The 57,671-nt window shown below is 49.9% G+C and carries 42 protein-coding genes; 11 read left to right on the plus strand and 31 right to left on the minus strand.

The features are described 5' to 3' along the window. Positions 1–276 precede the first annotated feature (276 nt). The gene (locus tag LVQ77_RS05825) at positions 277–1,467 is read left to right on the plus strand and encodes an amino acid aminotransferase (protein WP_064517556.1); all 1,191 of its coding nucleotides are present in this window, start codon (positions 277–279) and stop codon (positions 1,465–1,467) included. Positions 1,468–1,526: 59 nt separating this feature from the next. On the opposite strand, the gene LVQ77_RS05830 is transcribed toward LVQ77_RS05825, so the two are convergent. From LVQ77_RS05830 to cmoM, 7 genes are all read right to left on the minus strand, one after another. Beyond that, positions 1,527–2,174, minus strand: a complete 648-nt coding sequence (locus LVQ77_RS05830) for an MBL fold metallo-hydrolase (RefSeq protein ID WP_232865000.1) — start codon at positions 2,172–2,174, stop codon at positions 1,527–1,529. Positions 2,175–2,214: 40 nt separating this feature from the next. Next, the gene (gene mepK / locus LVQ77_RS05835; RefSeq protein ID WP_232903948.1) at positions 2,215–2,763 is read right to left on the minus strand and encodes a peptidoglycan L,D-endopeptidase MepK; all 549 of its coding nucleotides are present in this window, start codon (positions 2,761–2,763) and stop codon (positions 2,215–2,217) included. Between the two features lie 182 nt (positions 2,764–2,945). Further along, on the minus strand, positions 2,946–4,826 hold the full coding sequence (gene ldtD / locus LVQ77_RS05840; protein ID WP_232903949.1) for a L,D-transpeptidase: 1,881 nt from the start codon (positions 4,824–4,826) through the stop codon (positions 2,946–2,948). Positions 4,827–4,989: 163 nt separating this feature from the next. Continuing rightward, entirely contained in the window at positions 4,990–9,438 is a 4,449-nt protein-coding gene (gene mukB / locus LVQ77_RS05845; RefSeq protein WP_232903950.1) for a chromosome partition protein MukB, read from the minus strand. Continuing rightward, on the minus strand, positions 9,435–10,151 hold the full coding sequence (gene mukE / locus LVQ77_RS05850) for a chromosome partition protein MukE (protein ID WP_034456346.1): 717 nt from the start codon (positions 10,149–10,151) through the stop codon (positions 9,435–9,437). Before mukE ends, mukB begins: the two co-directional genes overlap by 4 nt. Next, positions 10,132–11,454 (minus strand): chromosome partition protein MukF, encoded by a 1,323-nt coding sequence (gene mukF, locus LVQ77_RS05855; protein ID WP_064517543.1) that lies wholly within the window; start codon positions 11,452–11,454, stop codon positions 10,132–10,134. The genes mukE and mukF overlap by 20 nt, the downstream gene beginning before the upstream one ends. Then, positions 11,447–12,235 (minus strand): tRNA uridine 5-oxyacetic acid(34) methyltransferase CmoM, encoded by a 789-nt coding sequence (cmoM, locus tag LVQ77_RS05860; RefSeq protein ID WP_232903951.1) that lies wholly within the window; start codon positions 12,233–12,235, stop codon positions 11,447–11,449. Before cmoM ends, mukF begins: the two co-directional genes overlap by 8 nt. Positions 12,236–12,369: 134 nt before the next feature. Here cmoM and elyC point away from each other — a divergent pair, with 134 nt between their 5' ends. Then, a complete protein-coding gene (elyC, locus tag LVQ77_RS05865) occupies positions 12,370–13,146 on the plus strand; it encodes an envelope biogenesis factor ElyC (protein WP_064517541.1) in 777 nt (258 codons plus the stop codon). On the opposite strand, the gene LVQ77_RS05870 is transcribed toward elyC, so the two are convergent. The 13 genes from LVQ77_RS05870 to LVQ77_RS05930 all read right to left on the minus strand — a co-directional run bounded on the left by LVQ77_RS05870 (position 13,126) and on the right by LVQ77_RS05930 (position 28,148). After that, positions 13,126–14,019 carry a YcbJ family phosphotransferase gene (locus LVQ77_RS05870; RefSeq protein ID WP_232865005.1) on the minus strand — a complete coding sequence of 298 codons (894 nt, stop codon included), beginning with the start codon at positions 14,017–14,019 and terminating at the stop codon, positions 13,126–13,128. The two genes, elyC and LVQ77_RS05870, sit on opposite strands and share 21 nt — an antisense overlap. 142 nt (positions 14,020–14,161) lie before the next feature. After that, entirely contained in the window at positions 14,162–14,908 is a 747-nt protein-coding gene (kdsB, locus tag LVQ77_RS05875; protein WP_232903952.1) for a 3-deoxy-manno-octulosonate cytidylyltransferase, read from the minus strand. Beyond that, positions 14,905–15,087 carry a protein YcaR gene (gene ycaR, locus LVQ77_RS05880; protein ID WP_034456356.1) on the minus strand — a complete coding sequence of 61 codons (183 nt, stop codon included), beginning with the start codon at positions 15,085–15,087 and terminating at the stop codon, positions 14,905–14,907. The genes kdsB and ycaR overlap by 4 nt, the downstream gene beginning before the upstream one ends. A 46-nt stretch (positions 15,088–15,133) precedes the next feature. After that, positions 15,134–16,369, minus strand: coding sequence for a winged helix-turn-helix domain-containing protein (locus LVQ77_RS05885; protein ID WP_232903953.1), 1,236 nt, complete (start codon positions 16,367–16,369; stop codon positions 15,134–15,136). 50 nt (positions 16,370–16,419) lie between these two features. After that, entirely contained in the window at positions 16,420–17,403 is a 984-nt protein-coding gene (gene lpxK / locus LVQ77_RS05890) for a tetraacyldisaccharide 4'-kinase (RefSeq protein ID WP_232865007.1), read from the minus strand. Next, positions 17,400–19,148: a lipid A ABC transporter ATP-binding protein/permease MsbA gene (gene msbA, locus LVQ77_RS05895; protein ID WP_232903954.1), complete on the minus strand. Its 1,749-nt coding sequence runs from the start codon at positions 19,146–19,148 to the stop codon at positions 17,400–17,402. Before msbA ends, lpxK begins: the two co-directional genes overlap by 4 nt. Before the next feature lie 37 nt (positions 19,149–19,185). Beyond that, positions 19,186–21,456, minus strand: a complete 2,271-nt coding sequence (locus LVQ77_RS05900) for a ComEC family protein (RefSeq protein ID WP_232903955.1) — start codon at positions 21,454–21,456, stop codon at positions 19,186–19,188. Positions 21,457–21,659: 203 nt separating this feature from the next. After that, positions 21,660–21,947: an integration host factor subunit beta gene (gene ihfB / locus LVQ77_RS05905; protein WP_034494322.1), complete on the minus strand. Its 288-nt coding sequence runs from the start codon at positions 21,945–21,947 to the stop codon at positions 21,660–21,662. A gap of 90 nt (positions 21,948–22,037) precedes the next feature. Continuing rightward, positions 22,038–23,714 (minus strand): 30S ribosomal protein S1, encoded by a 1,677-nt coding sequence (gene rpsA, locus LVQ77_RS05910; RefSeq protein ID WP_064517522.1) that lies wholly within the window; start codon positions 23,712–23,714, stop codon positions 22,038–22,040. Positions 23,715–23,909: 195 nt separating this feature from the next. Next, a complete protein-coding gene (cmk, locus tag LVQ77_RS05915) occupies positions 23,910–24,596 on the minus strand; it encodes a (d)CMP kinase (protein WP_232903956.1) in 687 nt (228 codons plus the stop codon). A gap of 250 nt (positions 24,597–24,846) precedes the next feature. Then, entirely contained in the window at positions 24,847–26,130 is a 1,284-nt protein-coding gene (gene aroA, locus LVQ77_RS05920) for a 3-phosphoshikimate 1-carboxyvinyltransferase (protein WP_232904215.1), read from the minus strand. Positions 26,131–26,209: 79 nt separating this feature from the next. Beyond that, on the minus strand, positions 26,210–27,295 hold the full coding sequence (gene serC, locus LVQ77_RS05925) for a 3-phosphoserine/phosphohydroxythreonine transaminase (protein WP_232903957.1): 1,086 nt from the start codon (positions 27,293–27,295) through the stop codon (positions 26,210–26,212). A gap of 160 nt (positions 27,296–27,455) precedes the next feature. Beyond that, positions 27,456–28,148, minus strand: a complete 693-nt coding sequence (locus LVQ77_RS05930; RefSeq protein ID WP_232865012.1) for a DUF421 domain-containing protein — start codon at positions 28,146–28,148, stop codon at positions 27,456–27,458. 138 nt (positions 28,149–28,286) lie between these two features. On the opposite strand from LVQ77_RS05930, the gene ycaO reads away from it, so the two are divergent. From ycaO to pflA, 4 genes are all read left to right on the plus strand, one after another. Continuing rightward, entirely contained in the window at positions 28,287–30,044 is a 1,758-nt protein-coding gene (gene ycaO / locus LVQ77_RS05935) for a 30S ribosomal protein S12 methylthiotransferase accessory factor YcaO (protein WP_232865013.1), read from the plus strand. 405 nt (positions 30,045–30,449) lie between these two features. Then, positions 30,450–31,307 (plus strand): formate transporter FocA, encoded by an 858-nt coding sequence (gene focA / locus LVQ77_RS05940; RefSeq protein WP_034494317.1) that lies wholly within the window; start codon positions 30,450–30,452, stop codon positions 31,305–31,307. A gap of 53 nt (positions 31,308–31,360) precedes the next feature. Then, positions 31,361–33,643 (plus strand): formate C-acetyltransferase, encoded by a 2,283-nt coding sequence (gene pflB, locus LVQ77_RS05945; RefSeq protein WP_064517500.1) that lies wholly within the window; start codon positions 31,361–31,363, stop codon positions 33,641–33,643. Positions 33,644–33,843: 200 nt separating this feature from the next. Then, the gene (pflA, locus tag LVQ77_RS05950) at positions 33,844–34,584 is read left to right on the plus strand and encodes a pyruvate formate lyase 1-activating protein (protein WP_034494315.1); all 741 of its coding nucleotides are present in this window, start codon (positions 33,844–33,846) and stop codon (positions 34,582–34,584) included. A gap of 46 nt (positions 34,585–34,630) precedes the next feature. On the opposite strand, the gene LVQ77_RS05955 is transcribed toward pflA, so the two are convergent. The 9 genes from LVQ77_RS05955 to lrp form a co-directional block, all read right to left on the minus strand. After that, the gene (locus tag LVQ77_RS05955) at positions 34,631–35,779 is read right to left on the minus strand and encodes an MFS transporter (RefSeq protein ID WP_232903958.1); all 1,149 of its coding nucleotides are present in this window, start codon (positions 35,777–35,779) and stop codon (positions 34,631–34,633) included. 285 nt (positions 35,780–36,064) lie between these two features. Further along, on the minus strand, positions 36,065–36,925 hold the full coding sequence (locus LVQ77_RS05960; RefSeq protein WP_232903959.1) for a dimethyl sulfoxide reductase anchor subunit family protein: 861 nt from the start codon (positions 36,923–36,925) through the stop codon (positions 36,065–36,067). A 1-nt stretch (position 36,926) separates the two neighbouring features. Next, complete coding sequence (locus tag LVQ77_RS05965) at positions 36,927–37,544, minus strand: DMSO/selenate family reductase complex B subunit (protein WP_232903960.1); 618 nt, start codon at positions 37,542–37,544, stop codon at positions 36,927–36,929. Positions 37,545–37,554: 10 nt separating this feature from the next. Further along, entirely contained in the window at positions 37,555–39,999 is a 2,445-nt protein-coding gene (dmsA, locus tag LVQ77_RS05970; protein ID WP_232903961.1) for a dimethylsulfoxide reductase subunit A, read from the minus strand. A gap of 353 nt (positions 40,000–40,352) precedes the next feature. Beyond that, the gene (serS, locus tag LVQ77_RS05975; protein ID WP_232865017.1) at positions 40,353–41,645 is read right to left on the minus strand and encodes a serine--tRNA ligase; all 1,293 of its coding nucleotides are present in this window, start codon (positions 41,643–41,645) and stop codon (positions 40,353–40,355) included. Positions 41,646–41,738: 93 nt separating this feature from the next. Then, on the minus strand, positions 41,739–43,082 hold the full coding sequence (locus LVQ77_RS05980) for a replication-associated recombination protein A (RefSeq protein WP_232865018.1): 1,344 nt from the start codon (positions 43,080–43,082) through the stop codon (positions 41,739–41,741). Between the two features lie 8 nt (positions 43,083–43,090). Next, positions 43,091–43,702 (minus strand): outer membrane lipoprotein periplasmic chaperone LolA, encoded by a 612-nt coding sequence (gene lolA, locus LVQ77_RS05985; protein WP_151992725.1) that lies wholly within the window; start codon positions 43,700–43,702, stop codon positions 43,091–43,093. Between the two features lie 163 nt (positions 43,703–43,865). Beyond that, positions 43,866–47,654 (minus strand): DNA translocase FtsK 4TM domain-containing protein, encoded by a 3,789-nt coding sequence (locus tag LVQ77_RS05990; protein ID WP_232903962.1) that lies wholly within the window; start codon positions 47,652–47,654, stop codon positions 43,866–43,868. Positions 47,655–47,775: 121 nt separating this feature from the next. Then, entirely contained in the window at positions 47,776–48,270 is a 495-nt protein-coding gene (gene lrp, locus LVQ77_RS05995; protein WP_000228469.1) for a leucine-responsive transcriptional regulator Lrp, read from the minus strand. Between the two features lie 490 nt (positions 48,271–48,760). Between lrp and trxB the strand changes: the two genes are divergently transcribed. From trxB to infA, 5 genes are all read left to right on the plus strand, one after another. Continuing rightward, positions 48,761–49,729 carry a thioredoxin-disulfide reductase gene (gene trxB / locus LVQ77_RS06000; protein ID WP_064517474.1) on the plus strand — a complete coding sequence of 323 codons (969 nt, stop codon included), beginning with the start codon at positions 48,761–48,763 and terminating at the stop codon, positions 49,727–49,729. A 130-nt stretch (positions 49,730–49,859) separates the two neighbouring features. After that, on the plus strand, positions 49,860–51,626 hold the full coding sequence (gene cydD / locus LVQ77_RS06005) for a heme ABC transporter permease/ATP-binding protein CydD (protein WP_232903963.1): 1,767 nt from the start codon (positions 49,860–49,862) through the stop codon (positions 51,624–51,626). Further along, the gene (cydC, locus tag LVQ77_RS06010) at positions 51,626–53,347 is read left to right on the plus strand and encodes a heme ABC transporter ATP-binding protein/permease CydC (protein WP_232865021.1); all 1,722 of its coding nucleotides are present in this window, start codon (positions 51,626–51,628) and stop codon (positions 53,345–53,347) included. Before cydD ends, cydC begins: the two co-directional genes overlap by 1 nt. A 202-nt stretch (positions 53,348–53,549) precedes the next feature. Beyond that, entirely contained in the window at positions 53,550–54,242 is a 693-nt protein-coding gene (aat, locus tag LVQ77_RS06015) for a leucyl/phenylalanyl-tRNA--protein transferase (protein ID WP_232865022.1), read from the plus strand. Between the two features lie 291 nt (positions 54,243–54,533). After that, positions 54,534–54,752: a translation initiation factor IF-1 gene (infA, locus tag LVQ77_RS06020; RefSeq protein ID WP_002211347.1), complete on the plus strand. Its 219-nt coding sequence runs from the start codon at positions 54,534–54,536 to the stop codon at positions 54,750–54,752. 105 nt (positions 54,753–54,857) lie between these two features. Here infA and clpA read toward each other — a convergent pair whose 3' ends face one another. Both clpA and clpS read right to left on the minus strand, forming a co-directional pair. Beyond that, positions 54,858–57,131: an ATP-dependent Clp protease ATP-binding subunit ClpA gene (clpA, locus tag LVQ77_RS06025; RefSeq protein WP_151992730.1), complete on the minus strand. Its 2,274-nt coding sequence runs from the start codon at positions 57,129–57,131 to the stop codon at positions 54,858–54,860. 27 nt (positions 57,132–57,158) lie between these two features. Further along, a complete protein-coding gene (gene clpS / locus LVQ77_RS06030; protein WP_034456405.1) occupies positions 57,159–57,479 on the minus strand; it encodes an ATP-dependent Clp protease adapter ClpS in 321 nt (106 codons plus the stop codon). Positions 57,480–57,671 lie beyond the last annotated feature (192 nt).

Consider the following 57,671-nt stretch of genomic DNA (forward strand, 5'->3'; position numbering starts at 1 on the left):
TACAGCAACGCAGCGATGCTAAAACTCCCCTCGAGGCGTGAGCGTGAATATGCAAGGGAAGTGAGAGAAAAAAGGTCGAAATATCCCTTAAAAAACAATGCCGGTCACCTTAAGTGACCGGCATTAGGGCTTCGGCCCTGTTTTTTTATGCCTGAAAAGTAGAAAAACTTATCTTGTGACGGGGGCTGTTTCTTTTTGTTGCAAACGGTTGGCATTTGCTAAAACAGCAGTTAACCTGAGAGCGTTACTCCCTCGATATCACAATGGAAACCCGTCATGTTTGAGAACATTACCGCTGCTCCAGCTGATCCAATTCTTGGTTTAGCCGATCTGTTTCGCGCCGATGACCGTCCGACTAAAATTAATCTCGGCATTGGTGTTTATAAGGATGAAACGGGTAAAACTCCGGTTTTGACCTGTGTTAAGAAGGCGGAGCAGTATCTGCTGGAAAATGAGAACACCAAGAACTACCTCGGCATCGACGGTATTCCAGAGTTTGGTAGCTGCACCCAGGAATTGCTGTTCGGGAAAAACAATGCTCTGAGTGCTAACAAACGCGCTCGCACAGCACAAACCCCGGGTGGTACTGGCGCGCTGCGTGTTGCCGCTGACTTCCTCGCTAAAAACACCACAACCAAACGTGTGTGGGTGAGCAATCCAAGCTGGCCGAACCATAAAAGCGTCTTTAACTCCGCTGGCCTGGAAGTGTGCGAGTATGATTATTACGATGCACAGAACCACTCTCTGAATTTCGATGGCCTGGTCAACAGCCTGCAAGCTGCACAAGCTGGCGACGTGGTGTTGTTCCACGGTTGCTGCCATAACCCGACCGGTATCGACCCAACAGCTGAGCAATGGAAAGTCCTGGCAGAGATGTCTCTGGCCAAAGGCTGGTTGCCACTATTCGATTTCGCCTACCAGGGCTTTGCCCGTGGTCTGGAAGAAGACGCAGAAGGCTTGCGTATCTTCGCAGCAAGCCATCAAGAGCTGATTGTGGCGAGTTCCTACTCCAAGAACTTCGGCCTCTACAATGAGCGTGTAGGTGCGTGTACGCTGGTTGCTGCTGATGCAGATACCGTTGACCGTGCATTCAGTCAGATGAAATCTGTGATTCGTGCGAACTACTCTAACCCACCAGCTCACGGTGCATCGGTAGTAGCAACGATTCTTAGCAACGATGCCCTGCGTACTCTTTGGGAACAAGAGCTGTCCGACATGCGCCAGCGTATTCAGCGTATGCGTCACCTGTTTGTAAATACCCTGCAAGAGAAAGGCGCTAATCGCGACTTCAGCTTCATCATCAACCAGAACGGCATGTTCTCGTTCAGCGGCCTGACCAAAGAGCAGGTACTGCGTTTACGTGAAGAGTTTGGTGTGTATGCAGTAGCATCCGGCCGAGTAAACGTAGCTGGTATGACTCCAGACAACATGGCGCCACTATGCGAAGCGATTGTCGCTGTGCTGTAAGCCATAATAGATAAAAAAAGAGCCGCGCAATGCGGCTCTTTCTATTTCTGCGACCTGATTTACCAGACCGGTAATTCGTCCTGCAAGAAGGGATTATGCAGGCGTTCGTAACCGAGCGTCGACAATGGTCCATGACCCGGAATAAACGTCACATCATCGCCCAGTGGCAATAGCTTACGTTTAATTGAGTCGATGAGTGCTGCATGATTGCCCTGAGGGAAATCGCTACGCCCCACCCCACCTTTGAAAATCACATCACCGGAAATCAGTAACTGGGATTGAGCATCAAAGAAAACAACGTGACCAGGTGTATGGCCCGGGCAATGCAGAACCTGGAAGGATACATTCCCTACCGACACAGTGTCACCTTCGTTCAGCCAGCGATCTGGTGTCAGCGGCAAACACTCTTCGAGGCCAAACATTTGGCTTTGTGCCGGCAAACCCTGCAACCAGAATTCGTCTTCTTTTTCCGGCCCAACCACAGGAACACCATAGTGCTCAGCCAGTTCAGCAGCCGCTCCAACATGATCAAGATGACCATGAGTTAACAGGATCTGCGTAATTGTCACGCCTTTCGCAGTAACTTGCTGTTTGATCTTTTCGGCTTCACCGCCTGGATCAACCAATGCTGCCTGCTGAGTTTCTTCGCACCAAATCAGAGAACAGTTTTGGCCGAATGCGGTGACCGGAATAATGTGATAGTTCATGACGCTCCAATACCGGCAACGCTCGCCGGATTCCGTTGTTTTACCAATGCCTTAGTGGCCCGGTATCAATATGCACAAAGTTGCTGCTTGGGTAGTATCCTACACCACCAGCGCGCATAGATAATGCTGCTTTGCGAACATTGCTTAACGAAATCCCTTCAATATGGAAATCCATTGCCTGGCCTTTGGTGTGATAGCTCTTTTTAGCTACACCTCGGCTGTGGGCACGCAACTCATTGTTCGTGTCCAGGGAGCGATAACCAGATACCAGCTGCACCGGTTTGTTGGTTCCTAACAAACCTTGCAGGCGATAAATCTGGTCAAATAATTTAGGATCGATGGATTTGATTTTGTTTGCGCGATAATCACGGAAGAAATGATTAAGCCTTGCTAATTCATCCTGAATATAGCCTTTACCATCGAAAAATTCAGCCTTCAATGACTCCCCGGTATGCAGGTTATTAAGAGTCAGAATGCGTGGGCGCGGTGTTGATAGCATGGCAAACGCTTGTGTTGGTAACAGCGAGGCACCTAAAGCCACACCACCCAACGCCAGCAGCTTGCGGCGGTTTGCGTCAAATTTGTCCATGATGTCCAGGTCTACAGGTAAAAAACGATCGAATAATATGCACTTTGGGCGCACTGCTGGGCACCTTAACCGCCAAAACAAAGCGAGTCAAGGCGTGCAAAACCCAGTAAAACCGGGCCCTGTAGAGGACCCGGAAGGGCTAAGCAATTATTACGACCGCTAATTCATTAGAATTACTGCATTTAGCGTATTAATAGTTCAGCTTTTGAAAGGATTTGTGCGCCTGATCGCGCGGTAAGATCATAATTGTAAATATCTGTACGGTACTGCGTGCGCCCGTCGTCACCGACAAAAGCGGTCAGGTAATAGAGACTCACCGGGATGGTCTGGCGAATGTTAACGTATTTAGTATTGCCATCTTTCAGTTGACTCGAAATCCGGGCATCGTTCCAGCCCGCATCTTGCAACAACATGCTTGCCAGCTCAGAGGCTTTGTTGACTCGTACACAACCCGAACTCAACGCTCGCGCATCTTTCTGGAACAAAGTGTGGTTTGGCGTGTCATGCAAATAGATAGCGTCAGAACTCGGCATATTAAACTTGTAACGCCCTAACGAGTTCTGCACCCCAGGTTTTTGCTGGAAGCGGAAAGGCAAGTTGCTGGCAGTAATAGTTTCCCAATCAACATGCCATGGGTCGATTGCTTCAGCATTATTACTCCAACCGCGTAGCACGCTGTAACCATGACGGTCGAGATAGCCTGGGTCCTGGCGCACTTTGGGCAAAATATCGTTGCGTGCAAGTGTTGGTGGAACATTCCACGGCGGGTTAACGACCACATTATTAAGCGCACTGCTCATCATTGGCGTTTTGCGATCAGGCCGTCCAACGATGACGCGTGAAGCCAATACTTCACTGCCGTTAAGGTAATAGCTCAGAGAATAGTTAGGGATATTTACCATAATGCCGGTATCGAGTTTCTTCGGCAGTAAACGTAAACGTTGAATGTTTAATGCAACCAACGACGCACGTTGTTGCGGTGTGACATTCAGCCAGTCGCGTGTTAATTGCCCGATAGAGCCATCAACACCCAAACCTTGCCATTTCTGGAAACGTTTTACGCCTTCAACCAGCTCTTTGCTGTAGGCACTTCGAACAGCTGGAGTTGATTTCTTTTTCTTCCCAGCCACTGCATCTGGCGTCTGTTGCACGGTTTGCTCGCCGTCTATCTGAATAGCTGACGGGCTAACGGCAACCGCAGTCTTAGAAGCATTGTCGCGCTCAGGTAACGGAATCGAAGGTTCGGCCTGCAACATGCCGGTACGCGCAAGTATTTCCCGTAACGCTGGTACATCATTGCTCCACTGGCCGGGGCGCAAAGTTTCAGCGCTGGTCAGTTGAGGCCATGGACGAGAGTCAGTGAGTAAGTGCACCAACGACTGGTGCAGCTTGGCGTATTGCGGATGCTGAGGGGCTAGCGTTTCAACAAAACTGACTAGCGTCCCTTGATCTACCGCCACTTGCCATTGGTTAATAACCGAGATAGGTGGAGTTTGCAGCTTGTAAGGCTTAGCGCTGTACAACCAGCGATTGCCTTCCGTCGGAATGCCATAAACAAATTGCAAATAGCCCATCATCGCATCAGACAATACAATATCGCGCGATAACCCCGTGACAGACGGATCGGTAAGCAGCTCTACCCAGGTAGTAAACTGTGGTTGGATGCCAGAAATGGCAACTTCGGCAAGTTGCTGCTGGAAGGCCTTCACAGCATCGCGATTCTCCCACATCGGTTTCATCTCGCGGGCTGCATAAAATGCAGACAGCGCATTCAGATAAACCGGAGCGTAGCCTGCAGGCAAATGCGCCACGAGCTGAGAACGGCTTTGTGCGGCAGACATGCCGGTAGAATTTAGCGGTAACACTCCCACCATGGTAGCGGTAGCAGTAGATTGCGGTAGTGGTTGGTCTGGCGAGCTGGTTGGTTCGATACTCACAGCAGAGCTATCAGAAGGAACGACCGCTGGCTCATCGGCCTGCGCCATAAACAGTGGAGCGAAACTCAGTGCCAGCCCGTAACCGAGCGCTGACAGCTTAAAACCGTGCAATTTTGTTAGCAACATCCCTTGCCCCCTGTTTATACCTGTTTTTACATCACCCAGCTTTTGTCGCTGGGTTTTAATAATCAGTATATAAACAGCGAATATTATTTGCCCGTATAAATGTAAATAAAATTAAAGATTAAGAACTCTGAGAAAAGAAAACGCGGGCCGTAGCCCGCGATTTTTATGATGCATCTGTTGTGCCGGCAACCGGCTCGGGAAGCGGTGGTGCAAAGCCCCTGAGTCCTACAACATGGACGTGTTCATGGTTCTGAACAACCTTACGTACTAGCTTGTAGGTGGTGCCTTTTTCCGGGCTGATGTTCTCTGGCGCTGCAATGATCAGTTGCATTTCAAGTCGCTCACACAGCTCAAACAGCGTAGCAATTGACTTAGCATCCAGTCGTGCCGCCTCATCGAGGAACAGTAAACGGCATGGGGAGATATCTTTACCACGCAGTCGGCGTGACTCTTCTTCCCAACTTTGAACGACCATCACCAGAATTGACATACCGGTACCGATAGCTTCACCGGTCGACAATGCGCCACTTTCCGCACGCAACCAGCCATCTGAACCACGGTTTACTTCAACTTCCATTTCCAGGTAGTTACGGTAATCGAGCAGCTCTTCACCAATAGTTTGTGGGGTGCGCTGGCCCATATCAATTTGCGGATTCAGGCGTTGATACAGTTTCGCTAATGCTTCCGAGAAACTCAGGCGATTGCTATTAAACAGATCCTGATGCTGCTCATGTTGTTCCGAAAGCACATTCAGCAATGTGGCATGCGTTTCACGCACATTCACATTTAAACGCACGCTATTTACCTGGCCAAAGGAGACGCTTTGCAACCCTTGGTTAAGCATGCGGATACGGTTCTGCTCACGCTGAATCGTCTTGCGAATGATGTTCGCCGCACTGCGTGAACTGATGGCCAGTTTTTGCTCACGAGAGGTCAACTCTTCCGTCAGGCGGCTCAGCTCAATTTCCATCTGCTCGATAGCTTCGACAGGATCATCGGTACGGATAATATCCTGACGAATACGTTCGCGCAGATGCTGATAAACCGCGACAAAGAACTGAATTTTGCGTTCTGGGCGTTTCGGATCTTCGGACATGCGCAATACATCGCGCAGGTGTTCGTTATCGGCAACGGCCAGACGCAATGCGCCCAACGCTTTATCCGAGATTGAACGCAGCTCGTCGCCGGTGACATAGGCCAACTCGCGGCGATGCAAACGACGCTCTACGCCGTTTTCTTTCACCATGCGCATCACGGCACACCAGCCTGCTTTCGCGGTGACAACATGCTCACGCATTTCGAAATAGCTGCGTTCCAGTTGCTTGAGCTTACGGGTCAGGTTGCTCATTTCTGCTTCGCACATGGTCAGCGCTTTTTCGAGCTGATTACGGCGTGAACGGTTATTGCTCAATGCCGTGTGCAGTTCATCACGACGCGCACGCGCACGCTCTTCTGCACCCAGATCCGCACGAACACCGATATCGCTTAACTCTTTGTGCAGGTCGGTTAACAACTCTTTTTTGGTATCAAACGAACTTTTCAGCGACGCCATTAACTGGCTGAACTGACTCAGTTGCTGTGCATGACTACGCAGTGCCTCACGCGAACGGGTACGTTCAGCTTCAGCATGCTCAAGGCGGTTACGCAGTTTTTCATTTAAATCGCTATTGCCATCGAGCATAGCGGCTGAGTCAGAGTAACCAAAGTGCGCACGACGTTGCACCACTTCGGTCAATGCGAACGCCTGTTGGCGCGCATCGCGCTGAACTTGTTGCGCGTACTGATAATCTTCTTTCAGCTGTTCAAACTGCTCAGGGTCACTTTGTAACACCGAAGCCACAGCTTCGAGTTTCGCCAACTGATTGCCAAACTGATGCAGGAAGCGTGCGGCTTCATCTGCTTCGTCCAGACGTTCACGGATTTCATCACAACGGTCAGCCAGCGTTTCATCACTCAGCAAACTGATGCGCGGCAACAGGCGGTTGAGTTGATCAACGCCCTCTTTCGCCTGCTCATATTGCTGGCGCTGTTGCTGATTGTCATTTTCGTGGTTGCTGATAGCGCGTTCAACTTCGCCACGACGAGTGTTGAGCTGACGAATTTCCACCTCTGGATCATCATCAAACGCCACGCCCAAATGCTGGCCGATGAAACGGCTAAAGGCATGGTGTAAACGCTGAGATTTCTGAACATCAAACGACAACGTCGCGAAACGCTCAGCCAGGGTTTCACGCTCGGCATGGAGATTTTCAAGGCGATTCTCACGTGCTGCACGGCCAAACAGAGGCAACACCGGCAAACGAGAATAACGCCACTGGCGCTCAGCAGTTTTTACCAGAACGGCAGCATTAAGCTCTTCAACGGTAAACACGCTGTCATCGAAGGAAGATGGGTCACCTTCAATCAGATACAGGTCTTCCGGGCAATCTTCGAGATTATCCAGTTGATCACGAACCAGTGACAAATCTGGAACCACGATTGCATGACGCGATGGACCGTACAACGCAGAGAAGTACGGTGCGTCATCGATGCTAATGTCGTCATAAATTTCTGACAACAACACGCCGCCAAAACGTTCAGCCAGGGCATTTAAACGTGGATCCTCAGCACCACCAGGTTGGCTAAGACGTTCAATTTCATCGTCGATAGCACGTTTACGCGCTCCCACTTCATCACGTTCAACCGTGACTTCACGCTCGCGCTCAAGCAGTTGCTGCATGTATTCAGTAACTTGCTGGCTGCTTTCAAACTGCTCATGGCTCTGCTCGCACAACTGGGTAAGGCTGGTTTGTGCAGAAAGCCAGATCGGTGCACGGCTTTGGAGGCGTTTGATACGCGCTTGAATCTGCTCTTGTTCCTGGCGCAAGTTTGCACGCTGATCGCTGGCATCAGAAACGCGTTGCTGTAAAGTTTCGATGCGCTCAGAAAGCTCGTCGTGCAGCACTTCAAGATCTTCTGGATCGAAATGTTTGCCTTGGCGCTTGCAGAACTCGGCAAGCATGCGCTCGGCTTCTTGCTGTTCACGCAGGCGTTGTTCAAGTTCATTAAGACGCGCTCTGAGCGGCTGAACTTGTTCCATCAGGTGACGCTGGTTGTTACTGTCACGCAGTAATTCACGCGCGACATTCCAGGCTTCACTACGACTCACCGGGCCATTGATAGCAGTGACTAGCTGATAAGCATGCTCAAACTGGCTATGCGCCGTTTGTGCAACACTCATTTTCTGCTCAAGTGTCAGCAGTTTTTCGGTTGTTTCCTGCTCTTTCGCCTGGAAGGTTTCCAGCCACTCTTCCGCGCTTTCAGCAGTCAAATCTGGCAAGTGACAAAGCGCGCGAGCGCGATCAAGTGCTTGCAACGCTTGCTGGTATTGAATAGCACGCGTCTGTTGTACATCGAGTGCTTGTTGGTAGTCGGCCAGTTGGCTTTTCAGCTCATCGACTTCCAGCTCGGCAGCTTCCGCGCGGGCTTCATTCTCTTCTTGCTGCTCTGAGGCTTCGGCAACAATTTCATTTTGTTCTTCGAGGCGCATCTGCAGTTCGTCGAGGTCAGCTTCGTAACGCTCGATTTTTTCCTGCTGGCGAATCGCCGTTTGCACCAGGTTCAGGTGGTCACTGGCCGCCTGATAATCAGTTTCCAGATCCCCTTCCGCACCGCTGTGTTCTGCAAGCTCGCGAGCCATTTCGACATGTTTGTATTGCTCTGCGGCAAGTTGCTTGCGGCTGGTCAATAGTTCACGACGGAATTCGAGCGCTTTATCCAGGTGGATACGACGTTCATTGGCGTGGCGCATGTAATCCGCAGCTACATAGTTAGTCGCTTCAGAAATCAAATGCTTAAACAGGTCTCGGTCTGACTGGGTGACGCGAATCGCTTCAAGCGTCATACGGTTTTCACGCAAAGCCGCTTCCATATCCTGGAACGCTTTACGCACACCGCCGTTTTCTGGCAACAGGTAGTCGCGCAGTGAACGAGTAATGGCGCTGGAAATCCCGCCGTAGAGTGAGGCTTCGATAAGACGGTAGTACTTGCTACGGTCGGAAGCACTGCGCAGACGACGTGCAACAATGCCCAAATCGAACATCAACGAGTGGTAATCGGTAATCGAGCTGAACTGTTTAAATTGAACGCCTTCGATGGCTTCCACTTTATCTTTCAGCTCTTGCAAACTCAGTACGCGAGCCTGACGCTCATTTAGCGTTTCCGTTAACAACTGAGTTGGCTGAATAGAAGAAGGTAAACCTTGAATTGCAAACGGTTTGATGTCGACTTTACGGTCACGGCCAGCTACTTGTTGCAGGCGCACACCGACCACAACTCGCTGATTACGTGAGTTGACCACATCGAGCAAGGAGTAGCAGACACCCGCTTTTAACTTGCCGTGCAGACCTTTGTCACGTGAACCTGATGTGGCCCCCGCTTCGGTGGTGTTACGGAAGTGCAACAGGGTTAAGTCCGGGATTAGCGCGGTTACAAACGCCGCCATAGTAGTGGATTTACCGGCACCGTTACCGCCAGAAAGCGTGGTCACCAGTTCATCTAAGTCAAAAGTACGCGCGAAGAAACCGTTCCAGTTAATCAGCGTTAGTGAGCGAAACTTACCGCGTTCAATCATTCCTGTTCATCCTCCGCGTTATCTGAAGCCAACTGCGACTCTTCAGTTTCATCATTGAGTTGCAAACGAGTCTCTACCGGCATCGCTTCTCCATCGCGGATCATGCGGAGTTGCGCTTCACGCGCATCGTCGCCAGCACGTACATCGGCACCAAAGCGGAATACTGATTCGGTAATGCGGAATTTGCTGCTGTCATGGCCCATAAACCAGATCATGCCAAGACGGCGTAAACGCGTTAATGAGGCACGGACTTTCTCTTGCAGCTTTTGACGGTCGAGATCTGAGCCAGTAGAACGGTTATTCACAAGCTTAAGCAGCTTGCTTTCATCCGCAAGCGTCAACAGTTCATCGTACAACTCGGCCTGTGTGAAAATACCTTCGTTCGCCAACCGTTCTGGACTGAGATAGAGGTAACAGAGAATTTTACCCACCATCATGTCCAGCTCAGACAGCACTGAGCGCGGGATCAGTGTGGTGGAGCGCGGACGCAAATAGAAGAAACCTTCCGGCGCGCGAATCAACTCCACGTTATAACGGGTATAGAACTCTTCCAGTTCATCCTGGAAGTCCATCAAATAAGCATGATTATCCAGTTCATCGAGCCCAACATGGCGACCGGCGCGCAGTTGGCTATCGAGTGCTGGGAATAACGGATTGGCCAACGCCTGTGCCAGTTTTACTGGCATCACTTTTTCAATATTTGTTGATGACATGCGCCTGTACCTTGGCTCCGTAATCGTTAATTGCCTGCCACTGTGGCGGCAAGCCAGTAAAGTCTGCTTCAGCCACACCCAGACGTACCGCCTGGTCGACTACGATTCTCGCCACATCAAAATGGCGTGCGCGTGGGTATTGCGCCAGATAGTCCCGCATGACAACGCCCAAATCTAGTGGCACTTGTCTGGTTTTGTAGACCTGAAGTGCAGCTTCGATCATTGCGGCGAGTTGTTCACGGATTTCATTGAACTCTTCGAATTCCAGATCGCTTGGCAGTTCACCCATCACTTCATCGTCACGCAACGTCATTTCTTCATCGCGCATATCCAGCAGACGATCGGCGTTAGCGTAGGTCAGAGCCCATGGAGCATCGAAATAGTTTTGAACCGACACACGCAAGCGTTGCGCAAAGACGCGGTTTTTATCCATATCGATGGCGGTACGAATGAATTTATGAACATGGCGGTCATAGCCAATCCACAGGTCAATAGCCTGCTGGCCCCAACTGACAATGCGGTCCAGTTTGCTTTGCAGATCAAACACCAGACGGTCAACAAAGTGCAAATCGTCGCGCCCCAGAATCGAATCCTGAATACGCAATAAATTTGCCTGCAATTTATCACCCGCAGCTTCCAGGGTGTCCTGCAACTCACGTAACGTACCCGATGTTTCGGACAGCAGCATTTCACAACTGGAGATGGCTGCACGCCAGTCTTTGTTCAGCAGCTGCGCGATATCATCTTTAACCTGTTGCTGGTGTTCATCCATGATGCGCTGTGTGAGATCGATACTGTCGAAAATCTCGGCGACTGAATATTTTAATGGTGCGAACACGTTGCGATGCCAGTGGAATTCATCACCACCTTCATCTGCTGAATCGGCTGCGCGCTTCAATTCACCGGCGACTATCGATAACTGCATAGATAAACGCAGCGTTGAAAACTCACGTTGGCGAATGTAGTAATCGGTAATGCCAATACCGAGAGGCGTCAGGCGATAAATTGCATTGCCTTCATTAATTTCACTGACGAAACGGTTGATCAAACGCTGGCGCACCATGTCATTAATGGCGTTGTTGGCACGAACGTTAATTGTTTCGCTAGTTTGATCAAAGCCTTCGCTCACATAACGGAAAGCGTCAATCAGCTCGCCTTCACTCATTTCGCCATCTAGCCGCTCACCGTTTAAGGTCGCGATCGCCAACAGAAACGTCAGACGCTCTGTAGGCAGCGAAATCGAGTAGTCATTTTTCCTGGCCCAGGCAACCAGCTCCGGCACTGTCTGGGAAACATCACTCATAATTTTTCCTTGGCTCAAGCGGCTTGATTGCTGTCACGTGGATATAGCGGCCGAGGCTAACAAAAGGTTCCTGGCGGCAATAACGCGTTTCCAGTTCAAGCAAATTCTCAAAACCATCGTGTTGTTTATGCTTATCACGCAAGTAATCGTGAAATACTCGCACACCGGTTTTACCGGTAATCTGCCAGCCAATTTGCTCCAGCCAGTGATAGACCTGTTCTGGCTGTAGCGGATTGTCAGGCGAAAGCGTTTTCCGTTTGTTCTTTTTCATACCCTGAAGAACATATTCAAAGTTGCCGACAAACATGTTCCGCATCAGCAAGCCGTTAGCATTGTAGAACATCAGGGATAATGCACCGCCGGGTGCAAGGCAATCCCATAATGTTTTAAGTACGGCTTGCGGATCTACGACCCATTCCAGCACCGCGTGAAACAATATCAGATCAACCGGTTTTTCCAAATGTTGGCCAATATCCTGAGCGGAGGAATGTACGAAATGCATGTTGCCGCTCACACCTTTCTCATCAGCCTGAGCTTGAGCACGAGAAATCATCTCAGCGGAAACATCACAAAGCAGAACTTCATGGCCCCGCTGCGCAAGACCACACGCAGTTTGCCCTTCGCCACCACCCGCATCCAAAACGAGGATTTTTTCAGGCATAGTTGCCAGCAAAGCATCAAGGTCTTGCCATAAGATGGCCTGGCGGAGCTGTCCTTTGGTTGTACCGTAAATGTTGCGTGAGAACTTCTCAGCAATATCATCAAAATTGCGGTCACGCACGGGTACGGCTCCATGGGGGAAAAGGGTTCATACAAGAAAGTGGGTATTTTGGCACAGCTGCGCCAGGAATGAACCCGTCTGGTGTAATATCACCAGCGTTTGCCTATTATATGGCTAAAAAGGACCCATAATTCATGCTTTTTATCCTGAAAAAATTTATCGGTGGGCTACTGCTGCCTCTCCCTTTTTTATTATTGATGATGGGGGTGGCGCTTTGCTTGTTGTGGTTCACTCGTTGGCAAAAAAGCGCCAAAGCGCTATTAAGCGTGAGCTGGTTAGTTTTACTGCTAATTAGCTTACAACCGGTGGCCGATAAAATGCTCAAGCCCATCGAGGATACTTACCCAACGTGGCGCGGTAGCGAAAAAGTCGATTATATCGTGGTACTCGGTGGCGGCTATACATGGAACCCAGAATGGGCACCAAGTTCCAATCTTATCAGCAATAGTTTGCCTCGCCTGGCGGAAGGGGTGCGCTTATGGCAGGCAAATCCTGGTGCAAAAATGATCTTCACGGGCGCCAGAGCAATGACCAACCCGGTGAGTACCGCTGAAGCGGGCGCGCGAGTTGCCGAAAGTTTAGGTGTACCGCGCTCGCAAATAATTACCCTTGATGAACCAAAAGATACTGAAGAAGAAGCCGCTGCGGTGGCAAAAACGATTGGCCAGCAGCCATTCTTATTGGTGACCTCAGCTTCCCATCTACCGCGGGCAATGATTTTCTTCCGCAATGCCGGCTTGCACCCTATTCCGGCTCCAGCCAACCAACTGGCAATCGAATCACCGCTGAATCCTTGGGAGCGTATAATTCCATCACCAATTTGGTTAATGCATAGCGACCGTGTTGGCTACGAAACCCTTGGCCGCATCTGGCAGTGGTTGAAAGGGCCGTCAGGCGATCCAGGGAAGTAAGTTTTTCGCAGCCATGTCAAAGGCGGGTCGATTAAGTCGGCCCGTCTGTAGTAATTGCGCTACACCATCCCACAGAATATACAACCAACGTCGCCACAGAAATGACTCCGCAACCGGCGCTCGTTGTAAATAATGCCACAGCAGGTTTTCTGATTGGCCAGGCTCAAACAAACGGAATATTTCATATTCACGCGGCGCCCAAAGCGTGATTCCAGGATTGACCATCGCCAGAAGCTGATCGCTGCGCCCATCTTTTAACATACTGCTAAGCGTAAAGTTGCCATGCACCAGTACACAGTTGTCGTTAAAGTCTTCGAATAAACGCGGCAAACATTCACGGGTGCGGAACAAAATGCGCCTGTCTTGCATCGTCAGGCCATTATTTGGGTATTGATTGATGGTTGCCCACAGTGTTTCAACATGCTGCCGATACCATGAAGGCCAGATATTTTCTTGTGTGCTGTCGACGTTGCCGACACATCCACGGCTATCGACGCGATGCCAGGCGAGAAGCCCTTCAACAATTTGATCTTTTAGATGCTCCCAACGATCGGGTGTGCGAGTTGGCGCTTCAACAGGAACACCCCGTAGACGCTCCATTAACAACACATCTGGCCCCGGCGTCTCGTCATGAGTCACCACGCCATAAACCACAGGCATGCGAACCGTTCCGGAACGCGCTAGCATGGACATTTTCCATGCTAGCTGAGCTGCAAGACCCGGAGTACTAAAACTTTTAGCCAGCAATGACATCGCGTTGCCGTCACTGTCATACAGCGACCACAAGGTGCTATTTGGCTGTTCATTGATACATTCAATCCGGCTTAGTTTTTCACCCAGCAGATGACTCAATTCCTTGCGTAGCAACTCCATGACTCATTACCCCTTACAACACTGGTGTTTTTATAATGAGCTTGCTGACGCAGGATGTCATCACTCTCAGATCAATATGCCTTCAGATAATAAAAAACCGGCGCTCAGCACCGGTTTTTTTCTAAGGATTGATACCTGCAGATTAAATCATCGCTTGTCGTACACGTTCTAAATCTTCTGGCGTATCAACACCAATACTCGGGACTTCTTTCGCAACGGCAACATGGATTTTTTCACCATTCCACAGTACGCGCAGCTGTTCGAGCATTTCGATTTGCTCAAGCTGGCTTGGCTCCCAAGTCACGTACCGACGGATGAAACCTGCGCGGTAGCCGTAGATACCGATGTGGCGTAAAAGGGAATCACCGATCTGTTCACGCGATTGTGCAAAGCGGTCTCTGTCCCATGGAATGGTCGCACGAGAGAAATAAAGCGCGTAGCCCTGCGCGTCCATCACCACTTTTACTGCATTCGGGTTAAACGCTTCTTCGGCGGAGTCGATTGGCACAGCAAGTGTTGCCATACCGGCCTGACTGTTCGCAAGATTACTGGCAACCTGGCTAATGATCGCCGGTGGGATCATTGGCTCATCGCCCTGCACATTCACAATCACGGTGTCATCGCTAAAACCACATTTTTCAATAACTTCAGCAAGACGCTCGGTGCCAGATTGATGATCAGCGCGAGTCATACAAACTTCGCCGCCCGCGGCTTCCACTGCACGAGCCACGTCCTCATGATCGGTTGCCACAATGATACGTTCAGCACCCGATTCGCGAGCACGTTCCATAACGTGAACGACCATCGGTTTGCCATTGATATCTTTAAGCGGTTTACCCGGTAAGCGTGTAGAGGCAAAGCGGGCAGGAATTATTGCCACAAAACTCATGGATTTTTCTCGTCAGAAGTCAGAACTCGAGCTTCAGTCTCCAGCAGCACCGGAATACCATCGCGCAGAGGAAACGCCAGATGATCAGGTTTGCAGATAAGCTCCTGCTTTTCCTGATTAAAGTAGAGCTTGCCGTTACAAACCGGACAAGCAATGATTTCAAGTAATCGATGATCCATGGTTACTCCAGAATGGCTGCCATCAAAGGCAGCAGAATAACATAACTTACTCGCTCTCCGGGCTAATTTCCCAGCCTTCACCCCATGATGCCGCTAACGTGGCGGGAATATTCCCGAGCCGAATCAAGGTTGCACCCTGCCAGTGAGCAAAATCGGTTATGGCCTTATGCAGGCCATTAATCAACGAGATACCAGACTTAACACCTTCTTCAAGATACAAGCTGATAATTTCCAGCTCGTCACTCTTGCGATGCATTTTGGCGTCCATTCTTCCCACCAGAACTCCTTGATGCAGCAACGGCAGGACGAAATAACCGTATTTACGTTTCTGAGCAGGGGTATAACACTCCAGGCGATAAGAGAAATTAAAAAGCTCTTCAGCACGTTTACGATCCCAGACTACAGGGTCAAACGGTGATAGCACCGCACTGTGGGTAGCTCGCAAGGTGTTTTTCTCAGCCTTTTCCAGCAATGGCCATTGGTCGCGATGCAACCACATCTCGCCAATACTCTCAACATTAACAGGAAGGACGATATCTTTTTCCTGCCATTGGGTTAGCAGTGGCTTAATTGAGACATTCTTCAGGCGATAATAATCGGCCAGCCATTCAGTACGAAAAATACCAAGGCTGCGCGCGCTGTTTTCTAGCATTTGCTGTTCAGCATCTGCCTGATGAATCAAATGTAACTCGTCGTTCCAGTGCGGCAGTACGCGTGTAGTCAGGTCATAGACTCGTTGGAATTTGCGCCGCTCAATCACCATTACTTTCCCGGCAGTGAATAGACCTTCCAGGTGTTTCTTGTGCGGTTTCCATTCCCACCAGCCACTGGAACCTTTGTGGGGGTGTTCAAAATCAGCGGAGCGCACCGGACCGTTGCTCTCGATGTGCGTTAAGAGTTTTTCAATCTCATCGGCGTGCTCCACCATCCATTCCGCGCGATATTTCCAGCCCATTTTTTCGGGATTGAGCATGCGGTGACGTATCAGCGAAAAATCTGTTCTCGGTAAAAAACAGGCTTCATGCGCCCAATACTCCATCAAATAACCATTCACCAGCGCATCATCAAGCCAGGTTTGTGGGTAACTGCCTAATCGGCTGAACAGCACCAGGTAAGGGCTGCGCGCAACAATATTGATGGTATCAATTTGCAGAAGGGACATACGGGAGATGGTGGCAACAACATCGGCGGCTCTAGCACGGCGACGAGGCTTTACCAATAAGCCCTGCGCCGCAAGATGAAGGTTACGGGCTGCACGTAAAGTCAGTTGCGGTACGGACATGAAGGAATCCTGTCGTCAGCAAACTCGAATTCTGGTGCGGAAATGAGCTCTTATCGCACCAGCGCCAATAGTGATTGCAATAATTCGTCGGCCTGAGGCTGGGCAAGGTGCGCATCGACCGGCAAATACCACCAGTTATCGTGCCCTGTAACGAAAACACGGCATTTAACGGCATCTTTTTCAGTCATCAGTAGGGTTTGCCCCGGCTGGACTAATTTAACCACATCACTTTCACTCAGAGCCTGATGGTCTGCGAGACTAACCGTATTAACTGGAGTTACGCCACATTGCTGCAAAGTAGCAAAAAAACGGGGGGGGTGGCCAATTCCGGCCATAGCAACCACATTTTGCAACGTGTGCGCAGGCTGGTGCTCTCCGGTAAGCAAATTAACCGCATCGCCCGGGCGCAGCGTCATGGCTATCTCACCAGTCTGAGCATTGCCACCATTGGTGATAATTGCATCGACAGAAGTCAGGCGCCCTGTTCTCTCACGCATTGGGCCAGCGGGAAGCCACCATCCGTTACCAAATCGCCTGACACCATCAACGACCACAATTTCTTTATCACGCCCAAGGGCGTAATGCTGCAAACCGTCATCTGTAATGATCAGCTGTGGCTGTACTTTTTCAACGAGCATTTGCACAGCATCACTTCGACGAGGCGCAACCGCTACAGCAGCACCAGTGCGTTGATAAATAAGGACGGGTTCATCGCCTGCCTGCAACGTCGTCGTGAACTGATCAAGCAGCAGCGGATAATGCTCAGATTTACCGCCGTAACCGCGAGAAACAACACCAACGCGAACTCCGCGTTGGTGTAGCTGTTCGACAAGCCAGATAACAACTGGCGTTTTACCGTTACCTCCGGCAGTCAGGTTACCCACGACCACCACAGGTACCGGCGCATGCCAGGTTTTTTTAAAACCTAATCGATAACTCAGACGAATAGCACCGCTCACCAGGCCATAAAGCCAGGAAAGCGGTAAGAGCAAAAGGTAGAGAGGAGATTTACCCGACCAAATGCGTTCTATCATTGCCCGAATTGCATCCTGTGCAGTTGCGCGTACACACCGCGATGCTCAATCAGTTCTGCGTGTGGGCCACGTTCCACGATACGGCCATCTTCAACAACCACGATTTCATCCGCCTGTTCAATGGTTGATAAGCGGTGAGCAATTACCAGGGAAGTACGGTTTTTCTGCAGTTCATCAAGCGCCGCCTGAATGGCACGTTCTGATTCCGTATCCAACGCAGATGTCGCTTCATCAAGAATCAGGATTGGGCTGTCACGCAATAATGCGCGAGCAATGGCGATACGCTGCCGCTGACCACCTGAAAGAAGCACGCCATTTTCACCGATGATTGTATCGAGACCATTTTCCATCTTATTGATGAAGTCCATGGCGTAGGCCATGCGCGCGGCATTCTCGATATCGCTACGGCTATACTGTTCAGTACGCGCGTAAGCAATGTTGTTAGCAATCGTGTCATTGAACAAGTGGACGTTTTGCGAAACGAGAGCAACCTGATTACGCAAAGAAGATAAGGTGTATTCACGAATATCTACGCCATCGATAGTAATACTACCTTCCTGGATATCGTAAAAACGCGTCATCAAACTGGCGATCGTTGATTTACCCGAGCCGGAACGCCCTACCAATGCCACTGTTTTGCCAGCAGGAATGGTCAGGTCGATTTTACGCAAAGCAGGTATTTCGCGACCTGGATAGGTAAAGGTTACGTCACGGAATTCGACATCCCCTTTCGCACGCTCAATTACGCGAGTTCCTTCGTCTTTCTCTTGCTCTGAATCGAGGATAGAGAACAGAGTCTGACATGCTGCCATACCGCGCTGGAACTGGGCATTGACGTTAGTCAGCGATTTCAGTGGGCGCATCAGTGCAATCATGGAAGAGAACACAACGGTGATTGTACCAGCGGTCAGAGTTTCCATGACACTCGGGAAGCTTGCCGCGTAAATTACGAAGGCCAACGCCAGAGAGGCAATGAGCTGGATAATCGGGTCAGAAATAGACGAGGCCGATACTAGTTTCATACCCTGGCGACGCATACGGTTACTGACTTTGTTGAAGCGCTCGGTTTCCACTTCCTGGCCGCCAAAGATCAAGACCTCTTTGTGACCTTTCAGCATCTGCTCAGCACTGGTCGTTACCTGCCCCATGGTGTTTTGCATGTTTTTACTGATATTACGGAAACGCTTGGAAACCATGCGAATCGCAAAGGAAACGATAGGTGCCAGAACTATCAGAATCAGCGAAAGCTGCCAGCTATACCAGAACATCAGCACAAACAGGCCAATGATGGAGGCGCCTTCACGTACTACCGTTATCAGAGCACTAGATGAGGATGAAGCAACTTGTTCAGAGTCATAGGTGATGCGCGAAAGTAGTGTCCCCGTAGACTGTTGGTCAAAGAACGAAACCGGCATTCCCATCATATGGCTGAACAAGCGACGGCGCATGTTCATCACTACCTGTCCTGAAACCCAGGAAATGCAGTAGCTTGAGACATAGCTCGTGATGCCGCGCATCACAATAAGCCCGATGACAACCAGTGGCATCCATAACAAAACGGATTTATCCGTTTTACCAAAACCATCATCCAGTAACGGTTTGAGCAGCGATAGCATAAACGTATCGCTGGCTGCGTTGAGGATTAACGCAATCCCAGCCACGATCAGACCAGCTTTAAAAGGCGCAATCATCGGCCATAGACGGCGGAAGGTCTGCAATGTGGAGAGATCTTTATCGTTCTGCATTAAGTCGAACCAGCATTTGATGAAATAGCCGCATATTCTACCCATTATCCCGGGATACACCAAACCACTGATGATACCAACGGGGTGAAATTTGTGCTCTGAAGCTATTGATTTGCCATTTATCACTATTTATGTCGATAGTGAGTTGGCCCGATTGCGCGGTGTCATACCATTTGTACCCCTGCGACTGGTAGCGTTGAACTACTTTTTCGGAGGGCAAATGCCAGGCGTTATAGCGCGATGAAGAAGATAACGCAGCACTTCCAGCGACGGCACGTAACAAAGGTGCACTCGAAGATGTACGGCTACCATGATGAGGGACCTGAATGATATCAGCATGTAAGGTACCCCATCGCCTCTTCAGCATAGCTAATTCCGCTTCAGCTTCCACATCTCCGGTTAATAAAATACGAACGTTACCGTCACTGACCATCACAACACATGAGCCGTTATTACCTTTCATCAGCGGCTGTGCGGGAGGCCACAGTACGGTAAATTGCAAACCCTGCCATTGCCACTGGTCCCCTTGAAAACAAGAGTGATGTCCTTCCCTGCGCAATGGGCTGCGAATTTTTAGTGCTGGCCATTCACGTTGCAAACTAAGCAAACCGCCACGGTGATCCAGATGCTCATGGCTGATGATCGCTTGTTCGGGAGATAAATGGTGCCAACGCAGCCACGGGATAATCACTTGTTGAGCAGCATCGCCGCCAGGCCAGGCATTCCCTGCATCATAAAGAAAGACTTTCCCATGGCGGACAATGGCTATCGCCAATCCGTGCCCAATATCCAGCATGTTCACTTGCCATGAATTGTCTCTCTTCTCAGCCCGTATTGCTGAGGTGAACAAACACAACGCCAGAACAATCACTGATAGACATGAACTACGCCACAGCGATAAACGATGGATAATAACTACGAGCCAACCACTTAAGCTCAGAGCCTGAAAACGCTTATCGACCTCTAGCCAACCATCGGGCAATAAAGATAGCGCGGTAAAAAGAAGAGCCAGCGACCGGTCGACACTCCACCAGAGATATTCTCCAAGCCACGGAACCAACGTAAATACCAGTCCTGCCAAAAGTAGAGGAACCACAACAAATGAAATGAGCGGCACTGCTACCAGGTTCGCAAGCAAGGCACTGACACTGATGCCATGAAAGATAAAAATTTGTAGTGGCAACAACAAAATCATAATGCCAATTTGCAAATGTATTAGCGCTAATGGGTAACGATAGAACCACTTAGCAGTTGCGATGTATCGAGGGAGCGGCATCCACTGATACCAGAAAATAAGTGCCGCAACAGCCAGTGCGGATAACCAGAAACTGTCTGATAAAACGGTTAAAGGATCATAAATCATGATACAGGTAATGCAACAAAGCCAAACCTCCCAACCCGACCAATTCCGGCCTTGTAACCGCAAAAACAGCCAGATAACAACGCCAATCAATGCTCTCACTGCCGGGGGATTTCCTCCCGCGAGCCAGGTATAAATCCCAGCGGCAAGTACACTTGCGAGTAACGGCATTCGGAAATAAATTCTGTGGGCGGGAAAAGCCAGTTGCAGTAAACGAGCGATTAACCAGCCAATCATCGCTGCCAATGAAATATGCATCCCGGAAATAGCCATCAGATGTGCAGTTCCACTTTGGCGCAGCATATTTTTTTGCTCGTCACTCATCCCATAACGTTCACCAAATGCCAGTGCAAGAATAACGCCTTGATAGGGTAACGCCTGGGTTGCAGTTTCAACGGCAGACAACCACCGGGCACGTAAGCCACACTGCTGCGTAATACGCTGAGCTGAAATAATCCGCGCCCTTAAAGGTTGGTGCTGCGCAAGAGCATAACGCTGGCTATCGAAGCCTCCTTCGTTGAGTTGCCCATGCACAGGGCGAAGATATACTTTCATGCGCCAGCGTTGCCCTGCACAGACACTTTCTGGCAAATAACTACTCTGGCTCCTGATACCTAAAGCTGGAAAAACCATTCTCCCCGCAACTGAAATTATCTGCATTTCATGATCTTGCTTGCCATCACTGCGATTAATGACGGCTTCAACAACAACAGGTTTACCCGTCCACTCCTCAACGGGGATCAAGATTTCTCTAGCAGAAAATAAGGCCCAGCAGCAACAAAGTATGCTCAACGCAAAATAACGTGCCAATGGATGACGAATGAGTGCGACACCCAGGGCAGCCATGAACAATATTGCAATGACTGGCCACCCTGGAATAGTGGGCAACCACAGCAGAGGTAGGGTACCAATAATTGCACTACAACATAGCCCGATAAGATTCCTCACAGTGCCTCCTTGTTGCAGGCAAGTTTGAGGTATCCTGGCATTTGCGTCAGCCTGGGTTTATTGATTACACGAGAAGGGTTCCACAGATTTTATGCTATTTGAAAATGAGCTGAATATTTTTGCGAGGGGACTCGGAATTAGAAATTTCAGACATAAAAAAACGGCACCCGAAGGTGCCGTTCTTAAGAATCAAATCCGAAGATTTAATTGCCGTAAATATTGGCGCGGTCACGTAATTCTTTACCTGGTTTAAAGTGCGGAACATATTTGCCTTCCAGATCCACTTTGTCGCCAGTTTTAGGGTTACGTCCGGTGCGAGGTGCGCGATAGTGTAAGGAAAAACTGCCGAAACCCCGGATTTCAATACGCTCACCTTGGGCGAGAGTAGAGGCCATATGCTCCAGCATCTCTTTCACTGCATCTTCTACAGCTTTCGCCGGGATGTGAGATTGCGAAGTTGCCAGTCTTTCTATCAATTCTGACTTGGTCATGATTCCTCCGGTTTCCTTTCAGGAAAATTAACTTACAGCTATCAATCGAACAAGGGCGGCCGTAGCCGCCCTGATTTAGTGCTCAGACGATTACTCGCCTTTAGCTGCTTTAAATGCTTCAGCCATAGCGTTAGAGAAGTTCGGTGCATCTTCCTGTTTGTTGTTAACAGTAGCGATTGCATCTTTCTCGTCAGCTTCGTCTTTAGCACGAACAGACAGGCTCACAACACGGTTTTTACGGTCAACGCCGGTGAATTTAGCTTCAACGTCGTCGCCTACGCTCAGAACCAGAGTTGCATCTTCAACGCGGTCACGGGAAGCTTCAGAAGCACGCAGGTAGCCTTCTACGCCATCTGCTAATTCAACTGTAGCACCTTTCGCGTCTACTGCTGTTACTTTACCAGTAACGATAGTACCTTTCTTGTTCAGTGCAACGTAGTTGTTGAACGGATCTTCTGCGAGTTGTTTAACACCCAGGGAGATACGCTCACGTTCTGCGTCAACTTGCAGAACCACAGCCGCGATTTCGTCGCCTTTCTTGTATTCACGAACTGCTTCTTCGCCTGCAACGTTCCAGGAGATATCAGACAGGTGAACCAGGCCGTCGATGCCACCGTCCAGGCCGATGAAGATACCGAAGTCAGTGATAGACTTGATTTTACCTTCAACGCGGTCGCCCTTGTTGTGGGTTTCAGCGAACAGCTGCCATGGGTTAGATTTGCACTGCTTCAGACCCAGGGAGATACGACGACGTTCTTCGTCGATATCCAGAACCATAACTTCCACAACATCACCAACGTTAACAACTTTGGATGGGTGGATGTTTTTGTTGGTCCAATCCATTTCGGAAACGTGAACCAGGCCTTCAACGCCTTCTTCGATTTCTACGAAGCAGCCGTAATCAGTCAGGTTAGTCACGCGACCAGTCAGTTTGGTACCTTCTGGATAACGCTTAGCGATTGCGACCCATGGATCTTCGCCCAGTTGTTTCAGACCCAGAGACACACGAGTACGCTCACGGTCGAACTTCAGTACTTTAACGGTAATTTCATCGCCAACATTCACGATTTCGCTTGGATGCTTAACGCGTTTCCATGCCATATCAGTGATGTGCAGCAGGCCGTCAACGCCGCCCAGATCAACGAATGCACCGTAGTCAGTAAGGTTCTTAACGATACCTTTAACTTCCATGCCTTCTTGCAGGTTTTCCAGCAGTTGATCACGTTCTGCGCTGTTTTCGGATTCGATAACTGCACGACGAGAAACAACAACGTTGTTACGCTTCTGGTCCAGCTTGATGACTTTGAACTCAAGCTCTTTGCCTTCCAGGTGCAGAGTGTCACGTACCGGACGAACATCTACCAGTGAACCTGGCAGGAACGCACGAATACCGTTCAGCTCTACAGTGAAGCCACCCTTAACTTTGCCGTTGATGATACCGACCACAGTTTCAGCTTCTTCGTAAGCTTTTTCCAGCGTGATCCAAGCTTCGTGACGCTTAGCTTTTTCACGGGACAGCAGAGTTTCGCCAAAGCCATCTTCAACAGCGTCCAGAGCAACATCAACTTCGTCACCAACCTGGATTTCCAGTTCGCCAGCAGCATTTTTGAACTGCTCAATCGGAATTGCAGATTCAGATTTCAGACCGGCGTCAACCAGTACTACGTCTTTATCGATAGAAACTACAACACCACGAACGATGGAACCCGGACGGGTTTCGATTGTTTTAAGGGATTCTTCAAAGAGTTGAGCGAAAGATTCAGTCATGTTGTTAATCTTCAAGGTTCTTTAGTTTAACGTCCATTTAGCATCCCGCCGAATGGGGTTGTTTCACATACCCCGCCATTGGCTCCATGCCGACAGGGTTTAGGTTACAGGGGTAAAAATCTACCCGATATGTCAGGATACCACTATGGCAATATCATGACAAATATGACAAAACAGACACCAGCGCAATATTGATTATTGAGCTGGTGTTAAAATTTTCTGCGCGTACGTCAACGCTTGTTTGATGACTTCGTCAATGGACATGCTGGTTGAGTCCAGCACCAACGCATCTGCGGCTGGCATTAACGGTGCTACTGCACGGTTACGGTCACGATCATCACGTTCTTTAATTTCTGCCAAAAGGCGCTCAAAGTTAACACTAAAGCCCTTCTCCTGCAACTGCAGCATACGCCTGTGAGCACGCTCTTCAGATGAGGCATCAAGGAAGATTTTTACCGGTGCATCAGGGAAAACGACTGTTCCCATATCACGGCCATCAGCAATCAGGCCAGGGGCCTCTCTGAACGCACGCTGACGGCGTAATAACGCTTCACGTACACGAGGAAAAGCGGCGACTTGAGACGCTGCATTAGCAACCTCCTGAGTACGAATCTCCGCGCTGACATCCTCACCTTCAAGGATAACTTCCAGATTGCCATTACTCGCTACAAAGCGAACATCCAAATGTGCGGCCAACGGAACCAGCGCATCTTCAGAAGTCACATCAACCTGGTGATGCAGGGCTGCTAATGCAAGAACTCGATAAATTGCACCAGAATCAAGTAGATGCCATTGCAATGCTTCCGCCATGGCCTTACACAGCGTACCTTTACCTGCGCCGCTTGGGCCATCAATCGTTATTACCGGGGCGGGTGCCGTCATCGTACTCTCCTCTCGCTGGAATTGCGGACCTAAAATATCAACGCCGCATATTATACGCCGCCAGATTACTGACCGTTATCTTTCCTGCCAATTATCGTAGTTAATGAGGCTGAGTGTAGAAGAATTGCGCAACTTACGTTAAAAAGCCTGGGAAAACAGCAGGAATGGATACAAAGGATGTGATATCAGAAGGGAAAATTCGTTGAAATCAGCTCCGCCTCATTGTGAGATCGGAGCTTATCATCAGGTATTAAGCAGGGGTGCTAATACGCGCTAACTGCTCAAAATAGTCCGGGAAAGTTTTCGCGGTACATTTCGGATCAAGGATAGTTACTGGTGTGTCGGACAATGCCACCAGCGAGAAACACATCGCCATACGGTGGTCGTTATAGGTGCCGATTTCAGCAACCTGTAGCTGAGCTGGCGGCGTCACAGTAATGTAATCTTCGCCCTCTTCTACCACCGCTCCGACTTTACGCAACTCTGTTGCCATCGCGCTCAGGCGGTCAGTCTCTTTCACACGCCAGTTATAAATATTACGCAGTGTAGTGGTGCCTTTAGCAAACAACGCAGCGGTAGCAATGGTCATTGCCGCATCTGGGATATGGTTCATATCCATATCAATGGCGTTAAGTTCCCCGCGCTCGCAGGAGATGAAATCATCGCCCCAGGTAATTTTTGCACCCATTTTTTCCAACACATCAGCAAAGCGGATATCGCCTTGTACGCTGTTACGGCCAATACCCGTGACTTTTACCGTGCCGCCTTTGATTGCACCAGCCGCGAGGAAGTAAGAAGCAGAGGAGGCATCGCCTTCCACCAGATACGCGCCTGGTGAGGTGTACTGCTGGCCGCCACGAATAACAAAGCTCCGGTAATCACGGTTTTCGACTTCAACACCAAAAGTTTTCATCAGGTGCAGGGTAATATCGATATACGGTTTCGATACCAGCTCACCTTTAATGGTGATTTCGGTGTCGTTTGCCGCCAGTGGAGCGGTCATTAAAAGCGCCGTCAGGAACTGGCTGGAAACACTGCCATCAACCGAAACCTCGCCGCCGCTAAAACCGCCACGCAAACGCAACGGCGGGTAATTCTCCTGCTCCAGATAATCAATCTGAGCGCCGCCCTGGCGTAATGCATCAACCAGATGGCCAATTGGGCGTTCTTTCATGCGCGGTTCACCCGTCAGCACGATGTTATTGCTGCCCAGGCACAGTGCCGCCGCCAGTGGACGCATCGCCGTACCTGCGTTTCCTAAGAAAAGTTCCAGCTCACCTGACGCTTGTAACGGACCACCCATTCCTGTGACTTCACAACGCGTACGATCGGCGGAAAGTGTGTAGCTCACCCCTAATGCTTTCAGCGCGTTGAGCATGTGACGCACATCGTCGCTATCCAGCAAATTAGTCAGTTCGGTGGTGCCATTAGCCAGTGCTGCCAGCAACAAAGCTCTATTAGAGACACTTTTTGAACCAGGGAGATTAATTGTGCCGTCGACAAGGGCGATGGGTTGTAACGTCAGGGATTCCAGCATGGGGAAAATACTCTCAACTCAAACAGAATAAAAACCCCGCGAAGCGAGTCGCGGGGAGAATAACAACGAGCAACGATTAACCGTGGCGACGTTCGAAGTCGACCATAAAGTTGGTTAACGCTTGTACGCCCTCAAGCGGCATTGCATTGTAGATGGATGCGCGCATACCACCCACTACGCGGTGGCCCTTCAGTGCATGCAGACCCGCGGCAAACGACTCTTCCAGGAACACTTTATCAAGTGCACTGTCAGCTAACTGGAACGGCACGTTCATACGTGAACGGTTAGCCGAAGCCACATCGTTACGGTAGAAGTCACTTTTATCGATAACACCATATAACAACTCAGCTTTTGCTTTGTTGGTTTTGTCCATTGCTTCAACGCCGCCCTGCTCTTTCAGCCATTTGAAGACCAGACCGGAAAGATACCAGGCGAAAGTTGGCGGGGTGTTAAACATGGAGTCATTTTCGTTAAGCACGGTATAGTCAAGAATTGACGGGCAAGCTTTATGCGCCTTGCCGAGCAAATCTTCACGCACAATAACCAACGTCAAACCCGCAGGGCCGATGTTTTTCTGCGCACCTGCGTAAACAACACCAAAACGACTAATATCCATCGGGTGCGACAGAATAGAGGATGAGTAGTCAGCAACCACGACTTTATCGCCGAAATCAGGCGTTTCATGAGTCGCGATACCGTCAATAGTTTCATTCGGGCAATAGTGCAGGTAGGCACTGTTTTCAGAAACCTGCCACTCACTCATAGGTTTGATTGCACGCAGGCCGTCAATGGTGACTTTGGCATCAATAACATTCGGAGTGCAGTATTTATGCGCTTCTTTTACTGCGCTACTCGCCCAGTAACCGCCATCAACATAATCTGCGGTAGTTTTGTCGCCCAGCAGGTTTAACGGTACACCAGCAAATTGGCCGCGACCGCCGCCGTGACAGAACAAAACTTTGTAGTTTGAGGGGATTTGCAGCAGATCACGAAAATCTTTTTCAGCTTCTTCAGCGACCTCAATAAACTCTTTACCACGGTGGCTAATCTCCATTACGGAGGTGCCTAAACCTTGCCAGTCGCAGAGTTCAAGTTGCGCACGACGAAGCACTTCAGCCGGCAGCATTGCCGGGCCGGAACTAAAATTGTATACCTGAGCCATTTCCCCTCACCACGCTTAGAGCAATAAGTTTTATCACGCTATCGGTTTTATCACTCAGATGCAGAGGCTGCAACGGTTAATCAGGCATGGCCAGGTAATGTGCGCAAAATCACACAACATAATCAACTAGTCGCTGAAGTAAACGCCCGATAACTGCCCGTCACGTCACTCGCGTGGCGGTGCTGGCTTTGACCCATTTCAGATGTTTACAACGTGGGCATGCTGCTTTAACGCCCGCATTAAAGGTAAGCACTTCGCTGCAATGTATGCAGGCGTAATCGCCATCTTCAGGAATCACTTCGAAACGTTTGCTGCAATACTCCGGCAAAATAGATAAACCAGGCCGGACAAGATCGTCGGGGAAGTAATAAACGCTAATCTGGCCGTTAGTTTCGAGAATCGCCAGGCGCACCTGCCCCAAATGCTCCACACCATGCAGTCGTAGCTCCATAAAAAACTCAAACTCGGTCATGTTCTGGGCGTTCATTTTCTCCCACGCAAACTCACCATCTTCGATAATGACAGCCGGTTTCCCTTCCAGAAGGTTTTCCAGTTTTTCACTGTGGCTCATCAACCACATGACCAGACGATACAAACAGGCCAGAGTAATGAATACGACAAACACAGGTAGCATTGGGACATCATGATAAAACGCCACATCCCCTGCCGCCGAGCCAAGCGTCAGTATAATTAGCACTTCAAAAAGCGACATCTGCCGTACGCCACGCCGTCCGGTTATCTTCAAAAACAGGAACACTAATATAAAGGTGTAGAGACTACGAAAAGCCACTTCCCACAGAAAATCGAGAGGGACTTCGTCAAGAGCCATCCGTTGGAGATCAAAAGTCTTCATTTATACCGCCATAACAGTAGGTTACTGACAGTAAGCATAGCCTGTTATGCTAAGGCCGCCTGCGTGCTGCTGACGATGGCGTCAGTCTGCTAAAACCCGTATCATTGCGCGCTTTGCGTACGACAAAAGTGAAACCTCATGACTCAAACCTTTATTCCTGGCAAAGATGCCGCTCTGGAAGACTCCATCGCTCGCTTTCAGACCAAACTCGCCGATCTTGGCTTTAATATAGAAGAAGCCTCCTGGTTAAACCCAGTACCGAACGTCTGGTCAGTGCACATCCGTGATAAAGACAGCGCGCTTTGCTTTACCAATGGTAAAGGCGCAACTAAAAAAGCTGCTTTAGCTTCAGCGCTGGGTGAATATTTCGAACGTCTGTCGACTAACTATTTCTTTGCTGATTTCTGGTTGGGCAAAACCATCGCCAATGGCCCGTTTGTGCATTATCCAAACGAGAAGTGGTTCCCAATCCCAGAAGATGAGCAATTGCCGGAAGGCATCCTGGACTCTCGTCTGCGCGCGTTTTACGACCCTGAAAACGAAGTCACCGCAGGTATGCTTATTGATCTGCAATCTGGTAATGAAGAGCGTGGTATCTGTGCACTGCCATTCACCCGCCAGTCCGATCAAGAAACTGTGTATATTCCGATGAACATCATCGGCAACCTGTATGTTTCAAATGGGATGTCCGCAGGGAACACCGCAAACGAAGCTCGCGTACAAGCACTATCTGAAGTCTTCGAACGCCATATTAAAAATCGCATTATTGCCGAAAGCATCAGCTTGCCAGAAATCCCGCAGGAAGTGCTGGCACGTTATCCGGGCGTGGTTGAGTCTATTGCAACACTTGAAGCTGAAGGTTTCCCAATCTTCGCGTATGACGGTTCATTAGGCGGCAAATACCCAGTTATCTGTGTTGTGTTATTCAACCCGGCAAATGGCACCTGCTTTGCCTCGTTTGGTGCTCACCCAGATTTTGGCGTTGCGCTGGAACGTACCGTAACAGAACTGCTGCAGGGCCGTGGTCTGAAAGACCTCGATGTATTCACCCCACCAACCTTTGACGACGAAGAGGTGGCCGAACATGCAAATCTGGAAACTCACTTCATTGATTCCAGCGGTCTGATCTCCTGGGATATGTTCAAGCAAGATGCTGACTATCCATTTGTTGACTGGAGCTTCTCCGGCACAACAGAAGAAGAGTTTGCCACGTTGATGGCAATTTTTGATGCTGAAGACCAGGAAGTCTACATCGCTGACTACCAGCATCTGGATGTTTACGCTTGCCGCATCATCGTGCCAGGCATGTCTGATATTTACCCGGCTGAAGACCTGTTACTCGCAAACAATAATATGGGCTATCACCTGCGCGACACTATTCTGGCACTGCCGGGCAGCGAGTGGGAAAAACAGGATTATCTCAATCTCATCTCGCAGTTAGATGAAGAAGGCCATGATGATTTCACTCGTGTGCGTGAATTGCTGGGCCTGGCGACCGGTAAAGACAACGGCTGGTACACGCTGCGTATTGGTGAGCTGAAGGCCATGCTGGCACTGGCGGGTGGCGATACCGAGCAGGCGCTTATCTGGACTGAATGGACGATGGAGTTCAACGCCTCTATTTTCAGCGCTGAGCGTGCGAACTACTACCGTTGCCTGCAAACGTTACTGCTTTTAGCAATGGAAGAAGATCGCCAACCGCTGCAATACCTGAATGCCTTCGTACGCATGTACGGCGCGGAAACGGTTGAAGCTGCAAGCGCCGCCCTGAGTGGCGAAGCTGCATTCTATGGCCTGCAAGCTGTAGATAGCGATTTGAAAGCCTTCCCTGCGCACCAAGCGTTGTTAAGCGCGTATGAAAAATTGCAACGCGCAAAAGCGGCATTTTGGAAATAAAGTCAAAAACTAAAACTCAAGCTACGTAAACCTTAATGTTTACGCTATATTACGGGGCGATTTTTATTGCCCCGTGTTTTTATTGTCAGCATAATAATTTCACATGTAACTCAACGGTTAAATATTGGTGAAATATTATTAAATTATGCTGCAAATATTGTTGTCAAATTATTAAAATACTCCATTCTAATTAACCACTCAACAAAGCTTAGAGGGCAAATATCAAATTACGTTATAAAATTTAAACTTTATTTTTATAATTAATATCAATAACTTACACTGAAAAACAGGTAAACACCTGCTTTTATCAGGCCTATAAGCTTGGCGAGATATGATCCATATCAATTTTTACTCTATAATGCTTTGTTAGTATCTCGTCGCCGAATTAAATAAGAGAGAGTTAGTGTGAAAGCTGACAACCCTTTTGATCTATTGCTCCCAGCCGCTATGGCGAAAGTCGCCGAAGATGCTGGCGTCTATAAAGCAACAAAACACCCGCTGACTACGTTTTATTTAGCGATCACTGCGGGCATGTTCATCTCGATTGCCTTTGTCTTTTACATCACTGCCACTACAGGTACTGCAACCATTCCATTTGGGATTGCAAAACTGATTGGTGGAACTTGCTTCTCCTTAGGGCTTATCCTTTGTGTCATCTGCGGTGCCGACCTTTTCACCTCTACGGTGTTAATCGTTGTTGCGAAAGCCAGCGGGCGAATCACCTGGGGTCAGCTAGCCAAGAACTGGATTAACGTCTACGTCGGAAACTTGGTTGGTGCATTGCTATTCGTGGTGTTGATTTGGTTGTCAGGCATGTATATGACGGCCAACGGTGCGTGGGGTCTGAATGTGCTTCAAACCGCAGACCACAAAATGCATCACACCTTTATTGAAGCTGTTTGCCTCGGTATTTTAGCTAACTTGATGGTCTGTCTGGCTGTCTGGATGAGCTACTCGGGTCGCAGTTTGATGGACAAGATGTTTGCTATGATCCTTCCGGTCGCCATGTTTGTTGCTTGCGGTTTTGAGCACAGTATCGCAAACATGTTCATGATCCCTTTGGGTATCGTAGTACGCAACTTTGCAAGCCCGGAATTCTGGACCGCAGTTGGGTCGTCTCCGGACAATTTCACACACTTGACCGTACTGAATTTCATCACTGATAACCTGATCCCAGTAACCATCGGGAACATCATTGGTGGCGGTGTACTGGTTGGGTTGACGTACTGGGTAATTTATCTGCGCGGTGGCGATAAGCACTAAGTGCTAACCATTGTTCAGGGAATAAGAAATCCACATTAGAAGGTAGGTGTTAAATGTCCGAACTTAATGAAAAGTTAGCCACCGCTTGGGAAGGTTTTGCTAAAGGCGACTGGCAGAATGAAGTCAACGTGCGTGACTTTATTCAGAAAAACTACACCCCTTACGAGGGTGACGAGTCCTTCCTGGCAGGTGCTACAGACGCAACTACCGCTCTGTGGGACAACGTTATGGAAGGCGTTAAACAGGAAAACCGCACTCACGCGCCTGTTGACTTCGACACTGATCTCGCTTCCACCATCACCTCTCATGATGCTGGTTACATCAACAAGTCCCTCGAAACTATCGTTGGCTTGCAGACTGATGCTCCACTGAAACGTGCAATTATTCCGTTTGGTGGCATCAAAATGGTTGAAGGTTCTTGCAAAGTATACGGTCGTGAACTTGACCCAATGCTGAAAAAGATCTTCACCGAATACCGCAAAACCCACAACCAGGGTGTGTTTGACGTTTATACCAAAGACATCCTGAACTGCCGTAAATCAGGCGTAATCACCGGTCTGCCGGATGCTTATGGTCGTGGTCGTATCATTGGTGACTACCGTCGCGTAGCGCTGTACGGTATCGACTTCCTGATGAAAGACAAATTTGCTCAGTTCAACTCTCTGCAATCCAAACTGGAAAACGGCGAAGATCTGGAAGCAACTATCCGTCTGCGTGAAGAAATCTCCGAGCAGCACCGTGCTCTGGGTCAGATCAAAGAAATGGCTGCTAAATATGGCTGCGATATCTCTGGTCCTGCTAAAAATGCTCAAGAAGCTATTCAGTGGACTTACTTCGGCTACCTGGCTGCGGTTAAATCTCAGAACGGCGCTGCAATGTCCTTCGGCCGTGTATCCACCTTCCTGGATGCATTCATCGAACGTGACCTGAAAGCAGGCAAAATTACTGAGCTTGAAGCACAGGAAATGATTGACCACCTGGTCATGAAACTGCGTATGGTTCGCTTCCTGCGTACCCCTGAGTATGATGAGCTGTTCTCTGGTGACCCAATCTGGGCGACCGAATCTATCGCCGGTATGGGTGTAGATGGCCGTACTCTGGTTACCAAATCTAGCTTCCGTTTCCTGAACACCCTGTACACCATGGGGCCGTCTCCGGAGCCGAACATCACTATTCTGTGGTCTGAAAAACTGCCACTGAACTTCAAGAAATTCGCTGCTAAGGTTTCCATCGATACTTCTTCTCTGCAATACGAGAATGACGATCTGATGCGTCCTGACTTCAACAACGATGACTACGCGATTGCTTGCTGCGTAAGCCCAATGATTGTTGGTAAGCAAATGCAGTTCTTTGGTGCTCGTGCAAACCTGGCGAAAACCATGCTGTATGCAATCAACGGCGGCGTTGATGAAAAACTGAAAATCCAAATTGGTCCTAAAGAAGCACCAATTATGGCTGATGTTCTGGACTACGATAACGTCCTGGATCGCCTGGATCACTTCATGGATTGGCTGGCTAAGCAGTACGTCACTGCGCTGAACATCATTCACTACATGCATGATAAATACAGCTACGAAGCGTCTCTGATGGCTCTGCATGACCGTGACGTTGTTCGCACCATGGCTTGTGGTATCGCGGGTCTGTCTGTTGCAGCTGACTCCCTGTCTGCAATCAAATACGCGAAAGTTAAACCTGTTCGTGACGAAGACGGTCTGGCTGTAGACTTCGAAATCGAAGGCGAATACCCAATGTTCGGTAACAACGATTCTCGCGTAGATGATATCGCTGTTGACCTGGTAGAACGTTTCATGAAGAAAATTCAGAAACTGACTACTTACCGTAACGCTATCCCGACTCAGTCTGTTCTGACCATCACCTCTAACGTGGTTTATGGTAAGAAAACCGGTAACACCCCAGACGGTCGTCGCGCTGGCGCTCCATTCGGTCCAGGTGCTAACCCAATGCACGGTCGTGACCAGAAAGGTGCTGTTGCCTCTCTGACTTCCGTTGCTAAACTGCCGTTTGCTTACGCTAAAGATGGTATTTCTTATACCTTCTCTATCGTTCCTAACGCACTGGGTAAAGACGACGAAGTTCGTAAAACTAACCTCGCGGGTCTGATGGATGGTTACTTCCACCACGAAGCGTCCATCGAAGGTGGTCAACACCTGAACGTGAACGTAATGAACCGTGAAATGCTGCTGGATGCGATGGAACACCCTGAGAAATATCCTCAGCTGACCATTCGTGTATCTGGTTACGCTGTACGTTTTAACTCCTTGACTAAAGAACAACAGCAGGACGTTATTACTCGTACCTTCACTCAAACCATGTAATTCACGGTTTGTCTGAAAAGGCGTACAATACAAGGCTCCACCTCGGTGGAGCCTTTTCTTTGTGAAGAACCGGTTTTGCAAGATAACTGCTACGTTTAAGTTATCTCGCAAAATCGATTCGACGCGGCAATCAAGACTTAGACCGCGCTCAACCTGGTTCTTGCTTTAGGGCATGGACCAATACTGGAGATAACACCGCAATGTCAGTAATTGGCCGAATTCATTCCTTTGAATCCTGCGGTACCGTGGATGGTCCCGGTATTCGTTTTATCACCTTCTTCCAGGGCTGCCTGATGCGCTGCCTGTATTGCCACAACCGTGATACTTGGGATACGCACGGCGGCAAAGAGATTACCGTTGAAGAACTGATGAAAGAAGTGGTGACCTATCGCCACTTTATGAACGCTTCTGGCGGCGGCGTCACAGCTTCTGGTGGCGAAGCCATTCTGCAGGCCGAATTTGTACGTGACTGGTTCCGCGCCTGTCGTAAAGAAGGCATTCATACCTGTCTCGATACCAACGGTTTTGTCCGTCGCTACGACCCGGTGATTGATGAATTACTCGAAGTGACCGATCTGGTGATGCTGGATTTGAAACAGATGAACGACGAAATTCACCAGAATCTGGTTGGCGTCTCAAACCATCGTACGCTGGAATTTGCGCGTTACTTGTCCGATAAAAACGTTAATGTCTGGATTCGTTACGTTGTTGTACCGGGCTGGTCTGATGATGATGACTCTGCACATCGCCTTGGCGAGTTCACGCGCGATATGGGCAACGTCGAGAAGATTGAGCTGCTGCCATATCACGAACTGGGCAAACATAAATGGGTGGCGATGGGCGAAGAATACAAGCTTGATGGCGTGCATCCACCGAAGAAAGAAACCATGGAACGCGTTAAAGGTATTCTGGAACAGTACGGTCACAAAGTGATGTACTAATCTTGCAGCACTAGCAAAATGGCCCTCGATGAGGGCCATTTTTGTATCAGGCATGGGCAATCGGAGTGGTTTGCGGCCCTGCTTTGCGTAACAGCATTAGTAAGTAGACAAACGCGACGCCGGCTATCATAACGAACAGCAAATTGTCCGAGAAACTTTGCATCAGCATTGAGGTAAACGTTGGGCCAAGCAAGCTACCTACCGTATAACTGAGCAACAGCGCCTGATTCATTGCCACCAGCTGATGATGTTCGACTTTCTCGCAGGCCCACGCCATTGCCACCGGATACAGCGTAAAGCCAGCCGCGCCAAGCACAAACAATGTCGGCCCCATCGCGGCATTAGTCAGCATCGCCATGCAACCCATAATCACAATAAACACTTGAACGCGCAGCACTAACAAGCGACCAAAACGGTCAGCGAGGCGACCTACCGGCCACTGTCCCACAATCCCGGCGCTAACCATCACCGCCATCCAGAAACCAATACCGGCATCGCTGAAGCCTTTGTGGTTTAAATACAGCGGCATCAACCCATAAAGGGAGCCGAGAACAATCCCGGAAATAATGCAGCCGTTCACGCCAAGACGAGCATGTCGCAGGCGCAGCATTGGCCAGACAGGCGTCGCTTGCTGGTTTTCACTTCGATCATTCACAATGCGAGTAAACAATAGCGGAAGAATCGCGGTTAAAATAAGCGCCGTCACCCATGGGAGTACGCTGGCTAAATCGGTCGGCATTTTGCTGATCATCAATTGGCCTAACACCGTGCCAACGTAATAAACCATCATGTAGGCTGCCAGCAAGCGCCCACGGTTGTGAGAAGTGCCGCTGCACATCAAGGCGCTTTCAACCACCACCCAAATCATCGCACAGCCGATACCCGCGATGAAGCGCCACATCATCCAGCTCCAGAAACCGGTCATCAGCCCCAATCCTGCACAACCCGCCGCAAAAATCAGCGAGGCAAGATAGTAGCTACGGTTGAATCCCTGACGTTTAATTAGCCATCCGGTCAGCAAAGTACCCACCAAGTTTCCGGTAAAGTACGACGAACCCACCATCCCGACTTGCCAGGTTGGAAGATTTTCATGGGCTAACCAAAGTGGAACCAGCGTATTTAAAACCGCTATCGCCAGGGTCAAAAGCATCAGACCACAGAGCAAAAGCATCACTGGCCGGGTATAGGTGGACATGTAGAAACCGCGAGGAAGAGAATAATTTGTGCGCATCATGCCACTGGAAAAATGATTGTCAATCCAGTGCTGACGGGGCCTGGCACGATTTGAAAACTGTCGATTTGAAAAACTTATCTTACTTGTGAGCAAAGCATATAGACAAAATGCTATCTCTCTGTTTTTGATGGGATCAGGTATTGGGAATCGAAACGGGTTGGATGAAAATTTTCATGGTAAATCGGATGATATTTTTTTATCCGAAAAGATTAAATGCGCCCGAAAGCGCATTTAATCGATATGGCATTAACTTGCGATAGCCATACCAACCGTCATATGCAGACCGTAGAACACACCGCGGCCGATTAGCTCACCAACAATAACCAACACGAAGGCGAATGTCAGAACTGCAGGGTTCGCCTGGCCACCTTTGAGTTGCGGGATAATCCAACAAGCTAATGCAAGCGCCAGCACCAACAAGCGCCATGACATCAATGCACCGTATTCAGGAACCAGTGCAGATGCCTGCATGATTGAGCTGTGGATTGTCGCTAAATCCATACCCTGCAACATCACAACCATGGAACTTACTACAACAGCCAGCAATGAAATTGCAGGAAGAAGACGCATTCCCCAACCCGTTACACCTGCAACACGCAGCAGTAAGTAACCGAGTAGTGGCCCACCTATAAACATCGTCAGGAAGAAACTGAGCGGCGTATAAACACTATACCAAGTCGGTACGGTATCAATCAGGTAGACCTTACACATCATCCAGACAAAAAATACGCCCAGAACCATCGTCAGCGTCATCCAGATTTTACCCAGTGCCTGCGGCATTTTGCCCAGCACGGTAACCAGCCACCAGAAACCACCCACTGCAAAGAAGACCGAGCCGCTGGCAATTTCATTACTGAGCGCTGATTCCCCGATGCGATTAAGCGAGTTGAAGGCGCGTAGTGGTGAGCCGAGATGCAGTACTGAGGCCATAAAACCAATGCCCATCAACACCCACAGCACGATCATCGCCCAATACACACGCTTTTGCTGTACCCGGTCAGAAACACCAGTCAGCAATGCTAATGCCATAACAATAAAACCACCTGCGACGCACTGTCCTAAAACCGTAAAGACCATTAGTGGCCATTCATGCCATCCGCTGCCCATCTCACACCTCCTTCGGGTTTGCCAGATAACCGGTTTTATCCCCACATGGGCGGCTGTTGGCGTTAGGTTTAATGACAATATTTGGCTTGGTGAAATGTGCTGATGGCAGCGGAGCGATGGCGGCCTGTTCTCCATACTTCGCGCGCAGTTCGGCAATTGGTGCCATATCTAGCGCGCGTAATGGGCAGGACTCAACACAGATGGGTTTCTTGCCTTCAGCAATACGCTCATGACAGCCATCACACTTAGTCATATGACCTTTTTCAGCGTTGTACTGTGGTGCGCCGTACGGGCAAGCCATGTGGCAATAGCGGCAGCCAATACAAACATCTTCATTAACGACCACAAAACCGTCATCACGCTTATGCATCGCACCGCTTGGGCAGACCTTGGTGCAAGCCGGTTCCTCACAGTGGTTACAAGCAATCGACAGATAGTAGGCGAAGACGTTTTGCTGCCAAACCCCGTTGTCTTGTTGCCAGTCACCGCCAGCATATTCATAAATGCGACGGAAGCTGACGTCCGGGCCTAAATTTTTGTAATCTTTACAAGCCAGCTCGCAGGTCTTACAACCAGTGCAGCGGCTGGAGTCTATATAAAATCCGTATTGGGTTGTCATCAGCTATTCCTTACGCCTTCTCGACCTGGACGAGGTTACTATGGGATGGATTGCCTTTTGCCAGTGGCGACGGTCGCTGCGTGGTTAACACGTTAATGCTACCCGAGTGGTCAACTTTATTGGCATCAGGGCTATACCAGGCCCCTTCCCCCATCGCGACAACGCCAGGTATTATGCGTGGTGTCACTTTCGCATTGATTTGAACTTCCCCACGTCCATTGAAGATGCGCACTATGTCGCCGTTCTTAATCCCACGTTGCTGTGCATCAATTGGGTTGATCCACATTTCCTGACGACAGGCTGCTTTCAATACATCCACATTGCCGTAGGTTGAGTGGGTACGCGCTTTGTAATGGAAGCCCGTCATCTGCAATGGCCATTTCTCGGCCAGCGGATCGCCAAAGTTTTCAAAGCCCGCGCTGTAAACCGGCAGCGGATCGATGACATCTCCTTCATCAAGTTGCCAGGTGGCTGCAATTTCGGCTAACTGCTCAGAATAGATTTCAATTTTCCCTGATGGTGTCGTCAGTGGATTCGCCGCAGGGTCTTCGCGGAAGGCTTTATACGCCACGTGGTGACCTTCAGGGTCACGCTGCTTGAAGATGCCAACTTTCCGGAATTCATCAAAGCTCGGGAGGCCAGGAATCGCTTCCTGAGACTGTTGATAGAGATGACGCATCCAGCCTTCTTGCGTGCGCCCTTCAGTGAACTGTTGCTCAACACCCATGCGTTTTGCCAGTTCAGTCGTCATCTCATAAATGGTTTTGCACTCAAAACGCGGTTTGATCACCTGATCGGCAAAAATTACATAAGCCATATTTCCGCATGACGCATCAAGGCAGAAGTCCATCTGCTCAGATGCGGTGCAGTCAGGCAGCAATATATCTGCGTATTTAGCTGATGAAGTCATGTGGTTATCGATCACCACAATCATTTTGCATTTCTTGTCGTCTTGTAGGATATCGTGAGTACGGTTAATTTCTGAGTGCTGGTTAATCAGGCAGTTACTGGCGTAGTTCCAGACCATCTTGATTGGAACATCGAGCTTATCTTTGCCGCGCACGCCATCACGAGTTGCCGTCATTTCCGGGCCACGTTCAATAGCATCCGTCCACAGGAACATAGAAATACTGGTTTGTACCGGGTTTTCCAGCGTCGGCATGCGCACAAATGGCAGGCTGTAAGAACCTTCGCGTGCGCCGCTGTTTCCACCGTGAACCCCTACGTTGCCGGTCAGAATCGACAACATGGCGATGGCGCGGGAAACCAGCTCACCATTTGAGTGGCGCTGCGGCCCCCAACCCTGGCTGATAAATGCCGGTTTCGCCGTGGCAATTTCACGAGCAAGTTTAACAATGCGATAGGCAGGAATACCGGTAATTTGGGCCGCCCATTGTGGCGTTTTTGCCTGGCCATCAGCTCCTTCACCAAGAATATAGGCTTTGTAATGTCCGTTAGCAGGAGCTGTTTTTGGAAGAGTTTTTTCGTCGTAACCGACGCAGTATTTATCGAGGAACTGCTGATCGACCAGATTTTCAGTGATCATTACCCATGCAAGCGCGGAGATAAGTGCGGTATCAGTACCGGGGCGAATCGGAATCCATTCATCTTCACGGCCTGCACCAGTATCGGTATAACGCGGGTCAATGATAATCATGCGCGCATTGGATTTTTCGCGCGCTTGCTCGAGGTAATACGTCACCCCGCCGCCACTCATACGCGTTTCACCCGGGTTATTCCCAAACAACACGACAAGTTTACTGTTTTCAATGTCCGACGGGCTGTTGCCATCGGCCCAACCGCCATAGGTGTAATTCAGGCCAGCGGCAATTTGCGCGGTAGAATAGTCGCCATAATGGTTCAGATAACCGCCGCAGCAGTTCATCAGGCGGGCAATCAATGTTGAGCCTGGCGGCCAGGAGCGAGTCATCGTTCCACCCAACGTCCCCGTACCGTAGTTCAGATAGATAGCTTCGTTACCGTACTCTTTGATAATGCCCTTCATGCTGTTGGCGATGGTGTCGAAAGCTTCATCCCAACTGATTTTCTCAAATTTGCCTTCCCCTCGAGCACCAACGCGCTTCATCGGATATTTCAGGCGATCGGCATTATAGACACGGCGACGCATTGAGCGGCCACGCAAGCAGGCACGAACCTGATGCAACCCTTCATAGTTGTCATCACCGGTGTTGTCTGTCTCAACATATTTGATTTCACCATCCGCCACATGCATACGAAGTGGGCAACGGCTACCACAGTTTACTGTACAGGCGCTCCAGATAACCTTTTCAGCATCTGTTTGTGTATCAGCGGCGGACTGTGCAAAAGCCAGGCGGCTAAAGGGAAGTGTTAATGCTCCACTCGCAGCAGCAAGACCACCGATAGCTGTGGTTTGCACCAGCTTACGACGACTCACTTGTGCGGTAAGGACCGCATTAGAAGTTTTCTCTTTCATAATGACCCACTTGTTTAGTGCTCACATTTAAACAAGCTGGCAACGGTTGCTGACTAAATTGCGGCACGCGTGTCCATTGCTCAGCCCAAAAGAGAAAGGAGTGTTTTAGGCTATGTCAGGGCCGCTATTGGTAGTCCAGTTACATCATGTAATCTGAAACTATCAAATGATAAGGACGCCGAATGAATTGTATTAATAATCACCACTCTCTTTCTGGGAGAGATAATACCCATATAGGGGTATTTGTTATTGTCTGGTGTCAATAAAGGCAGATTATCTATGGGAATGAGAATATTTACGGCATAAAAAAAGCGCCCGCAGGCGCTTTTCAAGAATAAAATAGCACTAATACATTAGCCGATGAACTCAAGCCCTTTCATGTAAGGACGCAGCACTTCAGGAACTTCGATACGGCCATCAGCCTGCTGGTAGTTTTCCAGCACAGCAACCAGTGTACGACCTACAGCCAGACCAGAACCGTTCAGTGTATGCACCAGACGGGTTTTCTTGTCTGCTTTGCTGCGGCAGCGAGCCTGCAAACGACGCGCCTGGAAATCCCCACAGTTGGAGCAAGAGGAGATTTCACGGTAAGTATCCTGCCCAGGCAGCCACACTTCCAGATCGTAAGTTTTGACCGCGCCAAAGCCCATATCTCCAGAACACAACAACACTTTGCGGTATGGCAGGTTCAATAACTCCAGGACTTTCTCAGCGTGGCTGGTCAACTCTTCCAGAGCTTCCATAGAGTCTTCCGGACGCACAATCTGCACCATCTCAACTTTATCGAACTGGTGCTGACGGATAAGGCCACGGGTATCACGACCATACGTACCCGCTTCGGAACGGAAGCATGGGGTATGCGCGGTCATTTTCAGCGGTAGAGTATCTTCATCGAGAATTTCATCACGCACCAGGTTGGTCAACGGCACTTCTGCGGTTGGGATCAACGCGTAGTTGCTTGCATCAGCCTCTTCTTCCAGCGGACGAGTATGGAACAAGTCACCGGCAAATTTCGGCAATTGGCCCGTACCATAAAGCGTGTCGTGGTTTACCAGATACGGAACATAGTTCTCAATATATCCATGCTGCTCAGTATGCAGGTCAAGCATGAACTGGCTCAGAGCGCGGTGCAGACGAGCAATTTGCCCTTGCATCACAACAAAACGAGCACCGGTCAGTTTAACCGCAGATGCGAAATCCAGGCCTTTAGCCATTTCGCCCAGCGTCACGTGGTCACGTACTTCAAAATCGAATTTACGCGGCTCACCCCAGCGGCAGATTTCAACGTTTTCGCTGTCATCTTTACCCATCGGCACGCAATCGTCCGGGATGTTAGGCAACGTCAGTGCAATGTCGCGGATCTCTGCAAGCAGGACATCAAGCTCACTTTTCGCTGCATCCAGCTCTTCACCCAACTGGTTGACTTGCAAACGCAACGGCTCGATGTCTTCTCCACGCGCTTTCGCCTGGCCAATGGATTTCGATCGCGAGTTACGTTCAGCCTGCAGATTTTCAGTTTTTACCTGCAACACTTTACGACGCTCTTCTAAAGAGCGCAGCGTTTCTACATCCAGCTTGAAGCCTCGGCGTGCCAGTTTTTCAGCGACTGCGTCTGGCTCTGTACGCAGTAGATTGGGATCGAGCATGCTTATCCTGTGCTTATCGAATTAAATGAAGGGGATGCGGCCACAGACTGCAACCACAGTGATAGTTTTCCTAACCTTACCGCAACGTCTGCTTTAGCGGTAGCGTTTTGTCGGGCTATTTTGATCCTGTTCAGCAAGCCAGGCGAGCTTTTCACCAATCTTGCCTTCAAGACCTCTGTTTGTCGGCTGATAATAGCGTGTTTGTGCCATTTCCTGTGGAAAGTAGACTTCGCCGGAAGCATAGGCGTTAGGCTCGTCGTGAGCATAACGATACTCCTGGCCATAACCCATTTCTTTCATCAGCTTGGTTGGGGCATTACGTAAGTGAACCGGAACGTCATAATCCGGGCGTTCCCGAGCATCCGCCATTGCTGCTTTGAATGCTGTGTAAACCGCATTACTTTTAGGTGCACAGGCTAAGTAAACAATGGCCTGAGCGATGGCGCGCTCCCCTTCCGCTGGGCCGACACGGGTAAAGCAGTCCCACGCAGAGATAGCAACCTGCATGCCACGAGGGTCAGCATTACCTACATCTTCTGAGGCAATCGCCAGCAAACGACGAGCCACATACAAAGGATCACCGCCTGCCGTGATAATGCGCGCGTACCAGTACAAAGCCGCGTCAGGGGATGAACCGCGAACCGATTTGTGCAATGCAGAAATCAGATCGTAAAAACGATCGCCTTTGTTATCAAAGCGCGCGCTGCGTTCGCCCGCGATTTCAGTCAATAGAGCAATCTGCAAAACGCGATTGCCACTAGAATCGACTTCGGCCATGTCGGCCATCATTTCCAGCGTGTTTAATGCACGCCGGGCATCGCCGTTGACAAGTTCTGCAATAGCAAGACGCGTGTCATCGGGCAGAACAATGTTTTGCCCACCATAGCCACGAGCGGCATCGCTCATCGCCTGGCTCAAAACTTTTTCAATGTCTTCCGTGGTCAGCGATTTAAGCAAGTAAACGCGAGCACGCGACAATAGTGCAGAATTGAGCTCGAATGAGGGGTTTTCAGTGGTTGCGCCGATAAACGTAATCGTGCCGTCTTCAATGTGTGGCAAAAAAGCATCTTGCTGGCTTTTGTTGAAGCGATGGACTTCGTCGACAAACAGAATCGTTCGCCGCCCGGCGTTGCGATTCTGGCGCGCACGTTCTATGGCTTCGCGGATTTCTTTGACGCCTGAAGTGACAGCCGAAATGCGTTCTACATCGGCGTCAGCATAGTGAGCAATCACTTCAGCAAGTGTGGTTTTGCCCGTACCTGGTGGTCCCCATAAAATCATCGAATGAAGATGCCCCGCTTCGATTGCTTTAGGAAGCGGTTTACCAGGGGCTAGCAGATGTTGTTGGCCGATGTATTGCGCGAGGTTCTCCGGCCGCATACGCGCAGCCAGAGGTTTGAAGGTATTCTCAGAAAAATCGAGCGACAGGTTGCTCACTGATACCCCTACTTACGTTGATCGTCCACCGTCACGCCTTTAGGCGGGGTAAACGTAAACTTGCTCATATCCACCGCACCATTTTGCTGAGTTTTCAGCGCATAGCTGCTGCGTTGATCGTCTTGCTCAATCGCACTGAACTGATGGATAGTACCGTCGCTTCCGACATTAATAGTGAATTGCTTGAGATTACCTGCACTGGTTTTTGGCGTAAGTACAAAATCATCACCGCTTTGTTTAATGTTGTATTGCTGCCAGTCACTGCTCTGGTTACGCGCAATCAACATGAACGGTGTATTACCGGTTGCATCCTTCAGCCAGGTTGCGCTGACTTGCTCAACAAACGGGTTGTAGAACCACAAGGTTTTGCCGTCAGAGACCAGAATACTTTCATCAGGTTGAGTCATGTGCCAGTTGAAAAGGTTTGGACGTTTAACCCACAAGTCCCCCTGACCTTCCTGAACAGCCGCGCCACTACCATCAGTCACTTTCTGCGTGAAACTGGCGTGGAAGCTGCTGACCTTATCCAGACGCGTTTTCAGGTCGCCTGCGGCATCAGCCCAGGCAGCGGTTGCGGTAAGAGCGGTCAACAAAGCACAAGTAATAACGATTTTTTTCATTATGATCCCTTTAAATTCACGCACCACAAAATGAATACACAGTGGCGTTTCTGCTGCCCACTCTAGTTGAGAGCTATTCTGAAGCAACAGAAGAATAAGCTGATTTTCCGGTAATTTACCCTTCTTTGCAAAAGAGCCGCAATCACGACTCTTTTGCACAGGGTTACTCAAATGGCGGTGGGGCAAGCACTTCGCGGTTACCATTATGCCCTTGGGGACTCACGATACCCTGCGCTTCCATCTGCTCAACGATTCGCGCCGCACGGTTGTAGCCAATGCGGAACTGGCGCTGAACGCCGGAAATAGACGCTTTACGTTTTTCAACCACAAACGCGACAGCCTGATCAAATAACGGGTCGAGTTCTTCATCACCGTCAAGACCGCCACCTGCACCGCCTTCACTTTCGGTATCTGAAGTAATACCAGTGATATATTGTGGGCGACCACGCGCTTTCCAGTCCTGAACGACAGCATGCACTTCCTGATCGCGGACAAACGCGCCATGTACACGCACTGGCAGTGTTGAGTTTGGCCCGGAATAGAGCATATCCCCCATTCCCAGCAGTGACTCAGCACCGGCCTGGTCAAGAATGGTGCGGGAGTCAATTTTGCTCGACACGGTAAACGCTACACGCGTAGGAATGTTGGCTTTAATCAAGCCGGTAATCACGTCTACCGATGGACGCTGGGTTGCCAGCACTAAGTGAATACCCGCGGCACGCGCTTTCTGCGCCAGGCGAGCGATCAACTCTTCAACTTTCTTGCCTACCGTCATCATCAGGTCAGCAAATTCGTCCACCAGCACCACGATATACGGCAGTTTTTCAAGCATTGGATGAGCAATTTCCATGCTGTCGCCCGGCTTCCAGAACGGGTCTGGAATCGGACGGCCCATGCGTTCAGCTTCCAGCACACGCTCGTTGTAACCCGCCAGATTTCGCACGCCTAAAGCCGACATCAGCTTGTAGCGACGCTCCATTTCGTTAACGCTCCAGCGCAATGCATTGGCAGCATCCTTCATATCTGTAACGACTTCAGTTAACAGATGTGGAATGCCTTCATACACCGACAGCTCAAGCATTTTCGGGTCGATCATGATAAAGCGCACTTCGTCAGGTGTGGCTTTATACAACATGCTGAGGATCATGGCGTTTACGCCAACGGACTTACCGGAACCGGTGGTACCGGCTACCAGCAAGTGCGGCATTTTCGCCAGATCGGCAATGACAGGCTCGCCACCAATATCTTTGCCCAACACCACGGTTAACGGTGACGTGCTTTCGCGGAATTTGGCACAATCGAGCACTTCGCGTAGGTATACGGTCTGGCGTTTTTTGTTCGGTAATTCCAGGCCCACATACGGTTTACCCGGAATAACCTCTACAACACGCACCGCGACAGTCGACAACGAACGCGCAAGGTCACGAGACAGGTTAGAAATCCGCGCAGCTTTAACACCCGGCGCTAAATCAAGTTCAAAGCGCGTGATTACCGGACCTGGAGAGTAATCCACCACATCGGCTTTAATACGATAATCCGCAAGACGAGCTTCAACCAGGCGCGCCATTTGCTCAAGAGCAAAGGTATCTACTGGCTCAACTTCCGCAGGTGGCGAGGTCAGCAAGTCCAGAGATGGCAACGGCGTGGTTGGGCGCTGCAATGGGCGATCGTCACCATTACGCATCAGGAATGGATGGATCAAACTTTCATGAATCTGCGCCTGTGGTGCCGCTACGGGTGCAGAAGGTGCTGGCGGCTGTTGCACATTATGTTGCGGCGGAGGTGCAGGCTGCCAGCTTTGCGGCTGCTGAACAGGCGCAGCTTCTTCAATGTGACTCGGCGTAAACATTGGCTCACCAGGACCATCGTTCACTAACGTTTTCATTGGCGAGAAATCAAAATCATCCAATGAGAACGGAACATTATTTGACTGTTGTTGGTTAGGTTGCTGCTGGGGTGCTGAATAACGCTGTTGCTGCTGGGCAGCAAACTGACGCGCCAATTCTGCCTGCTCGGCCTCATCCGCATCCTGCTGCAAAGAGTTGTCTTCATACTCTTCGCCATAACGCTGCTGCTGTTGAGCTGCGAACTGACGAGCAAGTTCATGCTGTTCCATTTCTTCGGCATCGTCAGCATAGTCGTTTTCAATATCCATACCATTCTGGCGACGCGCTTCTTCTTCAGCCATACGCTGAGACGGTAACTTAATTCCATAAGAGGCGAGTTCACGGCGAGTCGGTACACGCACACGATTTGGGCGTGGCAACTGCGGGCCAATCCCCTCTTTTGTCTGCGGACGTGGCGCATCACTGGCAATGCTGAATACCGGGCTAAAGGCAGCCACAGCACTGGCAGCTTTTGCCGCATCTTTGACACCTTGAGGAACAGGGGGAGCCGCTACGACAGGAACCTCAGGTACAACGCCAGAGAAGCCCTGAGGAATAGCTGGTGCCTCAAAGCGTGAAGAATCCGGTACAGATGTTGATGCAAATGCCGGGGAGCTGTCATACCCATAAGGATCGGGTTTCGGCTCACTAACCGGTTGATACCAGGCCGCCAGTTGTTCACGCTCACGAGCACGTTTGGCTTCTACTTCTTCAAAATGATAGATAGGCGGACGAACGGCTGGCTTTACCTCTTCTACAGGCTCAGGCTCAACAATTGATTGCGCTGGGGTGGGATCGTAATAAATTGGCTGAACTGGAGCTTGTGCAACAACAGCTTGTTCAACAACAGGCTGAACTATTTCTGGCTCTGCCCAATGGCTGGTCACCTGTTGAGGGTTGTATTGTTCAGCGGCACGAGGCGCGTGATAACTTTCAGGTGTCGGCGCAAGCACAGGCTCAGGCGTCACAGTAGTCGGTGCTGGTTCCCAGGCAATTGCAGGAGTCTCTACTACTTCCGGCGCAGGCGTAGCGACAGGAGGTACGGTTGCTGTTGGCATCACCGGGGCGGCGTATGCTGGGTTCGCCATAGCGGCAGCAGCAGCGACCGGCGCAACGATAGATTGCCCATGTAATAACGGATCGTACTCATCGTTTTCCGACAGTGTTGCTTTATTACCAGAGAAAAGTACGTCATCCTCAGACTGCGTGGCTTTATTTGGCGAGAACAAAACATCATCTTCGGCATCATCCATACGCTTGCCAGAAAACAGCGCTGAATCTGTTTTGCGTGCATTTGGATTGGCGAATTTTTCTGAAATGCGCTGCTTGCGAGCCAATGCGCCACGCAAAATACGCGCACGACGAGACTCACGCTTTTCTACTGCTGGTGCGTGTTCTTCATCATGTTCTTCTTCGTCGTAATCATCATCCTGCCAGGTGTTATCCCGGCGAGTGCGGTTGCTGGCAAACGTCAGCACGCTTAAAGTCGCGCTACCAATTTTCTCAGCGATCCCGACCCAAGACCAACCAGTAAACAACGTTAACCCTGCCGCCCACACGCACAAAAGCGCAATAGTGCCGCCACTGCTGTTGAGCAATGGCATCATGGCAGTGCTCAGCAAGCTACCAATTACCCCGCCAGAGGCAAAATACCAAATATCATCGGCGTTAATCGCAGCAAGGCCACAGGCGGTAAGAACCATAGCCAACACGCCTATCAGGCGTAAGGAAACGGCAAAATAATCAATAAACTCTTCGTTATCCCGATTGCGGAAAGTAAACCAACACGCACCGATAATGATAACCGGGATGGTGTAGGCCATTACGCCAAAAATAAACAACAGTGTATCGGCCAACCACGCGCCAGGCATCCCACCTAAATTATGGATAGGTTCATGCCATGCGGTTTGTGACCAACTGGGATCGGAAGGATTAAAACTAAGCAGCGCTACCATCAAATAGACGGCAAAAATGGCAACAAGGAGCAGTAAGGCTTCTAATGCCCGACGCCCGCTGCTGAGTTTCCTCAATGTAACTTCTTTTTCTTCGGTGTATTCCTGGCTCAAGTAAGACTCTCCAGGTCCTTAATAACTATGGAGAGCAACAGTGCCGGGCATTCCCGGCACTGTTGCTGTATGAATTACCAGGAGTGTAACCAAAATACGCAGATTTTGCACCTGGCCCGTGTTAACGGGTCTTAATAACCAGACGATTGCTCTGTTTGACCTCTTCCATGACCACATAGGTACGGGTATCGTTCACACCCGGCAGTCGCAACAAGGTTTCGCCTAGTAATTTGCGGTACGCTGACATATCAGGCACGCGGGTTTTCAACAGGTAGTCGAAATCGCCGGATACCAAATGACATTCTTGAATTTCTTCAAGTTTTTGAACTGCGGCGTTAAATTGCTCAAACACATCCGGTGCGCCACGATTCAGAGTAATCTCAACAAAAACCAGAAGTGATGCATCCAGATAATGCGGGTTCAGCAGAGCTGTGTAGCCCTGAATGAAACCCTGTCGTTCCAGGCGACGCACGCGCTCAAGGCACGGAGTCGGTGAAAGCCCTACTCGCTTCGAAAGCTCGACGTTGGAAATACGTCCATCCTTCTGCAGCTCGTTTAGAATGTTACGATCGATGCGGTCGAGATCTTTGCCAGGGCGCTTCTTACTATCTACCATTATTATTGTCTCTCTGTGTTCCTTCCTTCACCTGCCATAACCCGGGCAACGTCAATGTTCCGAGTGTACGTGAGAAGACCGGTGCCCAATGGCCGCCATCGACATCACTCATGGCGTCTGTCCACGCCATGAGTAGATTTCAATAACCCGGTAAAATTGCATCAGGTATGCGTGATTATTTTACAGCTCTCATACCAAATGTTTTTCTTCCTCGAATGTTTTCGCAAATGCTTAGCGGATTGTCAAAGCAAAACATCGAAATTTAGTGGAACGTGCCATATATCCGGGGCACTTGACGATTATTCATCACTTTACCTACGTGACTAATTACCCTGATCAGGTGGATTTTTATGCGCTTTCAGTGAATTGTTCTACGGCTGATTGAGCACAGCTATTGCACATATAGTTAACAAAATCGCTGCACCCTTTTTTTAACCCGCCAAATTCCCTACAATCCCTCGATTGTCTGCCAACGAACAATGAGGATCTCATGGGCACCGCTAAACACAGTAAATTGCTAATTCTTGGCTCCGGCCCTGCGGGCTACACCGCAGCAGTCTACGCGGCACGCGCCAACCTCAAACCCGTTCTGATTACCGGAATGGAAAAAGGTGGCCAGTTGACCACTACGACTGAAGTCGAGAACTGGCCGGGTGATCCAAACGACCTGACTGGCCCAGCTCTGATGGAGCGCATGCACGAACATGCGACCAAATTCGAAACAGAAATCCTGTTCGATCATATTTCTAAAGTTGATCTTCAAAATCGTCCATTCCGACTGACGGGTGACAGCGGTGAATACACCTGTGATGCATTGATCATCGCAACCGGCGCCTCAGCACGTTACCTGGGTCTGCCTTCAGAAGAGGCATTTAAAGGCCGTGGTGTTTCTGCCTGTGCTACGTGTGATGGTTTCTTCTATCGCAATCAAAAAGTTGCGGTCATCGGCGGCGGTAACACCGCAGTTGAAGAAGCGCTTTATCTGGCAAACATTGCCTCTGAAGTGCATTTGATTCACCGCCGTGACAGCTTCCGCGCTGAGAAAATCCTGATTAATCGTCTGATGGATAAGGTGAAGAACGGCAATATCGTACTTCACACTAACCGCACGCTGGATGAAGTAACTGGCGATCAAATGGGTGTTAGTGGCTTGCGTCTGCGCGATGCGCATAATACTGACCAGACTGAAGAGCTAGAAGTTGCGGGTCTGTTTGTTGCTATCGGCCACAGCCCGAACACGGGGATTTTTGACGGTCAGCTAGAGTTGGAGAATGGTTACATCAAAGTCCAGTCCGGTATCCACGGTAATGCCACGCAAACCAGCATCCCTGGTGTATTTGCCGCTGGTGATGTTATGGACCATATCTACCGCCAGGCAATTACCTCTGCAGGCACAGGATGTATGGCTGCATTAGATGCTGAGCGTTACCTGGACGGACTCGCCGAACAGAATAAGTAACTCTCGTAACCCATAGCGACAGTTTGAAGATACGTAAAGGCGACTGAATAAGTCGCCTTTCTTTTGCCTGCGTTGTAACATTGCCCGCAAATTTTGCCTGATAATTCATCATTTACCTGCACTGGCAACCATGAATAAAACCCGTCAACAAGAACTTAGCCGCTGGCTAAAAACACAAAGCATTATCTCGCGCCGCTGGCTGGGGCTTTCCCGTTTTTTGGGTTTGGTCAGCGGGCTGCTGATCGTTGCTCAGGCCTGGATTTTAGCCAGGGTGTTGCAGCATATGATTATGGAAAACATACCGCGTGAAGCTTTGCTTCTGCTGTTCGTTATCCTGATTCTGATTTTTGTATTACGAGCCTGGGTCGTATGGCTGCGTGAAAAGGTCGGTTTTTATGCCGGGCTGCACATTCGGCAGGAAATACGCCGTAAAGTGCTCGATCGCATCCACGAAGCTGGTCCGGCCTGGATTCAGGGTAAACCTGTCGGTAGCTGGGCGACGCTGGTGCTGGAACAAATTGAAGACATGCACGATTACTACGCTCGTTATCTGCCGCAAATGTCGCTTGCGGTGATGGTCCCGGTGCTGATTTTAATCGTGATTTTCCCGTCTAACTGGGTCGCTGCATTGATTTTGCTCTGCACCGCACCGCTTATCCCGCTGTTTATGGCAATGGTCGGTATGGGGGCTGCAGATGCGAACCGCCGTAACTTCCAGGCGCTGGCTCGCCTTAGCGGCCATTTCCTTGACCGCCTACGTGGTATGGAAACACTTCGCTTGTTTAACCGTGGTAGCGCTGAAACAGAGAATATCCGCGTCGCTTCGCAGGATTTCCGCCAGCGGACAATGGAAGTATTACGCCTTGCGTTCCTCTCCTCTGGCGTGCTGGAGTTTTTCGCCTCACTTTCAATCGCGCTGGTCGCGGTTTACTTTGGTTTCTCCTATCTTGGGGAGCTGAACTTTGGCCATTACAGCACCGGCGTGACGCTGTTTGCGGGTTTCCTGGCCCTGATTCTTGCTCCTGAGTTTTTCCAACCGCTACGCGACTTAGGCACTTTCTACCACGCTAAAGCACAAGCCGTGGGTGCAGCTGATAGCCTGATGACATTCCTCGATGCGCCATTGCAGGAACGTAAAAAAGGCAGTGCACAATTTAATTGCAACGAGCCAATCTGCATTGAAGCGCGAGATTTAGTTATCCTGTCAACCGAAGAAAAAGCTCTCTCAGGTCCTCTGAACTTCACTCTTTCAGCCAATCAACGCGTCGTTTTGGTTGGGCAAAGTGGTGCTGGTAAAAGCTCACTACTCAACGTGTTATCTGGTTTTTTACCTTATCAAGGGCACTTGCTAATCAACGGTATTGAGCTTTCAGAGCTTGACCCTAAATGGTGGCGTGAACAACTCAGTTGGGTTGGGCAAAACCCACAACTTCCGGCTCCAACCATCCGCGAAAACGTGCTGTTGAGTGCTCCCGATGCGAGCTCTGAACAATTAGCTACCGCACTGGAAAAAGCCTCTGTCAGCGAATTCCTGCCGTTGTTACCGCAAGGTATTGATACACCGCTTGGCGAAGCCGCAGCGCGCTTATCGGTCGGCCAGGCACAACGTGTTGCCGTAGCACGAGCCTTGCTGATGCCATGTGGATTGTTATTGCTGGATGAACCAGCCGCAAGCCTGGACGCTCACAGCGAGCAGCGAGTGATGGACGCTTTGAGTGATGCTTCCCGCCAACAAACGACGTTAATGGTAACGCACCAATTGGACTACATCAGCGACTGGGATGAAGTGTGGGTGATGCGTGATGGTCGTATTGTGCAACAAGGGAATTACGCAACGCTTGCCTCTCAGGAAGGTCCGTTTGCTACGTTACTGGCTCATCGCCAGGAGGAGATTTAATGCGCGCTTTACTGCCCTATCTGGCGCTTTATTGCCGTCATAAATGGCTACTGACACTTGGCGTGGTGCTGGCGATTATCACACTGCTGGCAAGCATTGGGCTGCTCACGCTTTCTGGCTGGTTCCTCTCCGCATCGGCTGTGGTCGGCGTTGCAGGTATTTATAGTTTTAACTATATGTTGCCTGCCGCTGGTGTGCGTGGTGGCGCAATTACGCGTACCGCAGGGCGCTATTTTGAACGCCTAGTCAGCCATGATGCGACGTTCCGCGTGCTTCAGCATCTGCGCGTCTCCACTTTTAGCAAACTGCTTCCGCTCTCCCCTGCTGGGCTTGCTCGTTTTCGCCAGGGTGAATTGCTTAATCGCCTGGTTGCGGATGTCGACACCCTTGATCATCTTTACCTGCGCGTGATTTCGCCGATGGTCGGTGCATTTGTCGTCATTGCCGTTGTCACGTTCGGTTTGAGCTTCCTCGATGTGCAGTTAGCTCTAACGCTCGGCGGTGTTTTGCTGGCGACATTAGTCATATTGCCACCCTTATTTTATTACGCGGGAAAATCAACCGGTGAGGCGATTACCGTCCAGCGTGGACAATACCGTCAGCAACTCACAGCATGGCTCCAGGGCCACGCAGAATTAACCATTTTTGGTGCTACCCAGCGTTATCGCCAGCAACTCGAAGCCACCGAAGATCGCTGGCAAGAAGCACAGCGCCGCCAGGCGGAGCTTACGGCTCTTTCACAAGCCGTTATGCTGCTTATCAGCGGTGTTGCCGTCATATTGATGCTGTGGATGGCTGCGGCTGGCGTAGGTGGAAATACAACACCAGGTGCGCTTATTGCGTTGTTTGTGTTCTGTGCCCTGGCCGCCTTTGAGGCATTGGCTCCGGTCACCGGAGCGTTTCAACATCTGGGTCAGGTTATCGCATCAGCATTACGCGTAACTGAAATCACCAGTCAAAAACCGGAGGTCGTTTTCACCGAACAGCCTCACTCCATCCCTGAAAGCGTAGCTTTGGATATTAACAACCTTAGCTTTGCCTATCCTGAGCAGTCTCAAATGGCGTTACGGGACATCTCTCTCAGAATCGAGGCTGGGCAACATGTCGCGATTCTCGGGCGCACAGGCTGTGGTAAATCAACGCTGCTTCAATTGCTGACCCGTGCATGGGAACCGCAGCAGGGCGAGATTCGCCTTAATGGAGAACCGTTGAGCCAGTTTGATGAAACGGCTTTACGCGCAGCCACCAGCGTCGTCTCTCAGCGCGTCCATTTATTTAGTGCCACGCTGCGCGACAACCTTTTGCTCGCAGCCCCCCAGGCAAGCGATCAACAACTGAGTCGTGTACTGACGCGCGTAGGTCTTGAGAAGTTGTTAGACGACTCAGGCCTGAATAGTTGGCTTGGGGAAGGTGGCAGGCAGTTATCAGGCGGAGAATTGCGCCGTCTGGCGATTGCACGAGCCTTATTGCATGACGCGCCGCTGTTTTTGCTCGACGAGCCGACCGAAGGTTTAGATGCGGAAACTGAACGCCAGATACTTGATTTACTGGCCGAAGTGACCAAAGAAAAAACCGTGCTGATGGTGACGCATCGCCTGCGTGGGCTGGCTCATTTCGACAGCATTATTGTGATGGACAACGGGGAAATTATTGAGCAAGGTACTCACGCAGATTTGATGGCCAGCGCTGGCCGTTATTATCATTTCCATCAGCGTTTGTAGACTGTGTAATGAGTACCATCCCAGTAGGCGTTATTGTTGCAGTCAGTTTGAACACGGACAGCGCGCAGGAACCGGAACGTATACGAAGTACGTGAGGATTCTGAGCACTGCCCAGGTTCAAAATGGCAAATTAAATAGCCCTAATGGGATGAGCACTTAGTCTATTATCAATAATTATAGTTAGCCCCGGAGCCGTGACGTCATGCGCCTTATTCAGCTTTCCCGTGACTCAATCGCCTTTCCTTCACCGGAAGGCGCGTTGCGTGAACCTAATGGGTTACTGGCGCTCGGGGGCGATTTAAGCCCGGCTCGTTTGCTGATGGCTTACCAGCGCGGCATCTTTCCCTGGTTTTCACCTGGCGATCCTATTTTATGGTGGTCGCCAGACCCGCGCGCGGTGCTTTTCCCGGATCAGTTTCACCTGAGCCGCAGCATGAAGCGTTTCCACCGCAACTCCCCGTACCGCGTAACGCTGAACCACGCATTCGAGCGTGTTATCGCCGAGTGCGCAGACGATCGTGACGAAGGAACCTGGATTACACCTGAAATCATCGACGCCTATAAACGACTCCATGAACTCGGCCATGCTCATTCGATAGAAGTCTGGGAAGATAAAGAATTAGTGGGGGGAGTATATGGTGTGGCGCAAGGCTCTCTATTTTGTGGAGAGTCAATGTTCAGTCGCCGAGAAAACGCCTCCAAAACAGCGCTACTGGTGTTCTGCCAACACTTTCTCAGTTATGGCGGCAAGCTAATAGATTGCCAGGTACTTAATGCCCATACCGCATCGCTAGGAGCAATTGAAATTCCTCGCCGTGAGTATCTGGAACATCTGTCCATATTTCGTCCACAACATCTGGCATCTTATTGTTGGGTGCCACAAATCCTGTCGTAGCGATAATGTTTACGGCACATTACTGTTAAGAGTGTTATAATTAGCCCCGCAGAGTGAGCTCTGCTCATTACCCCGCCGCCGTTTGGGATTAGCTTTAACAGGGACAGCCCATCGTTTATCTCTTCGCAGCCCTCATCATAAGCGCCAATAGTGCAGCTTTTGGTTGGGTTTTGGGTAATGCGCAAATTGCACTTTCGCTGGTGATTTCACCAACAATTCTTTACATGATACGTGAACTTGGGCATTATCTTGCCGGTTCAAAACTATGGTAGTGATACCCTCGAGGATTAGATGGCCAAAGAAGACAATATTGAAATGCAGGGTACCGTACTTGATACGTTACCTAACACCATGTTCCGCGTTGAGCTGGAAAACGGGCACGTGGTAACCGCTCATATCTCCGGTAAAATGCGTAAAAACTATATCCGCATCCTGACGGGTGACAAAGTCACTGTAGAGCTGACCCCGTACGACCTGAGCAAAGGCCGCATTGTCTTCCGTAGTCGCTGATAGTTTTATTTAGCGCTGCGTGGTAAACAGGCGGCGTGAACAATTTAATAATAGAAAGGCCAGGTCATTGACCTGGCCTTTTTTTATTACGGCACTAATTATTAATTAGTGCGCCGTTTCCGGTTTATGCTTCTGCGCGCTATGGAAATTATAAATCAGTTTCTGATTATCTTTATCCAGCGCTACCGTCACCTGTCCCCCATCCACCAGTGAACCAAATAACAGTTCGTTAGCGAGTGGTTTTTTCAGGTTGTCCTGAATAACACGAGTCATTGGACGAGCGCCCATTGCACGGTCATAGCCTTTTTCTGCCAGCCAATCGCGCGCTTCCTGGCTCACTTCCAGAGACACACCTTTCTGATCCAGCTGCACCTGGAGTTCGACGATAAACTTGTCGACAACCTGATGAATCACATCTGTAGACAGATGGTTGAACCAAATAATGTTGTCCAGACGGTTGCGGAATTCTGGAGTAAAGATCTTCTTGATCTCTTCCATGGCATCGGTGCTGTTGTCCTGACGAATCAGGCCAATAGACTTACGCTCGGTTTCACGCACACCAGCGTTGGTAGTCATCACCAGAATTACGTTACGGAAATCAGCTTTGCGCCCGTTATTATCGGTCAGCGTACCGTTGTCCATCACCTGCAATAACAGGTTAAAGACATCCGGGTGCGCCTTTTCGATTTCATCAAGCAGCAGCACGGAGTGAGGATGTTTAATGACCGCATCCGTCAGCAGGCCGCCCTGGTCGAAACCAACGTAACCTGGAGGTGCACCAATCAAACGGCTCACCGTGTGGCGTTCCATGTATTCCGACATATCGAAGCGCAACAGCTCAATGCCCAGTGATTTCGCCAATTGAACAGTGACTTCTGTTTTACCAACACCCGTAGGGCCGGCAAACAGGAATGAACCCACTGGCTTATGATCATGCCCTAAACCGGCACGGCTCATTTTGATGGCTTCGGTTAACGCCTCAATGGCTTTATCCTGGCCAAACACCAGCATTTTCAGGCGATCATCAAGGCTGCGAAGCGTATCGCGGTCGCTTGCTGAAACACTTTTCTCCGGGATACGCGCAATACGCGCAACCACGGTTTCGATGTCAGAGACATTGACCGTTTTCTTACGCTTGCTCACCGGCATCAGGCGGCTACGAGCACCCGCTTCGTCGATAACGTCAATGGCTTTATCTGGCAAGTGGCGATCGTTGATATATTTCACCGCCAACTCCACCGCTGCACGAATCGCTTTCGCGGTGTAACGCACGTCGTGGTGCGCTTCGTACTTCGGTTTCAGGCCGTTAATAATCTGAACGGTTTCTTCAACGCTTGGCTCAGTAATATCAATTTTCTGGAAGCGACGCGCCAGAGCACGGTCTTTCTCAAAGATATTGCTGAATTCCTGGTAAGTGGTTGAACCGATAACACGAATCTTGCCACTTGAGAGCAGCGGCTTAATCAGGTTTGCGGCATCAACTTGCCCACCAGATGCAGCGCCCGCACCGATGATGGTATGAATTTCATCAATAAACAGGATGCTGTTCTGATCCTGCTCAAGCTGTTTAAGCAGCGCTTTGAAACGTTTTTCAAAGTCACCACGGTATTTGGTACCCGCCAGCAGCGAACCGATATCCAGCGAGTAAATAGTGCAATCAGCAATCACTTCCGGAACATCGCCCTGCACAATACGCCAGGCAAGCCCTTCGGCAATGGCGGTTTTACCGACACCCGATTCACCCACTAACAGTGGGTTGTTTTTACGGCGACGGCACAGAACCTGAATGGCACGCTCAAGCTCTTTCTCGCGGCCAATCAGCGGATCGATCCCTCCCACACGTGCAAGCTGGTTGAGATTGGTGGTGAAGTTTTCCATACGTTCCTCCCCGCCTGCTTGCTCTTCATTGACCGGATTTTCTGCACCCGGTGCCTGATTAGGTTCGTCTTTACGTGTACCGTGAGAGATAAAGTTCACCACATCAAGGCGGCTAACTTCATGTTTACGCAGCAGGTACGCTGCCTGGGATTCCTGCTCGCTAAAGATAGCCACCAGCACGTTTGCGCCTGTGACTTCACTGCGACCAGAAGACTGGACGTGGAACACCGCACGTTGCAGCACGCGCTGGAAGCTGAGCGTAGGTTGAGTGTCACGCTCTTCTTCACTGGCTGGCAGAACCGGTGTGGTTTGTTCGATGAAGGCCTCGAGTTCCTGTCGCAGCGCCACCAGATCTACGCTACACGCTTCCAGCGCTTCACGAGCCGATGGGTTACTGAGCAAAGCCAGTAACAGATGCTCGACAGTCATAAACTCATGTCGGTGCTCGCGCGCTCTGGCGAAAGCCATGTTTAAACTGAGTTCCAGTTCTTGATTGAGCATAGGCACCTCCCCCAAATTTTGCCTTCTTCAGGCTTTTTCTAGCGTACACAGCAGCGGATGCTCATGCTCCCTTGCATACTGGTTCACTAACGCGACTTTGGTTTCCGCTACTTCTGCAGTAAAAATGCCACAGATAGCTTTACCCTGATAGTGCACAGTGAGCATCAATTGCGTCGCACGTTCTACATCATAAGAAAAGAACTTTTGCAGCACGTCAATAACAAATTCCATCGGCGTGTAGTCATCGTTCATTAACATTACTTTATACATCGACGGTGGTTTTAGCGCTTCGCGCAATTTGTCACCCACCAGTTGGTCGAAATCCAACCAATCGTTCGTCTTACCCATTGCAAATCGTCATCATGTTAAATCGCCCGTTATCATTAAGGCGAAGCCCATAGGTTGAGTGTAATACGCTTTCAGTTAACGTGACTCATTGAGTTCAAACGTGACAACTTTTAGCTATAGAGAGCTCTGTCACATTAATCACAATAGCGTTAACTGCTTCAAATTTTTGATTCATTTTCAATCGATCACCCC

The sequence above is a fragment of the Buttiauxella cochleicola genome (genome assembly GCF_021282435.1).
GTDB classification, from domain to species: domain Bacteria; phylum Pseudomonadota; class Gammaproteobacteria; order Enterobacterales; family Enterobacteriaceae; genus Buttiauxella; species Buttiauxella massiliensis.

Excerpts from the sequence above, each read along its gene's own strand:
- ycaO (WP_232865013.1), top strand. The coding sequence starts at position 28,287 with ATGACTCAAACCTTTATTCCTGGCAAAGATGCCGCTCTGGAAGACTCC.
- mukF (WP_064517543.1), bottom strand. The coding sequence starts at position 11,454 with ATGAGTGATGTTTCCCAGACAGTGCCGGAGCTGGTTGCCTGGGCCAGG.
- LVQ77_RS05955 (WP_232903958.1), bottom strand. The coding sequence starts at position 35,779 with ATGTCCACCTATACCCGGCCAGTGATGCTTTTGCTCTGTGGTCTGATG.
- mukE (WP_034456346.1), bottom strand. The coding sequence starts at position 10,151 with ATGTCATCAACAAATATTGAAAAAGTGATGCCAGTAAAACTGGCACAG.
- lrp (WP_000228469.1), bottom strand. The coding sequence starts at position 48,270 with ATGGTAGATAGTAAGAAGCGCCCTGGCAAAGATCTCGACCGCATCGAT.
- LVQ77_RS05960 (WP_232903959.1), bottom strand. The coding sequence starts at position 36,925 with ATGGGCAGCGGATGGCATGAATGGCCACTAATGGTCTTTACGGTTTTA.
- infA (WP_002211347.1), top strand. The coding sequence starts at position 54,534 with ATGGCCAAAGAAGACAATATTGAAATGCAGGGTACCGTACTTGATACG.
- trxB (WP_064517474.1), top strand. The coding sequence starts at position 48,761 with ATGGGCACCGCTAAACACAGTAAATTGCTAATTCTTGGCTCCGGCCCT.
- cmk (WP_232903956.1), bottom strand. The coding sequence starts at position 24,596 with ATGACGGCACCCGCCCCGGTAATAACGATTGATGGCCCAAGCGGCGCA.
- dmsA (WP_232903961.1), bottom strand. The coding sequence starts at position 39,999 with ATGAAAGAGAAAACTTCTAATGCGGTCCTTACCGCACAAGTGAGTCGT.
- aat (WP_232865022.1), top strand. The coding sequence starts at position 53,550 with ATGCGCCTTATTCAGCTTTCCCGTGACTCAATCGCCTTTCCTTCACCG.
- LVQ77_RS05830 (WP_232865000.1), bottom strand. The coding sequence starts at position 2,174 with ATGAACTATCACATTATTCCGGTCACCGCATTCGGCCAAAACTGTTCT.
- ldtD (WP_232903949.1), bottom strand. The coding sequence starts at position 4,826 with ATGTTGCTAACAAAATTGCACGGTTTTAAGCTGTCAGCGCTCGGTTAC.
- elyC (WP_064517541.1), top strand. The coding sequence starts at position 12,370 with ATGCTTTTTATCCTGAAAAAATTTATCGGTGGGCTACTGCTGCCTCTC.
- kdsB (WP_232903952.1), bottom strand. The coding sequence starts at position 14,908 with ATGAGTTTTGTGGCAATAATTCCTGCCCGCTTTGCCTCTACACGCTTA.
- LVQ77_RS05825 (WP_064517556.1), top strand. The coding sequence starts at position 277 with ATGTTTGAGAACATTACCGCTGCTCCAGCTGATCCAATTCTTGGTTTA.
- serC (WP_232903957.1), bottom strand. The coding sequence starts at position 27,295 with ATGGCTCAGGTATACAATTTTAGTTCCGGCCCGGCAATGCTGCCGGCT.
- pflB (WP_064517500.1), top strand. The coding sequence starts at position 31,361 with ATGTCCGAACTTAATGAAAAGTTAGCCACCGCTTGGGAAGGTTTTGCT.
- clpS (WP_034456405.1), bottom strand. The coding sequence starts at position 57,479 with ATGGGTAAGACGAACGATTGGTTGGATTTCGACCAACTGGTGGGTGAC.
- LVQ77_RS05965 (WP_232903960.1), bottom strand. The coding sequence starts at position 37,544 with ATGACAACCCAATACGGATTTTATATAGACTCCAGCCGCTGCACTGGT.
- rpsA (WP_064517522.1), bottom strand. The coding sequence starts at position 23,714 with ATGACTGAATCTTTCGCTCAACTCTTTGAAGAATCCCTTAAAACAATC.
- LVQ77_RS05870 (WP_232865005.1), bottom strand. The coding sequence starts at position 14,019 with ATGGAGTTGCTACGCAAGGAATTGAGTCATCTGCTGGGTGAAAAACTA.
- cydC (WP_232865021.1), top strand. The coding sequence starts at position 51,626 with ATGCGCGCTTTACTGCCCTATCTGGCGCTTTATTGCCGTCATAAATGG.
- cydD (WP_232903963.1), top strand. The coding sequence starts at position 49,860 with ATGAATAAAACCCGTCAACAAGAACTTAGCCGCTGGCTAAAAACACAA.
- clpA (WP_151992730.1), bottom strand. The coding sequence starts at position 57,131 with ATGCTCAATCAAGAACTGGAACTCAGTTTAAACATGGCTTTCGCCAGA.
- mepK (WP_232903948.1), bottom strand. The coding sequence starts at position 2,763 with ATGGACAAATTTGACGCAAACCGCCGCAAGCTGCTGGCGTTGGGTGGT.
- ycaR (WP_034456356.1), bottom strand. The coding sequence starts at position 15,087 with ATGGATCATCGATTACTTGAAATCATTGCTTGTCCGGTTTGTAACGGC.
- LVQ77_RS05885 (WP_232903953.1), bottom strand. The coding sequence starts at position 16,369 with ATGTCCGTACCGCAACTGACTTTACGTGCAGCCCGTAACCTTCATCTT.
- lpxK (WP_232865007.1), bottom strand. The coding sequence starts at position 17,403 with ATGATAGAACGCATTTGGTCGGGTAAATCTCCTCTCTACCTTTTGCTC.
- mukB (WP_232903950.1), bottom strand. The coding sequence starts at position 9,438 with ATGATTGAACGCGGTAAGTTTCGCTCACTAACGCTGATTAACTGGAAC.
- pflA (WP_034494315.1), top strand. The coding sequence starts at position 33,844 with ATGTCAGTAATTGGCCGAATTCATTCCTTTGAATCCTGCGGTACCGTG.
- lolA (WP_151992725.1), bottom strand. The coding sequence starts at position 43,702 with ATGAAAAAAATCGTTATTACTTGTGCTTTGTTGACCGCTCTTACCGCA.
- ihfB (WP_034494322.1), bottom strand. The coding sequence starts at position 21,947 with ATGACCAAGTCAGAATTGATAGAAAGACTGGCAACTTCGCAATCTCAC.
- LVQ77_RS05930 (WP_232865012.1), bottom strand. The coding sequence starts at position 28,148 with ATGAAGACTTTTGATCTCCAACGGATGGCTCTTGACGAAGTCCCTCTC.
- serS (WP_232865017.1), bottom strand. The coding sequence starts at position 41,645 with ATGCTCGATCCCAATCTACTGCGTACAGAGCCAGACGCAGTCGCTGAA.
- msbA (WP_232903954.1), bottom strand. The coding sequence starts at position 19,148 with ATGCAGAACGATAAAGATCTCTCCACATTGCAGACCTTCCGCCGTCTA.